A 57,671-nucleotide genomic window follows, 5' to 3' on the forward strand; every position below is an offset into this window, starting at 1 on the left:
CGTTTCCGCGATCTATGACGGGATGGTTTCCGGACCTAAAGCGGTTGAGTATATTCGCGGTTTATCCAAGCATGCGGATGATACGTCTTCCATCGTATTTGACCGTGAGAAGAAACGTCATACAGATCGTTATGAGAGCTTGCTCAAAATGAATAACGGTACGGAAAATGCGTACGTGCTTCATAAAGAGCTTGGCGACATGATGAATGCCAATATGACGGTTGTGCGTTACAACGATCGTTTGAATGAAACGATTGGCAAGATCAAAGATTTGAAAGAGCGTTACAACAACATCAACATCACGGATACGGCGCGTTGGAACAACCAAGGGGTTGCGTTCACACGCCAGCTTTGGAACATGTTCGAGCTTGCTGAAGCGATGACGGTTGGTGCCTTGATGCGTGATGAGAGTCGTGGTGCACATTACAAACCAGAATTCCCTGAACGTGACGATGACAACTTCATGAAAACGACAATCGCGGATTGGACGCCAGATGGTCCTAAAATTTCGTATGACGAAATTGATGTATCGTTGATTAAGCCTCGTAAACGTGACTACTCCACGGAGAAGAAAAAGGAGGGATCCTGATCATGGCGGAGACACTAAGCGCAACGAAAACCGTGAAGTTTATCGTGACTCGTCAAGAGAGTCCGGATTCTAAACCGTATACGGAGGAGTTCGAAATCCCTTACCGCGCGAACATGAACGTAATCAGCGGTTTGATGGAAGTTCAACGTAACCCGAAGAATGCGAATGGCGACAAAACAACACCAGTATGTTGGGAATCCAACTGTCTGGAAGAAGTATGCGGCGCTTGTTCAATGGTCATTAACGGGAAGCCGCGTCAAGCTTGTTCTGCACTTGTAGATAAGCTAGAGCAGCCGATTCGTGTAGCACCAATGAGCACATTCCCAGTTATGCGTGACCTTGTTATTGATCGTGGACGCATGTTCAACGCGTTGAAAAAGGTTAAAGCATGGGTTCCAATCGATGGAACCTACGATCTTGGTCCTGGACCGCGTATGGCTGAGTCGAAGCGTCAATGGGCTTATGAGTTGTCCAAATGTATGACATGCGGCGTGTGTTTGGAAGCTTGTCCGAACGTAAACGACAAGAACTCGTTTATCGGACCTTCCGCGTTGTCCCAAGTTCGTCTATTCAATGCTCACCCGACAGGTGAGATGAATAAAGACGAGCGTTTGGATACGCTGATGACAGACGGCGGTATCGAAGGCTGTGGGAACTCGCAGAACTGCGTACGCTCCTGTCCGAAGGGTATTCCGCTTACGACGTCCATCGCGGCATTGAATGCAGATACGACGAAGCACTTGTTCAAGAAATGGTTAGGCGTGTAAGCAACGCTGACAGATAGAAAGATAAGCCTGGCCCCCTTTGGGGTGCTAGGCTTTTTTTATTGGCGCTGGCTGGGGCCGCGCGGCGAGCGGGAAGCGGTGAAAAGCAGCAAATAGGAACTCGCGGAGTTCTTATTCCCTCCCAAAGCGGCAATCCTGCGCTTATCTCCCCTCCGAGCTGTAAGTCTCGGAACAACAAAATGACCTGAGCCAGAGTCTCAGGTCGTCTTCAATATGCGTAGAGGTTAGTGAGCTGCGGGGCAGTGAATGGGTTCAGATGCATCATGCTCATTTATAGGGGAAATCAAGTGAGGGTGCTGGGAAGATGGATTGGATGTAAGGAGATCCGCGTAAAGTGGTGAAGATAAATCGAGTGGCACGATTGCCGCGGCAGGTTGTTTGTGCTTATTATCTAACATGTGAATGTGGAAATGAATCGAATACATCGCGACACCTCCGTTTAACTGCCTTATATGTTATATAATATTACGTATTATCTCATTTTGACAACCTATTATTTATTTGTGTTATATATATTGACATGAGCGAACAATCTAAGTATGATATAGACAAAAGTAAGACAACGAAGTGACAACCGCATAGCAAACTTGTTTTCTAGGGTTCCGTAACAGAATGAAGGCTGTTAGTCAGGTCCAAGAGAAGACACACGATGAGCTTCATCGTGCACACGGAGGGATAAAAGCCCGGGAGGATATCAGGATATGATATCATTCCGGGCTTTTTCCTAATCATTTTAAACAGAGAGGGAGTTCGGGGTATGAGACAAAAATCAATTTTTCTGATGTTGGCGCTATTATTAACTTTTACAGTTATCAGTGGTTGTGGGAGTAAAGAGGCAAGTACGAAATCAGGAGGCAGCAATGAGCCGATCAAATTGGCACTAAGTCCATGGCCGGGCTGGTTCGTGTGGTACCTTGTGAAGGAAAAGGGCTTCTTTGAGAAAAATGGTGTGAACGTAGAGCTGGTCTGGTTCCCCGTGTACAGTGACTCCTTATCCGCACTCGCTTCAGGTAAAGTGGATGCAAACAGCCAAACCCTCAGTGATACGCTGGCTCCGGCAAGTAAAGGCATTAAGCTCAAAGCCGTGCTGGTCAATGATAACTCCAATGGCGGCGACGGCGTTGTCGTGAAGCCAAGTATTAATTCTTTGAAAGATTTGAAAGGCAAGAAAGTAGCAACAGAGCTTGGAACAGTCGATCATCTTCTCATGCTGACAGCTCTTGAAAAAGCAGGATTAGCCGAAAAAGACGTCTCCTATACAAATATGACGGTGAATGATGCTGGGCCGGCGTTCATCTCCGGTAACCTGGATGCTGCGGTATTATGGGAACCTTTCCTAAGCAAGGCGATTCAAGAGGGCAAAGGAAAGTTGTTATTCTCATCCAAGGATACACCGGGATTGATTCCAGATTTGCTCGTGTTTAAAGAAGAAATTACGAAAAATCGCCCAGATGACGTGAAAAAAATCATTAACGCTTGGTTCGATGCTTTGGACTACTGGAAAGCGAACCCAGAGGAGTCTCTGAAAATTATGGCTAAAGCGGCTGAGACGCCGGTCGATGAATATAAAGCTGGTGTGGACAGCGTGAAGATTTTCCAATTAGAAGATAATATCAAAGCTTTTGCCAAAGCGGATTCCTACGAGTCACTTGCCTTTACTTCTGGGAAAACAGCTGAATTCTTAAAAGGTTTGGATATGCTGACCACCATACCGAAAGCGGAAACCTTCCTGGATGGCCACTTCGTAGAGGAAGTCATGAAGGAACGCAAGAAATAAAGGCTGAACAGGAGGTCTGCAGATGGAAACGCTGATGAAAAAAAGACGCAAGTCAACATTATTTGCCATACGAGGTGATATTAGCCGCAAATCCTATATGTCTGGCGTCGTGCTGATCGTTGCGATCGTGTTGTTATTCTGGAGCATAATGAGTTACGGCGAGTTCGTAAATCGCACCTTCCTTCCAACACCGGATCAAGTGCTGCGGCAGTTTGGGATTCAACTCCAGAACCCTGTGTTCTGGGAAAATGTTTGGATCAGTATTTTCCGCGTCGGAGGCGGATTCTTACTCGCTTGCTTAATCGGGATCCCACTGGGGATCTTGGCGGGTACGTACCGTTTTGCAGAGGCGCTGCTTGTACCTCCTACAGAATTCATTCGATATATGCCTGCGACAGCGTTCATTCCTTTGATCATGGTTTGGGCGGGAATTGGCGAATGGGCAAAGGTTCTCGTTATCTTCTTAGGGTGTTTCTTCCAGCTGATGCTGATGGTTGCAGACAATACGCGGTCGGTATCCAATGACTTGCTGCAAACCTCATATACGCTCGGTGCGAAACGGTGGCAAGTGATTGAAAAGGTACTTATTCCCGCATTGCTGCCTGATTTGATGAACACACTGCGTTTAATCATTGGGTGGGCATGGACGTATTTGGTTGTAGCGGAGCTGGTAGCGGCAAGCAGTGGGCTTGGATTCTCCATTATGAAGGCGCAGCGTTTCCTCAATACAGATCAAATATTTGTAGGTATCATCGCGATTGGTTTACTCGGCTTACTGACGGATCGTACGTTTGCTTATTGTCATAAGCGGTTTTTCCCATGGCTGGAAGGAGGGCGTTAGATATGGAAGCATTGAACTTGGATTATAACAGCGTGCCCTCTAGCGAAAATAGTGTGACCGTGCGTAAAATCGATGCGGTCGATGTTACCAAGGTGTATAGTACGAAGAAATCGCAATTCGTAGCTTTGGATCGTGTATCCTTTCACGTTGATGCGCATGAGTTTGTTAGCTTTGTAGGTCCTTCGGGCTGCGGGAAGTCGTCCTTATTACGTATCATTGCTGGCTTAGAGCCATTGACGATGGGGGATTTGAGTATTAATGGTCATAAAATTGATGGTCCTGGTGCCGACAGAGGCATGGTCTTCCAGAGCTATACGTTGTTCCCATGGTTAACCGTGCGCGAGAATATCGAATTCGGCTTGACGCTGAAGGGAGTTCCACTGTTCGAAAAGAGAGCCATATCCGATCACTTCATGGAGCTTGTCGGTTTGCATAAATTCGCTAAGTCACTGCCGAAGGAGCTTTCCGGCGGGATGAAGCAGCGTGTTGCGATCGCGCGTGCCTTAGCGAATAATCCGGATGTGCTGCTGATGGATGAACCGTTCGGCGCACTTGATCCACAAACGAAAAATTCCATGCAGGAATTGCTGCTGCGCATTTGGGAAAAGGAAAAGACCACTGTTGTCTTCATTACCCATGACATTGAGGAAGCGATCTTCCTCTCACAGCGGGTGTATGTGATGCAGGCGCATCCAGGCACGATCCGCAGTGAGATTGTTATACCGCGCGGGCTGCGGCAGGTGGAAGATGTGAAGGATTCGGAAGCTTTCGTAAAGCTGAAGAAGCAGATCATTTCGTTGATTGGGCATCATGACGAGTAAGGGGATAAGGACACCATTAGCAGAGTGATCTGCTAGTGGTGTTTTTTTTGAGTTGTTGGGGTGTGGGTGCTAAGAAGGCTGGAATTTGACGAGTAACAGGCTTCTAGCTACAATGAGTTTAAGCATTTCAAGAATGAGGGCATGGGATGAAAAAAAACAAACAAGCTACCATCGTCGATGTTGCTTCTGAGGCAGGTGTGTCCATTGCGACGGTGTCGAATGTGATTAACCGTAGGAAGGTTCCGATGTCACCGGAGACCATTCGTAAAGTGGATGAAGCGGTTGTGCGGTTAGGTTATCGCCGCAACGTCATGGCGACGAATTTAAGTCGACGTCGGTCGAACGAATTGGGACTGATTCTCCCGCATTTTGGCGGGTATTATGGCAGATTTGCCGAGAAGCTGGAACAGAAGTTTCATAGCTATGGCTATCATTTATCGGTATTTTCAGCGGCGGGTATGGATCCTGAAGTTGAGATTCGGCATATTGAGCACTTGTTGCAACGTCGGGTGGACGGATTGGTGTCTCATGGCTTGGCTATGAGTATACACTCTACCCAGCAGTTGGTAGGTGAGGGGACACCGCTTGTTATCTTTAATGGCTGGGGATGGCCGAGTGAGATTGCGAAGCTGGCGGTGAATTTGGATTTTGCCAAGGCGTCGAGTGAAGCTGTGCAGTATTTCATGTCGCATGGCTGCCAAGCAGTCTTCTATGCGGGAAGACGTAAAGGGATGGGCGCGAATGAGCAGCGGATCGATGGTTTTCTAGCGGGGCTAGGCGATAAGACGGAGACAATGGTGCATGCGCTTTTGGACGCCGGAGAGCTGGGCGTGGCTGGCACTTTGGATGAGGCGCTGCGCGTGAGCGGTGACTTGCGGCCTTTAGGTATTTACACGTTCAATGACGCGTTAGCGTTGGAATTGATTGCCGAGTGTCATGAGCGCGGTATTAGCGTTCCCGAGGACGTACAGCTTATTGGTATGGATAATGAGCATTTTGCGAAAGCGAGCTTTCCTTCCATTACGAGCTTCGAGATGCCAGTCGAGCTGCAAACGAGTCTGGTCGCGGCTTTCTTAATGCGGCAGATGGGGGAGGCGCTGGATGAGGAGAGCGAGAAGCTGCTTGATTCGTATTTGGCAGAGATGAAGGGGCATGAGCTGCTCATTGATATGGAAATGGTAGTGCGGAAATCGACGCAAAATGAATAAAAACGGTTGATCACTTGGGGAGCAGTGATCAACCGTTTTTATTTGGTATTTGGGGAAAGGGGACAGAGAGAAGGAAGCAGGTAGTGGTGAGCCAAGTTTCAGGCGCCTGTGTGGCTTTGTTGTTTCATTTGCTTTTGCTGTCGCAGAAAGTCCTTCCCATATTCGCCATGTGGATTTATGCCGGCGTGCTCGATTTGAATCGTGGCATGTTCGATCCCGTACTTGCTTTTCAACGTCTCATTGATCGCGAGTATGACACAGAAAGGCTGAATGTTAGGGCTAATAAACACGTGTGCGGTCAGTGAGTAGTGGTCGGTTGAAACCGCCCAGAGATGCATCTCATGCACATCCTCCACACCTTCTACCTTCGCGATCACAGTGCGGATTTCGTCTAGATTAAACTTTTCGGGGACGGATTCCATCAGGATCATGAAGGATTCTCGAATGATTTTGCCTCCACCTGTAAAAATAATGCCCCCAATTACCATCGATATCAGCGGATCGAACCAGAGCAGGCCTGAATAGTAAATGACAATTGATGAAATGATGACACCTACCGAGCTGAGCAAGTCGCCAAAAAAATGCCAGAGCGCGCTTTGCACATTCAGATTGTCTTCCTCCTTGACGCTGTTATGGAGTACCAACGTGAGCACGAGGTTAACAACGAAACCGATCGAAGCAATGCCCAGCATAAGTCCCAATTGAATGGGCTGAGGGTGAATGACACGCTGGATGCCTTCGATAAAAATGCCCAACGCGATGATACAAAGCGCCAATCCGTTCAAAAAAGATGCGACAATCTCAAATCGCAGGAATCCAAAAGTGAAGCGGGCATTGGGCTGACGCGTCGCAAGCTGCAAGGCAACCATGCTCAGACCTAACGCAAATACATCTGAAATCATATGGGCAGAATCGGATAAAAGAGCCAGGGAATTCGAGAGCACCCCACCGACAATTTCAACAATGGTGAAAAATGCAGTTAAAATGAGGGTGACCCATAGGGTTTTTCTTGACTTACTTTGTTCTTTCACGTGGTGGAGATGATGATAGTCATACTCGACGCTCATAGGGTTCCTCCTTATTTAGAATAATTCTAATTAGTATATATTTAGTATATGCCACATGGGTGAAAGGTGCAACTGAATTTGTGGGAGGAATTTAGTTAATAAATAAAGCGTTTTCTAATTTGTAACAGAAATGAAATATTCCTGTTATGGTTCCATAATGTTCACTTGGTAATATAATAAACAAGACCCCCTTTTTAATATAAACATTTAGAACCTGGCCCCGTTGGCTGGGTTCCTTTTTTTGTGTGTTTGGGGAGGAATGCTTGATACATAAGGGTTTGCCAGATGTAGGATTTGGCGAATTGCCTATGCTGTGTGCCAGTGCCAAGTTTACTGAGTACTCCCACTTTTCGAATCTAAATAAAATAGTTCTAAAGACACTGTTTTGTGCTCTATCATAGTCGAAAAAGTCTAATTTCTAGGTTATTTTGAGAAGGATTTTGCCAAATCTTGTCGAATTTCAGTAATATAGACATTACGAAATACACATCTAAACTCAAGGAGGCATTTACCGCATTATGCAACAAAAGAAATTGATGATCTTTTTTTTAATGTTCGTTTTTTTGGTTACTACTTTCACACTTCCAGCAGCGCACGCAACAGTTCCTTCCGGATTACCAGATCAAGTGAATATTAGTGACCCGAGAGGATTGGCATATCATGATGGTTTTATTTATGTAGCTCAAAGGGGAGGCGGAAAGATATCAAGAATTTCTACCTCTACAGGTATTGTGAGTGACGTAGTGGAAGCTAATGCTATTTCGAGCGTTATGTCAGTGGCCATTAACAGTCAAGGAGATTTGTTCTATACAAGGGACAGTGACTTGAACATTTATAAAATTCAAGCATCGAACCTGACAACTTTACCCTTGACCGCAGCCAATGTAACAAGTTTCAAAACAACTTACTATACAGGAACTAATAATTATTTGTATGGACTTGCATTTGATGCTAGTGATGTATTGTACTTTTCGTCTGCTGGCGCAGATTCGATTTATAAGATTGTCACAGGCAGTGCTGTTCCAGTAGTAACTAATTTGAGTTCAGACCCCTATGGACTTAACTTCGATACAGCGGGCAATCTTCACTTCAACTATACAAGTTCAAATATATACAAAGTGAATCAAGCTGATCTGGCTTCAATGGCAGCTAATGACCCAAATAAAATTATAAACGAAGGTGCCTCAGGGGGATCTTCATATGGGATCGTATTTCTCCCGGATGGCACTCATTATATTTCCCGTTTATCTTCTCCTCAAATGATCAAAAAGCACAGTTTTCCAGCAGATTACATTGCATTAGCGAAGACATTGATACCTGACAGTGTAACGGTTACAGAAAGCACATATTCCAATTTAATAACTTACTTGAATGGATTACCAGGAATGACAGACACCGGTGTCACTTTCTCTTTGGTGTCATCCAATTCGCATGTATTGAATAATGGTACAATCAACTATTCAAGACCAGATGAATCAGGAAACGTTCTAATAAATATAAACAAGTCTGGAATTACAGATTCGACAACAATATTAGTTCATGTCGTTGCTACGATTACAGTAGTACCTAACGTTACCAATGCAACGTACTCGTCAACACCATCCAGCATTACTTTGTTATGGCAAAATCCCGCGGTGGCGATAAACGGGATAAAAATTGTTAATGGTAATGATGAAGTCATTACTACCATTACTTCAAACACATATACGATTGATGGATTAACTCCTAGCACCACTTACGACTATAAAATCGTCGTGCTGGATGAATTCAACACGGAGTCTTCTGGCGTCAATGTTTCTGCTTCCACATTAAGGGCGATTACTTCACTAACAGCGAATCCCAGCAATTTTAATTTGCTAGCAGGTTCTACTGCTTCGACGGTCGTAACAGCGACTTATTCAGATAGCAGTACATTAGATGTAACCAGACAGTTAACTTGGAGCTCAAGTTACCCACTAGTGGCTAGAATATCTAATCAAGGCGTTATTTCCGGATTAACGGCAGGTGTAGCGACGATTAATGGTACATTGGAAGGTCGGTCTATTAGCATTTCCGTTACAGTTACAAGAAACGGTGACGACACACCATCAATTCCTTCCACACCAACTGTGCCGGTGTCACCTCCTGCTTCATTACCAGATGTTTTCAACAGTGATATTGTTAAAACGGATTTAAGTGTTGTAAGTAATATTAAGTCTAGACTCGATGAGTCTAACAGCCATGACACTACAGTCTCATTTTCAGATACAAATTCACACTGGGCAAAGAAATCTATTGATCTTTTTGTTAAGTTAAAGATTGTTGATGGATATGCGGATGGGAGCTTTAAACCAGATGGTCAAGTAACTCGAGCGGAATTTGCAACCCTCATTAATCGTATATTTAATATCAGTAATGGAGACAAAGAACAGGTTGTGTTGAATGATATCAGTGCTCATTGGGCGAAAGCTACAATTGAGAAGCTGGCAAGCGCAGGTGTGTTGAACGGATACGGCGAGGAGTTTCGCCCCAATCAGTTCATTACGAGAGCTGAAATGGTAGCCATTATTAGTCGCATTGTGAATATGCAAAACGTTCAAAAAAATGCACAAGTGGGATCGTACTCGGATATTGGACAATCTTTTGCTTCTGAGCAAATTACGGATGCTTTAAAATCGGGTATCATTACTGGTAGAGATGCAGACAAATTTGATCCAGAAGCTCCTTCGACAAGAGCGGAAGCACTAACGGTGATCCTTAACACACTTAATCTCAATCAACAAATTAAAACAATGCTTAATGAAATAAAATACAAATAACTAAAAGAGGAGCCTATGGCTCCTCTTTTAGTTATTTTAGGGGCAGGAGGGGAAAGTTGGAAACTTCAGCGCGGATGGTACCGATTTTACAGAAAATATTAGCAATTTATTAGCGACCTCATGGAAAGATTAATCATTTTCTTGTATGGATCTAATATTTGACGTGTATGATTCCATAGTAGGAAAGACTACTATCCACATTTTTAAGGGGGTCCCACAAAGGGATGCGAAAACAAATGAAATTGACCAATAGGATGTTACAACTCTTTACTTTTCGAAAGCTAGCTACACGGTTCACCATGACAACACTGCTCATCGCAGTTGTTATCGTCGTGTCTATGTCGATCGCGTTATTTATACCAAATTCTTCGATGTTTCAAGAGCAAATCACGAAGGAAATTGCACTTAAAACAGATATTGTAGCGGCCAAAATGGATGAAGAGCTGCAGAAGAAGCTTGCTAAGCTTGAAGCTGCTGCGAGTTTCGGGAAGGGGCTCGATACAGATGCGCAGGAACAGCACCAGTTCGCCGTTTCATTTTCAAAGGAAAATCCTGAATTTACAGGCTTGGCTTATTCACTTGATGTAACTGGTAAAAATGCAGTAACCAATACCGGGATAAAGTTGGATGCATCCACACGCCCGTACATCAAGTCAATTGCGGAAGGGAAATCGGTCATTGGTGACCCAGTTCCGTCTACGAATGATCCGACGAAGCTGATTATCACTTTTGCGGTTCCGTTGATGAAAGATGGCAAGCCGTTCGGCTTTTACGCTGCGGGTGCTGAGATTAGTGCGGCGACGAAAAGTGTGAGTGAAGCGAAAATCGGCGACACCGGATACGCCATTCTGATGGACAGCAAGGGAACGGTCGTTAATCATCCTGACCCTGCATTAGTTATGAAAAAGACAGTTTATGATATTAATATCCCTGAGGTCATAAGCGCGTTCGAGTCTTCTAAAAATGGCAAAGATACGAGCTATTCCTATACATATAATGGTATTAAGAAAATCGGATACTCCAGCTCGACGAGAAATCACTTCGTTATCCAGCTGTCGGTGCCGGAGAAAGAGCTTTTGTCACCAATCACTAAAATGATGCAAACGACCGTGCTTACGGCCGTGATCGTCACCTTATTGGCGCTAGTCGCGACTTACTTTTTTGCTAATCGTATGACTCGTCCTATTGTGTATATCACTAGTATCGTGAAAGAGCTTGCTCAAGGTGATTTGAGACCTCGAATTGAATTGACATCCAAGGACGAACTTGGTTTGCTCGCTGAGCATATGAATGACATGTTGGATTCGCTTTCCGATACGATTAAGCAAGTACATTTGGCTTCGGAAAGTGTGGCTTCATCCGCCGAGGAAATTACAGCAAGCACAGATGAAGTCGCTAAAGGAAGCGTAGATCAGGCGGATCGCGCGCGTAAGATGACAGACTTGTTCGAGAGTCTGGAATATGCCATTCAGCAGGTTGCTTCCAGTGCAGAGGATGCCAAGGACCTCACGCAAGAAGCGGTGAGCATCGCGAAGGAAGGCACAGGGATTATTAACCAGTCGATTGATAAAATGGAACAAGTGAATCAGCAAATGACGTTGCTAGAAAACGATTCAAAGCAAATTGGAGCCATTATTGAGGTTATTAATGATATTGCGGAGCAAACCAATTTACTAGCATTGAATGCAGCGATTGAAGCGGCTCGAGCAGGCGAGCAAGGGCGTGGATTCGCGGTTGTAGCTGATGAAGTGCGCAAATTGGCTGAACGAAGCGGTGAAGCGACGAAACAGATTGAAGGTATTATTAATGGGATGCAGGCGAGTACCTCGAAATGCGTTCGAGCTGTCAGTGACGGAGTGTTACAATTTGCACAAACGCGGCATTCCTTCGATAGCATTGTGTTAAAAGTGGATGAAACATCGAATAAAGTTAGCGAAATTGCAGGATCGAGCATAGAGCAATCCACCAAAGCTTCGGAAGTGTTGTATACGATTGAGTCCGTTGCGTCGATTAGCGAGCAAGCCGCAGCTGCATCAGAAGAAACGGCAGCAGCTTCACAAGAGCTGTCATCTCTCGCTGAGAAATTACACGGTGCGGTAGAAATATTCAAATATAAGTGAAATGAATAAAACGATCATAATGTATTGTTAAAAGGAGTGGGACGATGAATAGATTAGTTGGACTTGGAGAATGGGTGTGTTCGAACGATGAAACGGATACGATCGTTACTTACAGTCTCTCATCCTGTGTAGCTGTAGCTGTCTATTGTCCGATAAAAAAAGTCGCAGGGCTGATTCATATCGTACTGCCTGCGCCATATTCGGAGAAGGATGTAAGCACGCGACCTGGTCATTTCGCTACGACAGGCGTTCCTCTATTAATCCGTAAAATGGTGGAGAAGTACGGATGTCTGAAAGAAAATCTCCGTATTCACCTGTACGGTGGAGCGAATTCACGGAAGGGAGATTCCTTTCAAATCGGCAGCAGGAACCTCGAACAAGTGCATAATATGCTTCGAAGTTTGAATATGAGGCCGAGAATCTCCGAAGTCGGAGGACATTTCAGCCGGTCAGTTGCCTTGAGTGTGAAAACCGGTGAAATCCAACTTTCGATGACGCCGTTGAACTTCTAAAAACAACCATATATAGGGATATAAGTTTAAGGGGTAAGCGTAGCTTACCCCTTCATTATGTTCACAGGTGGCAAAAATGCAAAAGAGCATCCTTTTCAGGGGAATTCTCTTTAACTATTTAAATACATGCAAAAAGGCATCTTTTCGGGTCGGAAAGGTCTAAACAGAGCTGAACATACAGAAATTGATGCCTTTTCGCATTAATTTTAACTGATATCTTGTATTTGATAGAGAAAAGTTGCACTTTTGCATTTCTCAGTAGAGGGAGAGTATGCTGGTTGGGAAGTTTAGACGCCGATCGAGTTACCACTCGTTGCGGACAGAATTTACTTCGAAGCTTATCTTCACTTTGTGGGGGAGAATAGCGGCAGCTTCATCCTCGAAGGACTTCGATAGAAGTTTTTCTCATCGTTAATGGACGAAGCGCCTGGCTCTCGTCCACGTGCACGAAAGCATCGTACCGCCGAGCCATCACCGAGGGAACATAGTTCCCTCGCTCCGCAGTGGGGCGGTACACAACACCGATGGCACGGTGCCCCAGCACCTCGTGCCCGAGCAGCGGATCCTCCTGGCGAAGCAGGAGGATCTGATCATGCGCGCCAGCGCGATGCATGAGCTCTTCCCAGCTGCCCTGCTTGGCAGCGGGCACTTGCATCGTCGCCATCGGCGCGCCCCAAGCTTTCGCGGCAATGACGGTGCCGCGGTAGGTGCCGAAGCCGATGGCGAACACATTGGCTTCGCCGTGCGCTTCGCGCACAAGCTGGCCGACGTTGACCATGCCGTCGGCCAGCATATCCGTTGCACGCGCATCGCCGATGTGCGTGTTGTGCTCCCAGACGATGACTTTGGCGTCTGGGCCGTGGTAGTCGGCGAGGCGGCGCAGCGCCTCGACCATGTGTCGGTCGCGGACGTTCCACGATTCCGCGTCGTGTCTGACCATGGTGCTGTAATAATCCTCAGCATTCACAGCAGCAAGCGCGTTCAATTCAGCACTAAGGGCAGCTTCGCTGTCCTCGTCGTATCGAACGCGTTGTGCGTGAAGCTCCTTCAGCAGCTTCACGACATCATCCTTACAGCTTTCGCCGTAGAAAGCTGCGGAAACGCCGTAGTTTTGCCCCTCCTTTTCATAGGAGTCAAAGCACTCAAAGGCTTTGCGGGCCAAAGCCAACTGCTCAGGCGTACCTTTTTCTTGCAAGTAGCGTTCGATTTCTTCCAAAGACTCCCATAAACTATAGACATCGAGCCCATAAAAACCAACTCGCTGCTCTACTTTCTTATCTGCATTGTGTTGATGGAGCCATTCCATCAATTCCCCAACTTCTTCATTCGCCCACATCCACGTTGGCCAGCGATTGAAGGTTTCCATAACCGCACGAGCGTTTGGCTTCGCATCTTTATACTGCTTCACATAGCGGTTAACCTCGTAGCAGGAAGGCCAATCTCCCTCAACCGCAATAAAGGAGAATCCCTTCGTTTCAATCAATTTTCGACTTAATTCCATGCGCAGCTTATAAAATTCAGAAGTACCATGCGTGGCCTCGCCAAGTAAAACGTACTTCTTATCGCCAATCGCTTCGATTAAAACATCCAAATCATCGGAGTTGTTCAAGGGCACAGCATGCTTCTTAATTTGTTCCACAATGAGTCCATCCATATTCACTTGATTTTACTCCTATTCCTTATGAGTTTTCTTACGTAGTATGCACAAAAAGCGTAGATAAAATTGGAAATTTTCAAATCAGTTCACGTATGACACGGGAGAGTGGAGATGCAGCGCAAAAGCTTGCCCTATTTTTTACTTGCTTGTAAGATAGCTGCATTGCTATAATCAAGTTAGTAAGTTCAATGAATAAACTAATTAGCTCGATCTAAAGGAGAAAATGGCTATGAATACACCTGTAACGCCTAAACAACCGCTAGTCACGCACATTTTTACCGCCGATCCTTCCGCTCATGTATTTAATGGAAAAATTTATATTTATCCTTCTCACGATCTAGATCATGATGAACCTTCCAATGATAATGGTGATCAGTATAAAATGGAGGACTATCATGTGCTTTCCATGGATGATTTTAATTCTCCTTGTGTCGACCACGGTGAAGCGCTGCACTTGAAAAATATTCCATGGGCCGAGCAGCAATTATGGGCTCCAGATGCCGCATTTAAGAACAATACGTACTACCTTTTTTTCCCGGCAAGAGATCATGATGGTATTTTTCGCATCGGGGTAGCCACAAGCTACTCTCCGACTGGACCTTTCACTCCGCAAGAAAATTATATTCCGGGCAGTTTCAGTATTGACCCCGCTGTGTTTGTGGATGAAGATGACAAGGCTTATATGTATTTCGGCGGCCTGTGGGGAGGCCAGTTAGAGAAATGGCAGACGGGTACGTTTATTGCGGACGCTGCCGGTCCTGCTGAATCCGAGCCTGCGTTGGGACCGCAAGTGGCGGAACTGTCTGAGGATATGTTGACGTTCAAGGAAGCGCCTCGAGAAATTTCGATTGTCGATGAAGAGGGCAATCCGTTAGTTGCCGGAGACGAGGATAGAAGATACTTTGAAGGGCCGTGGATGCACAAATACAATGGCTACTACTATCTTTCCTACTCCACTGGTTCGACGCACTACTTAGTGTATGCAATGAGTAAGAGCCCGACGGGCCCGTTTGTTTTCAAAGGCACGATTCTTAAGCCAGTTATCGGTTGGACTACCCATCATTCCATCGTCCAATTTGAGGATAAATGGTATTTATTTTACCATGACAGCTCCTTGTCTGACGGCGTTGATCACAAGCGCTGCGTGAAATATACCGAGCTCAATTATAATGAAGATGGTACGATTCAAACGATTGATCCTTATAAAGAGTAACTAAAAAGGCAGTTCCAGTCTCGAACCGCACTATAGCACTGCTGTCTGCATAGAAAAACCCCCAATTCTGATTCATCACATCGAATTGGGGGTTTCTTCCTAACTAATCAAATTGAACTTCCTGATCCAAAATAATCTCTTTCGGCGGAGCTTCCATTGGGCTGGCATAAGGTATTAAGGCGAAGTGTACGTCATCTATATAGTCAGGTAAGCTCGGTGTGATGAGGTAAGTGATTTGCGTTCGCCCGCCACCGCCATGAGAGCCATATCTACGAACACTGTAGGGATGATTACCAATCACATCTAATAACAATTGGGGCCGAACGTGACCGATATGGATGTCGTTATCGTTGGGATTGATTTCTACATAAACAATGCTGCAGTTTTGATGCTGCATGGCATGTGTCAAAGCATATTCAAAGCCTTCAACGACAGATTTCTTCATAATTGGCAAAACATGCACCAAATCGCCAAGCTCAGTCGGCATGACAGGGTAGTTCGTTTCATTTAAACTGTTCAGCAGCCAGTTGATTTGTGGAATCTCAATACCGAATCGGGTTGACCAATCTTGTAGGACTTCTTGTTGAGGGTAAAATCGTCTGCCCTTTGCAAGCGATTTGCGTTCGGTTAATAATTGAAGAAGGGACTCGTCAATTATTTTCATTTCATCATTATATTCATTGGGAATCCTCTGCAGTTCTGACCAAGCCATCGTCATGCACCTCCATCTTTCCAATTGTATCCATTTATTATAACGGTTAAGATGAGGCTGGGAAAGTTCTGTGAAATCTTCATCTACTTTTCTGGACGATTCCCCATGTTTTTGAGACGGAAGCCCAAGCCAAACACGTGCGAATGATGCTACTCTTTAGGTAATCTTTTTACAAAAAGGAGCTGCGAAACAATGAATTCGACGTATGCAAATAACGCCAATAAGGTATGGCAAGAAATGATAAAAGATCATTCCGGCGAATGGGGAATGGACATTCATCACTGGGACTGGGTGCCAGGTGTGGGTGTCATTGCAATGCTGGAGTACTACGAGGCCACTCGGAATCCTGAAGTACTGGCCTACTTACAGGAATGGGTGAAGCAAAATAGTGAAAAAGCCAAAGGCACCAAGGTGATCAATTCGATCGCGCCATATGCGATCTTCCCAGCTTTATACCGTGTCACAGATGACGCTTGGTTCCGAGATGAAGCGGTTCGCGTAGCAGAGTGGCTGATTAACGAAACGCCACGAACCAGAGAAGATGCCTTCGAGCATACGGTGACGGAAAATGTGGCATTCGCGGAACAGGTATGGGCGGATACGATTTTTATGGCGGTGCTGTTCCTTGCGCGGACAGCTTCGTTAGTCGGCAGTAAGCACTATGCGGAAGAGGCGCTTAAGCAGGTGTTGATTCACCTTCGATTGCTGCAGGATGATGCGACGAATGTTCTTTTCCACGGTTGGAATTGCGGCTCTGGCGATCATATGTCAGCAGCGCGCTGGACGAGAGCCAATGCATGGATCGCCGCAGGCATTCCGATGATTGTAGAGGAGATTGCGGGATTGGTCGACATTCCTGCAGAGCTGAAAGAACGATACGGACGCCTGATGTCAGGACTGCTTGCGTACCAGCAGGAGGACGGACTTTGGAGTACTGTCATGGATCAACCTCATTTTTATCGGGAAGTGTCCGGAAGTGCGGGAATTGCCTATGGTCTACTGAAGGGGATGGAGTTAAGGTTAATTCCTCAAAAAGAAGAGACTGCCGCATCGGCGGAGCGTGTATTTACTTCGGTATTACCTTATATTACGGAGGAAGGCATCGTGAACGGGGTATCCGGTGGTACGCCAGTGATGCCAACGATTCAGGCTTATCAAGACGATATCCCCACGTATCCAACGCTTTACGGACAAGGGCTCGTACTCATGCTGTTAGCGAAAGTACTGCAAATGGAGAAGATTGAACATGCATAAAGATGAATTATTGAAAGCGATCCAAGTTAATGAGAAGCGGTATGATGCTGGTCTCAAATTAATTCGAACACCGCTCACGGCTACATATCATACGGCACTTAAGCCGCAGACGCACCCATTTGTATACGCGTTGTATCCTTCCACGTGTTATGCGTATGATTTACTCCGCTATGGCGGTCAGGCCTTTACGCAAAGAGCGGCAGAGGTTCTAGAGGCCGTCATTGCCCAGCAGGATAGAGACGCAACACGTGCATCTTATGGCATTTGGCCATACTTTTATGAAGAATCGTTGGATGAAATGGATCGTCCTGACTGGAATATGGCAGATTTTCATGGAAAGAAATTAGTTCTTATCTTGAAAAATTACGCGGAATCTCTTCCTGAGGCATTAGTCGAACAAATTCGTGAAGCGATTTACCATGCATGCCAAGCCATTATCATTCGAAATGTAGGACCTCATTATACGAACATTGCAATTATGGGGGCTTTTGTTACGCTGGTTGGCGGCGAGTTGCTGGGCAATAGTGAGATTCAAAGCTATGGGGAACAGCGCCTGAAGCGATTCCATGCTTTTACCTCAGGTATTGGCACGTTCTCCGAGTATAACAGTCCTTGTTATTCACCACTTGCGATTGAAGAACTGGACAGCATTTATCAGGAGTCGGCTACTGTTGAGGCGGTAACTCTTGCTGAGCAGTTGTTAGATATTGCTTGGCAGATGATTGCGAAGCATTACCACCCAGCTACAGGGGAGTGGGGCGGCCCGTACAGTCGGACCTATTCTACCTTGATGACAGAGCGAGAGAAGCATTTCCTGGGAAATGCGCTCAACAAGGAATCGAGTGGGATTCAGTGCCCAGAGCAATATCATGCCTATTTTAGCTCAAATGAGGAGCGGTATTTCATTGAGCCAACGATGATGGCAACAGAGACGGGTTATCAGAATTATGCGACGACGTATCAAAATGAGAAACTTTCACTCGGGAGCTACACGATCGGCAGTATGTGGAATCAGCGCCGCAACTTGCTAGGCTTCGTGGATGCAGGCGGGAAGAAAGTGTTCGTACAGCTGCAATTTCTAAAGGATGGGAAGGACTTTTGCTCCGCCATTTTTACTGGCGTACAGTCTCGCAATCAGGTGCTTTTCAGCTTCAACTTGGCGACGGACAATGGGGCGTGGCATCAGGAGTTGGATCTGATCAATGGCCGATTCCTTGCAAGTGACTTGCGGATTCGACTTTTGATTGGCGGTGATCTGAAGGAGCTTGAGTTACCGACGGTTCAGGAGGGGAAAAGCCTGACGACGATGCTTGGAGATACACCGCTTCGTGTAGAGGCTGTTCTTGAGGAGTCGGATTATGGGACGCTTGAAGTCGCAGCGGTGCGCGAGGGAGATGAGCTTCATTTGGATTATGTCATCTATGCTGGCGAGGAGAGTGCTTTTGACTTCCATGCGATTCAGAAAGCCGTATGGCTATTCGCATTCTCCCTTGGTGAATCGGGGCAGCTGCCGGCGGTTGATGTTAGGCATGAGGCCAATTCTGTGACAGCTGCAATAGGCATGCAGGAGGAGCAGATGTCCATCACAGTGCCGACGGCACCAGGTAAGACATCTGATTTCTACCGGAATAACCGGGTGCAGCTGCCAGGGAATCTGATAGAGCGAGTGAAGTAAGCGTAAATATGGAGTTACGAAAGAGGTGCAGGGAACTTACCTGCACCTTTTTTGTCGTTTTCCATTATAGCAACCGTCGATACTCACTTGGCGTCACGCCGGAGAATTTCTTGAATGTGCGGTTAAACGAGCTTAGCGATTGAAATCCGGTCGCTGTTGCGATGTCTTGGATTTTCATCTCCGATTTCTGCAGCAAATTCATCGCTTGTTTAATGCGGAACTCGTTGATATAGTCGACGAAATTCATGCCTGTCTTATCTTTAAAGTACGTAGACAAGTACCCGCCAGTGATGTTCAGCTTGCCAGCGACCAGTTCGAGTGAAATATCCTCGGCATAATGCTCCTCCGTATAGGTGACGACGAAGCTAACGATCTGATCACGCTCCTCTTTCTTCAATCGGACGAGCCGCGCCGCCTCTTTGACCAATGTTTCGAAATAATGCTCCAGTTGCTCTACCGTATGAATTGAGGGAATTAAGTCCGCTAGCCCGTACAAGGCTTCATTATCGTTCATATGAAGCATTCGTATCACTTTGTCGGTAGTTTCCTCCGCATAACGATGGAAGCGTGTCGTCGCAACACCCTTTTTCTTCATTTGCGCCAATATGCGGTGAAGCGACTGCATGGCTAGTACATCGTTCCCTTCCTGTAAATGAACATTAAACTCATGCTCCAACGCAGCTGTCGGCAAGAAGTACTTCTCTTGAACTTGACCTGATTCTAAGATACAGGTTTCATCGTCAAACGGCCGCAGTTTGATCAACTGAACCACTTCCTCGTAAGCGGTGGTCATTTGCGATGTGTGATCATGCCGTGAGCTAACGGCTATCGTAAAGAAACAATACTGGCTATCCGCTGCCAGCTCATCTTTGACTTTGTCCAACACAGCCGTTAAGCGTGTGTCGTCTTCATCCAAATAAATGAGAGATAGTATTTGGTCCGACTCAATCTGGATTGTCTGCGATCTCTTCATCTCTTCGCTAATCGCCCGACTGACATACTCGTGAATAAACGAGGTTGCGCGCTCTTCTTCACCGAGAAGCTCCTCCCTAAACCGAGCTTTAAATGCCAATTGAAAAAGTACGAATCGAAACGGTCTTTCGTCGGGTTCGATCCCCTCGAACGTTTCATGATGCCCGACACGGATACGTTTGAGTCGACTAACAAGTGTATAAGAATGAAGGAGACTCTTTTTTTCTTCGAGATCGCTTAATGCCTTCTGATTCACTCGAAGCATTCTTCCGATGTTTTCATTAATAAATTCGAACTCATTAGTCCCTCTCTGATCCGAATCCTTCTTTTCATTTAAGTGGCGAATGGACTCGACGATTTTCATTACGGGATTATTGAATCGCCTGCTCAAAAATATGGATACCAAGACACTGATCGCAATAGACACGACGAGCAACACTAGTAATGTAACGTTGAGACGAACGATTCGTGCTGAAATACTGGCGTCAGGTACGATGTTTATATACGTAAGACCACTTAACTCCCCTTTTTCATAAAAATAATAACTGCCTCCGCTTTTGGCCCATCCCTTTCCAGTCTTTAAAGCAGGAAGTTCGCGTTTATCCGTTTGATCGGACGAGAATAGGGGTACGCCTTGCGGGCTTAAAATATAAAAGTTGTCGTTGATGGACTGATGGTAGGCTTTGTACAACTTTTGGACATCAATAAAAGCGAGCATGATGAATTCGGGATACAGCTTACTTTTGACCACATACGGAATGACTAAGCCAGTTTGTGAAATAGGAATGGTCTGGGCACTAGTGAAGGCAGAAGTTGGGTACAGTTTGGTACTGAACGGCTCTGTAAACTCCTTTTCCCAAAATTCGTAGGTATACTTTGGGTTCGTATAGTGCTCGGTGAACATAACATCCAAGCGGCTTCCCCGTACTTGCTCCAGAATTAGTGAATGCTTGACATCATAAACAAATAAATTATTCAGAAATAATTGTTGATTGTTCACCGTTCTTCGCACATCATCCATGATTTGTCCGGCTGCTACATAATCAATATCTGAGCCTTTGAGACTCTGTAAATGATCATCCAGATACATGCTGACAATGACATTGTTCAACAATTGAAAATATTGTTCGAAACTTTGCGCCGTATGCGATAGATTAGCATCGTTGTAGGTAATAATTTCATCATGAATGCTTTTTCGGAACAAAATAAGCGAGACGACATTAAACGAAACAAACAGCACAATGATTGACAAAAAGCTGAGCAATAACTTCGTCAAAATGGAACGGGTATTGAGTTTTAACTGCAGTATGCTTCTCATCAATTGTCTTGTCCACCTCCAAGTTTCTGCAAGAAAACTCATTAGGAAAGTATCTACGATATCGGGGTAGTATCATTTTCGAAAACTGTGCATTTTTACGAAAACCTGCAATTTTGCGTCAATTCTTAATAATTACAGATATTCAGGAAGGAGTCCCCATTATAACATGGCAATATCAACACAAATCAAGACTATCTTATCCATTGCCTAGTAAAGGGGGGATTTCCAACTTGGACATCAATACGGCGGAAAAGGGTTTTCGCACTATGGCGGACACGGCCCGCAATACGAACAAAAAGCGCTCAATTTCGGCTAGGTTATGGAAGGAACGCTATTTATATCTGCTGGTCTTACCAGGCCTCCTATATTTCATCATCTATAGGTACGTCCCAATGGCAGGCAACATTATAGCGTTTCAAGACTTCAGCCCGTTTCAAGGATTTCTGCACAGTGATTGGGTTGGATTGAAACACTTTAAGAAAATTTTCGAAGACCAAGAAGTCATTCGTGTTATTTGGAATACCTTGTACTTATCCTTTTTGCAAATAGCCTTCGCTTTCCCGGTTTCGATCATATTGGCCATGATGTTAAATGAAGTGCGTAACGAAATGTTCAAACGAATCGTCCAGTCTATCGTTTATTTGCCGCATTTCTTATCGTGGGTTGTCGTCGTTGGGATCGTGACTGTGTTTCTTAAGTCCGAGGGAATTGTTAATAAGCTGTTGCATGCACTGTTCGGCATGGAAGCGACAGCATTCTTGACCTCATCAGGCTGGTTTATGCCGCTCATTGTGCTCGAAGTCATTTGGAAAGAATCCGGCTGGGGAACGATCATTTTTCTCGCCTCTCTAGCAGGCGTCAATCCAAGTCTGTATGAAGCAGCCGTTGTAGACGGTGCGAGCAAATGGCGCCAAATTTGGCACATTACTTTGCCCTCGATTCGAGGCACAATCGTCATCCTGCTTATACTCCGTCTAGGAAGCGTGCTTGATGTGGGGTTTGAGCAAATTTTCCTCATGTTGAATTCCTTAACGATGGAAAGAGGCAACGTTATCGATACTTTCGTCTATTTCAAAGGCATTGAGAAATCCGATTTCAGCTTTGCAACTGCCGTAGGATTGTTCAAATCTTTGATCGGCTTGGTTTTGATAGTCGGAGCCAACAAGCTGGCGAAACGTTTTGGTGAAGATGGTGTGTATTGATATATCGCTTCGTATGTATAGCTTGAAGGAGGTGTAGAATTGGCCAAGCTCAGATCGTTATCTGAAAAAACGGGAAATGCTTTAAATATCACGATACTCACCATGGTTGGCATTGTTATGCTGTTTCCGTTTTACTATATGCTCATGATTTCATTAACTTCATACGAGGAATATGTAACGAAGGAATTCGTGCTTTTTCCAGCGCATTTTGTATCGGATGCCTATCAATATATTTTTAACTCGAAAGTGTTTATGCGCTCGCTGGGCGTTACCGCTTATATTACTATAGTAGGTACATTGTTCAGTTTGCTGCTCACCTCTATGATGGCTTATGCACTGACACGTGGTATTCTGGGGCAACGATTTTATATGTTCCTTGTGCTGTTTACGTTCGTCTTCGGAGCAGGGATAATCCCCACTTATATGGTGGTCAAAGCGACACACCTGCTCGATAGTTACTGGGCGCTAATCATTCCTGGAGCGATAAATTCGTTCAATCTGATCGTATTACGTCAGTTTTTTGCAGGCATCCCGCAAGAGCTGACGGAGGCTGCCGTCATAGATGGAGCCAATGATCTGCACATTTTTTCGCGAATTGTGCTACCGCTTTCTAAGCCTGCCTTGGCGGCTTTCGGTTTGTTCTATGCTGTAACCAATTGGAACATGTATTTCACTGCACTTATCTATATCAGTGATCCAAGTAAATGGACCGTACAAGTCATTCTGAGGCAAATTGTGATCCTTAGCCAAAAGCTCGATTCCCTTTCTGATGGCCAACAAGCAGCTTTGGCGCAAAATGCGCCGCCACCTGAGACAATCGGCATGGCTGCAATTTTAATCGCGACGATCCCGATCCTACTGATCTATCCGTTTTTGCAAAAGCATTTTGCGAAAGGGGTGATGTTGGGTTCGGTCAAGGGGTGAGAAATGGCTTACCTTTACATGCTAAGTTAGATTTATAGGTTAACAAATAGGGAGGGTTCGACATTGAAAAAAAATCTCGTTTGCCTACTGCTTTCGGTTACGTTAGTCGGCGGTATAACAGGCTGTTCAACCAAATCGGAGGAAAGCCCGAAAGTAAGCCCGAGTGCAGGGGCTGCGACGGCAGCTGACAAGGCTAAAAAGTTCACCATCAATTGGTTTGACGGTACATGGGAAGAGCCGGTTCCTGGGCCAGACAGCGAAGCCGTTAAACAAATAAATGAGAAATTCAACATAGACTTTAAGTCACAATACGTACCTTTCGACACCTATGATGAAAAGCTTGCGGTTAAGATGGCCTCCGGCGATCTTCCTGACGTTATTGGTATGGAAGTAGTTGACGCCAACTACTTGAAGTGGGCGCAACAAGGTGCGTTCCTGCCACTGGACGAGTTCTTACAGCAATATGAATCTACGAAAACCGTTCCAAGCTTTATCTGGGATGCATTCAAAGTAAATGGTAAAGTGTATGGCATTCCGACTTATTTCTCACCAAAAGGCGGCAAGAAGCCGATCATCCGTAAAGACTGGCTTGACAAGCTCGGTCTGAAGATGCCAACGAATTATGAGGAACTCAAACAGGTGGCTATCGCTTTCACGAAGAACGATCCTGACGGTAACAGCAAAGCGGATACCATTGGACTTGGACTTGCAAAAGACATCTATTATGACCCATCATTCGGCTCTTATTACGCCAATTCTACTTGGTACCATAAAGATGAGAGCGGTCAGTATATTCCCGGGATTATAACAAAAGGGAATAAAGAAAAAATCGAGTTTTTGGCGGATCTGCAAAAACAGAATGCTCTCAACAAAGACTGGGCTGTCACGGCGTATAAGGATGTTTTCAAAGCGTTTAACGCTGGTAAAGTCGGCATATGGTACGAGCAGCCAGGAACCAGCAGCCCTAACGGTGTTATGTTGGAAACGATTTTACAAAATGATCCCAAAGCAGAAGTCGTCCCGATTCCTCCTTTCAAGGCACCGGACGGATCACAAGGACTCACACTGGGCTCAGGCTATTATCGGATGTACATGATTTCCGCAAAACTGAAAAACGAGCCTGAGAAAGTGAAACGTATACTCGAAATGATTGACTACTTCCATAAAAGCATACCCGATGATCAGAAAAATCCTCAAAATAAAGATTTCGATTGGTTGAACGGCGGCGAAGGTAAAGGCTACAAAATGGTCAATAACATTGCGCAACCGATCACAGAGAACCGCTCAAATGCTGCTCCAAGCGCTTATATTAAGGACGGTGGCTGGGTGAAGGACGACTCAGACTTGTTCACATTTGCCAAAATCGCCATGGTACCGCAATATGGCAAGTTCCAACAATCGATGGCTGACATGCTGCATACGATGAAGTTTTATATTAATCCAACGAGCCGTATCATCTCTCCGATTCTCATGGAGAAAAACGCAGCACTGGCTAAGTACATTACAGACGAAACGACCAAGATGATTTTCGGCCAAAGACCTCTCACTGACTGGGATAAGATGGTCACAGAGTACATGGCCAAGGGCGGTAAAGAAATGATCACGGAAGTAAATAAGGCTATTCAAGCAGGCAAGATCCAAGGCGAATGGAAATAATGTAAGCTAAGAGGCTGTCCTAGCATCATCGCAGGATGATTATGCGGACGGCCTCTTGGGACTTAAATGGGGGAATTTGACATGCAGACACTAACAGCTGTTTTAATCGGAGCAGGAGCTCGCGGTGCACGAAGTTATGCGCCATATGCGTTGGATTATCCGCATGAACTGAAATTTGTTGCTGTCGTCGAACCGGACGATTATAGAAGAGAACAATTTGCTGCAGAGCATCAAATTCCAGATGATCATCGCTTCTTGTCATGGAACGAATTGTACGCTAAGTCGAGGCTCGCAGATATTATGGTTATCTGTACGCAGGATAAAATGCACTTTGAACCTACCATTAACGCGCTAAATCAGGGGTATCACGTTCTGCTGGAAAAGCCTATGTCTCCTGACCCCAAAGAATGTTTAGCGATGGAAGCGGCAGCCAAGGCGAACGAGCGCCTGCTAACGATTTGCCACGTGCTGCGCTATACGACCTTTTGGTCGACAATCAAACGATTAATTGATGAAGGTCGCATTGGCGAAGTCGTTTCTATCCAGTTGAATGAGAACGTCGCTTATTGGCATATCGCTCACAGCTTCGTACGTGGCAATTGGAACAACTCCGATACGTCCAGTCCGATGATTCTGTCCAAATCGTGTCATGATATGGACGTCCTTTCCTGGCTCATGGACCAGCCTTGTGTCCGTGTAAGCTCCTTTGGGTCCTTGATGCATTTTCATTCAGGAAATGCGCCTGTTGGATCAACTGATCGTTGTATCGAGGGATGTGCGGTAGAATCAAGCTGTCCGTATTCGGCCACAAGATTTTATTTGGGAGATGGAAAAAATTGGGCGAGACATTTTACGCCGGATTTATCGAAGGAAGCCATCGTCGAAGGACTTAAAACGTCACCTTACGGACGTTGTGTATATAGGTGTGATAACAATGTCGTTGATCATCAAGTTGTAAATATGGAATTTGAGAATGGTGCGACAGCGACTTTTAGCATGAGTGGATTTACGATGAAGCAGGAGCGGATCATTCAAATCATGGGGACGAAGGGTCAAATAAACGGACATGATGACAAAATTACGATGTACGATTTTGTAACCCAAGAAGTGAATGAGATTAAGGTTCATGTACCAAACAGTGGTCATGGCGGCGGCGATACGGGGATTGTACAGAGCTTCCTGCGGGATGTTCGCAATTACGATGGCGGAGAAGGCCTCGCATCGGCATCCGCTTCTGTACGCAGCCATTTAATGGCTTTTGCCGCCGAAGAATCGAGACTGAACAAAGGGAAGTCGATCCATATTAATGATTTTGCCCAAACGTTTGCTGAGCAAGGATGAATGGTGAATAGACCAAAATATAATAGATGAGGCGTATACGATGACAAAGCTGGAAATTGGGGACAAGCAATTTAAGATGGATGGCCGTCCATTTCGCATTGTTGCTGGTGCAATCCATTATTTTCGGGTTGTGCCTGAATATTGGCGGGATCGCTTGCAGAAGCTGAAGGCCTGCGGTTTCAACACCGTGGAAACTTACGTAGCATGGAATATACATGAGCCGAAGGAAGGCGAATTCCACTTTGAGGGGATGGCCGACCTAGAACGTTTTATAGATACAGCACAGGAGCTCGGATTATATGTTATCGTTCGGCCGAGTCCCTATATATGTGCGGAGTGGGAGTTTGGAGGTCTGCCTTCTTGGCTTCTTCGATACCCCGACATCCGGCTTCGCTGCGCTGATCCAGATTTCCTCCAAAAGGTGGACGCTTACTACGATGTGCTCATTCCGAAGTTAATTCCGCATCTTAGTACAAATGGCGGATCGATTATTGCCATGCAAATTGAAAATGAATATGGCAGCTACGGCAATGACAAGGCGTATTTGGCGTATTTACGGCAAGCGCTTCTTCGCTACGGTGTCAACGTACCATTGTTCACTTCCGATGGTCCCACCGACTATATGCTGCAAGGCGGCACGTTGCCGGATGTGCTAGCGACAGTAAATTTTGGCTCAAAGCCAGAAGAAATGTTCGCCAAGTTTAGAGAATACCGGTCGACAGAACCGCTCATGTGTATGGAGTATTGGAATGGCTGGTTCGATCATTGGATGAAGCCGCATCATACTCGGGATACGGAGGATGTAGCGGATGTGTTCGATCGCATGCTTAGCCTAGACGCTTCGGTGAACTTCTACATGTTTCATGGCGGCACGAACTTTGGGTTCTATAATGGGGCCAATTACGGGGAAGTCTACGAGCCGACGACGACAAGTTATGACTATGACGCTCCTATTTCTGAATGCGGCGATCTAACTCCGAAATTCCATGCTATTAGGCAGAGATTAGCACAACACATGGATTTAGGAGAATGCGTCTTACCGGAACCTATTGTGAAAAAGCAGTATGGTGTTGTCAACTTGACACAGAAAGCTAACTTGTTCCATCATTTACCACAACTTTCAGTTCCTATTATAAGCGTATATCCGGTAACTATGGAGCAAATTGGTCAAGACTATGGGTTCATTCTGTACTCGACAACCGTATCAGGTCCCCGCCTAAACATGAAACTACATCTGCAAGATGTGCACGACCGTGCACTTGTTTTCGTAGACGGCACGTATCTCGGTACCGTGGAGCGATGGGATCCCAAACCTCTGGAGTTGGATATTCCGACCGACAGCGTCAAGCTGGATATTCTCGTCGAGAATATGGGACGCATTAACTACGGTTCCAAGCTGAGGGATTCAAAAGGAATAACGGAAGGGATCCGTTTGAACGGTCAATTTTTGTTCAATTGGACGATTTCTCCTTTGCCACTGGATCAGTTGTCGGGCCTACAATTCTCGCCTGTTAGAGATGTTTCTAACGAAGGACCTGCCTTTTACAAAGGTTCTATCGAGATCGATGACATTGCGGACACGTTCATACGGCTCGACGGCTGGAAGAAAGGCGTTGTCTGGATAAACGGGTTCAATTTGGGGCGATATTGGGAGCGTGGACCGCAAAAAACGCTGTACATCCCAGGCCCTTTATTGCAACAAGGCACGAATGAGATTATCATATTTGAATTGCATGGTACGGACAGTCCAGAGATTATGCTGGTAGATGCTCCGGATCTAGGGTAACGAATGAAAAGGACCAAGTGAGGTAGTGACTGCTACCTTTCTCGGTCCTTTTTGTTTTTTCTTTTAAAAGCCTCAACCCGATACTGCTTCGGCGTCAAGCCGGTTTCCTTCTTGAACACGTGGAAGAAATGCGACATGTCGCCAAACCCAACGGCGGAAGAAACCTCCGAGATGGCCAAATCGGTTTCCATAAGCATTCGTTTCGCCTTATTCAGCCGATACTCAATCAAGAACTGTTTAATGGTCGTACCGGTGGTATCTTTAAACAAGGTAAAGAGCTGTGAGCGAGAAACAGGGAACTGCGCCACGATGTCATCAATTAACAGAGGTTCATGATGATGCCCAATCAAATAGGAAAGCACATCGCGGGCGAGGTGCTGATCACCTGTATTTTTCCCAACCTGTTCACCCTGCAACCCGAATATGACTAGGAAAAAGTCAGCAATGTTTTTCAAAACAGCCAGTTCATAGCCCAACTTTTGCCCAACCAAATCTTGTGTCAATGCAGCTATTATCGTCTGAACACGATCCAACTGCTGAGCGCTTAGGAAATAATGGCTGGAGTCCGAATGGCGATCGGAAAGCAGCCGAGGAATGGATAAATCGGACAGCTGGCAAATAGCGTGCAACTGCTCTAAATAAGACTCATCTATGGATAAGACATAGCGATGGAATTCTTTGCTCTGTCCATGGAACGGTCGGTGAATGACATTCGGATGGATGATCGTTAAGCTCCCAGCATGCAGTGGATATAAACGATCGCCAACGAGATAGGTGCCGCTGCCTTGCAGGACAAGGTAGATCTCATATCCGTTATGCGAGTGCAGCAGTTGGTGATCGAGCGGAATCGTCCGAAATTCACAGTGAACAGGATAGGCAGCCAGAAAATGATTCGTATAATCATCGACGGCATAGCTCGCCGGCACTTGCTCGTCAGTGTGCATCCATAATCCCCTCTTCCTTCTTCAATTACTCACCATGTGTCTATTAACTATATGGGAAATCGCACATCGATCACAATACTAAACAAATCCGGAGCTCATTTTGTTTCGCTGCACCGCCTATTTGAACCAACCCTTCTTCCGGAACCAGGCAAACATGCCTAAGCCAATGCCGATCATGATAACAAGCACAGCAAAGTATCCCCATTGCCATTCAAGCTCGGGCATGTAGGTGAAGTTCATCCCGTAGAGTCCAGCGATAAACGTCAATGGCATGAAAATCGTCGTAATTACCGTTAATGTTTTCATAATCGTATTCATCCGATTGGAGTTTAGCGAGATATAACTATCACGAATGTCAGCGGTAATCTCGCGATTCGAGTCAATCATTTCAGAAAGCTTGAGTAGATGATCATGAATATCCGTGAAAAAGACGAGATGCTCGCGCACTTGTTCAATACGATCCGTACTGATAATCCTATACAGCAGGTCACGCATGGGCACAATAGTTCGTCGTAGTTTCAGCAGTTGTGAACGGATTTCAAAAACCTGATTCATCAACGCATCAATGGCCTCCGCATTCATATTGTTTTCGATATCATCGAGTGCGTCTTCAATTTGATAGACACTTGGGAAATATTGATCGACGAGATTATCGAGAACTAAATACGCAGCATAGATCTGTCCCTGATTTCTCAGACTTTCCTGCTGGGACACCCGGGTCCAAGCATCTTCGATCTCTCTGGATTCATGCAAATGGAACGTGACAATATAGTTGCTCCCGAGGAACATATCGACTTCTTCCGCATCCAGCGTCTTCGCATTAATGGCATGCATAACAAAGAAATGAACATTTTGATAATGATCGATTTTCGGTCGTTGCATGAAATGAAAGCAATCCTCGATAGCGAGGGGGTGAAAGTGGAAATGATCCTTTAGCTTGGAGGCTTCTTTTTCATCCGGATTATAGAAATCAACCCAGTACCAACGGATCGTTGGTGCGGATAGTTCTTCAAGAGGGAGATCATGGATCACATCAAATTCGGTAGTGACGGCAAGTGTTCGTATCATAAAGGACTCCTAGCATGTCATTTTTTCATAGGCATTTGCTTCATTTTACCATACAATGAGGAAAGATCAGAATGGAAAGAGGGATATGGATGAAGCTCTCCGTTTGTGTAGATGCGGTGTATAACGGACGTGATTTTAAGGGAAGTGTTAGTGAGCTTAGGGAGCTCGGATACGATACGATTGAATTCTGGTCTTGGTGGCAAAAGGATGTGGACGCCGTTGCAGCTGCAGTGGCTGAAGCGGGTGTTTCGATTGCGGCATTTTGCACGAAGTTTGTGAGCTTAGTAGATCCAGCTCTGCGTAGTGCTTATATCGAAGGACTTACAGAATCCATCGCAGTTGCGAAGCGCCTGAATTGCACCCAACTGATTTCACAAGTAGGACAAGAGCTTGAAGGCGTGTCGAGAGAGGCCCAGACGCAATCGTTGATTGAGGGGTTGCGGGCATGTGTACCTCTTTTGGAAAAAGAGGGAGTTACACTGCTGATTGAGCCGCTGAATACGCGCGTTAATCATCGAGGATATTTCTTGGCTTCATCCGAAGAAGCTTTTCATATCGTAAAGCAAGTAAATAGTCCCTTCGTGAAGGTGCTATTCGATATCTACCATCAACAAATCACCGAAGGGAATGTGATCGCCAACATTCGTGAGAATCTAGCGTGGATCGGCCATTTCCATGCGGCAGGCAATCCCGGCAGACATGAGCTCGACAAGGGTGAGCTGAACTATGATCAGATCTTTCAAGCCATCGATGAGGCTGGTTATACAGGGCATATGGGACTTGAATATTTTCCGATGGAGGAGCCACAGGTTGGGCTTCAAAAATTGCTCAAGTGACTAGGAACGTGGCGAATGTTACACGGATTAAACATTTGTAACACAATTGGAACATTCCCGTTACAGTTCTCTAACATAGAAAGGGTATTATAATAAACAAGACCCCCTTTTTTAATATAAACTTTGGATCTGGCCCCGTTGGCCAGGTCCCTTTTTTTTGTCCGCTCCCAAAATAAAACCTAGGTTCAGTTCCGACAAGGGAGATATCCTTGATGGAACCGAACCTAGGTTAGGCTAGATCATGAAACAATGTGGCTGATCTTACTGATTCCAGATTCGGTACAAGATGACTGCTGCTTCAGCACGAGTGAGCTGATCGTTCGGAGCAAGCTTGTCGTTCTTGCCATTCACAATCCCAGATTTCACTAGAGCTGCAGCACTGTCTTTCGCGTAGTTGGACATGCTCGCTGCGTCAGGATATGCATCTAAAGTTCCGCCAGCTTGGACTTGCATGCCGGCTGCCACCATCGCGCGTGTCGTCAGCACCATCATATCTTGACGGGAGATATTGCTGTTTGGCTTAAACGCATTGTCCTCAAAGCCAGTAGTGATGCCCAATGCCTTCGCAATGACTAGCTCATTATAATAATAAGCGGTTTGTGGGACATCGCTGAACATGGCTTCATTCGTTCCAGTGCTGTGCAATTCAAGTGCTCTGACAAGAAGCGAAATGAAGTCCGCTCTCTTAATGGAAGCTTCAGGTGTAAAGTTGTTATCAGTTGTACCTTTAATGACATCACGAGATGCCATGGTTTCAATAGCTTGTTTGGCCCAAGGCACGTTCTGCACATCCCCGAAGGTCTTGAATACCGAAGCTACGGCGTAGGTGCTGAAATGGGTTGTTTGGAAGACCACCGTTCCACTTGCCGCATCATAGCGACCATTCGGAACCGCTGTCGCCTTGCCTTGACCATCGATGTACCAAATGATGATATGATCTGTATCGCTAAGCTCTTCCGTTGTCGGTGTGTAAGGAATGGCTACCGTTACAGGCGCATTTGGGTTGTTCCATGCAATGACTTTATCGCCTGCTGATATGGTCAATTCGATAACTGGACGTTTGCCGATTTGTTCACGGGTAGCTGCATCCATGTTGTCCGTAGAGACCTTAGCTACGCGAAGGGACACTTGCTCCGCACTTTCTGTTACATTGGACAGCATGTTGCTTGGAATTTGGACTGTCGCGTCTGCTGTTTTCAATGAAATCTCAAAGGTTTCTTGTCCTTGCAGGCTTTGTGTTGGCATTTGCACTTCATATGAAGTCGCATTTGCTTGCTTCGGTACTTCGATTACGATTTGTTTCTTATCGTTTGTTGCAGATGAGGTTTTCTCAAGCGCCTTTTTCAAGTCGTCGCCCGAAATCGTACCTATCGTTCGTCTATTATCGGTTTTCAATTCAGGTTTGATCGTAACACCATCGCCACCAGAACCAGAACCAGAACCAGAACCAGAACCAGAACCAGAACCAGAACCACTGCCAGGGCCAGTGCCTGGGCCGGTGTCAGGATCAGTATCGGGATCTCCGCCGCCCGAACCGGTGTCCTTGCCGGCTAGGTTAAGCACGCCGTAAACAGACGTGTCCTGAAAGCCAGTACCGGTCGTATCGTTCCATGCGGCAACGCTTTGACGGGCACCGCTTTTAGCATCATTGATCTGTACGTCAAAACCAAGCTTCATATCGTTAGTTGGTGTTATTGTTTTCAACGGAATCTTCACTTCAACCGTGTAGTTTGTTCCGGAAATATGGGTCTCGGATTCAAATCCGGTTGCTTTACTTGCTGGATTGAATGTTTGTTCGTTGTCAAAGTTGATTCTGTATTGTCCATCATCAGCTTCATAGGACGATGTCTTTGCATTATTTTCGTCTAAGAAGATTTCGACGGAGTCTTGTTCATAGGCATTTGGGCTGCTCTTGTCGAGTTCAGCGTTGCTAACTTGAATGAGAACATACAAGTTGTGATCATCCCACAGTGCTTTAGCTACTCCGCTTGCCCCTTGCCATGCCAGCTGATACCGGTTGATCGGTATTTCAGGTGCCTGGTTCCAAGCTGTATCATCAGCTAGCCCGTCGATTGTAGGCGAAGCAAATTTGGCGGTTGACTTATTAGCTTCTGCCACGGGCTCAGGCGGATGTGCGGCCAAGAATGCAGCTGGATTAATTACGCCATAATACGCTGGTTTGGCTTGCAGATCGCTATTAAACAATTGCGGATTCTGACTGGCTCTCCAGCTCGTAGCATCATTCAGTCCCCAGAAGGTAACGCGCTCGATACTAGTAGCGTGAGCCTTAAAGATCTGGAATATTTGCGCGTATAAAGAGCCCTGAGCATTTGCTTCTTTCTCGGAAAGGCGAGAGTTGCTTCCTGCCGTAATGTCAAGTTCGGAGATGCTCACTTGTACGCCTAATGAAATAAATTTCTCCAAGGACAGCTTAACATTGTCTGGATTCGTGTTTAGATTATAGTGCGCTTGCATGCCGACGCCGTCGATGAGGAGTTTGCCAGGGTGAGTCAGCGCATAATGATCATTGATTTCTTTGACCATGCTGTAAATGGCCTGCGCTTTATTTTGATTATCTTCGTTATAATCATTGTAATAGAGCTTGATATCCCAAGTAGGATGCGCGTCCAGCACCTCTTTTGCCGCCAAGAACGCCTGCTCCACGTAGTCATCACCAATGGCAGCTTTCCAAGGTGATTGACGCAGCGCTCCATGCCAATTTGTTGGATTAGAGGGGTTATCGTTCATTGCTTCATTGACAACGTCCCATGAGATCACTTTGTTACTGTAGTGCTCCATGACCGTTTTGATATGGTTCTTCAAGTTGGCGAGAGCTTCAGCTCGTCCTAATGGGAGTGATTCGGTTGTCGTAGTCAACCAAGTAGGCGTTTGTTGATGCCATACGAGCACGTGCCCATGCAGCTTGAGTCCTGCAGCCTGAATTTTAGTAACAAGGGCATCCTCCGTATTAAAGTCAAATTCTTTATTCGCATTATAGGTCTGATCCGGTTTCATGGCATTTTCTGCTGTGACGACATTGTTATGCAGCTTGAGAAGCTGAAGTCTAACGCCATCCATATCTGCTGCCGATACCGCATTGCCAATCAGGAAATCATTGTGATAAGCCTCTTTAATCGGAGTTAAATTGGTTTGTACGGCGATTGGTGCTGAACTTTCTACAAAGCTGATATCGTCGATATAGAAAGAAGCATCTTTGCTGCTAGCGCTTTCCACGTATATGCTCAAAAACTCATCGGGTACTGTGTTATAACGGTAAGTTCCTTCGAATTTAACCCAGCCGTCTTCAGTGCTAATTGTTTTTTTGTCAATGGTATTATAACTTGCGCTTGCACTACCAACTTGTGTGGACAGCTGGAGTTGCGAGCTTCCAGGCGAGATGAGCTTGACCCAGGCCGTAATTTTATATTCGTAGCCCTTATCAACATATTTCTCCACGCGTAATGACGGTCCATGCCAAGTTTCTGCTCGTCCTTCTATTTTCAACGCGCGTGTACCGCCTTCGGAATGGTTGACTTCATTGGTGACAGTCAGCGTTTCCGTGCCTTTTCTACCTGCAAAGCCACCTGCTGTTTGATCTTCAAAAGTGATAGGGGTGAAATCCACAGCAGGGGGTCTAGGTGTCTCAACGACAGGGCCAGTGGCCACTTTTTCAGTGATTAGGATATCACCGATATAGTAAGGAACACCTGCTCCGTTCGTGTTTGAATTGATGCGCAGGGCGCTATCTTTGCTCGTATCTACAGTAAATTCCTTGGTTAGGGTGAGTGCCTTTCCGGCTTCATAATTGACGTAAATCGTATTCTGATAGCCGTTTACTGTTTGAAAACCAGCTTGTGCGCTGCCAGGTACAGTGACATCAGCGTCAACATAGACAGCTGCGGTTACAGTGTAAGTTTTACCATTTTCCAGGCCGACGTCGCTGAATTTGAAATCAACTCCGTCCCAGTTGTTAACTCTGTTGCTAACATATAAAGCTTTTCCATCAGCATTACCTGTAAATGTTTTTCCAGTGACTAGTGTCAGAGTGGCGTTGCCTGCTTTCGTGGCAAATCCTTGGCTGCTCGCAAAGGTTTCGTGATACACCTCTCTAACCGTTGTCGCCGTTGTTTGTTGGGCAGTTACGATAATATCTCCGATGTAGAAGGGCACAACTGCTCCGTTATTGTTTGAATTAATGCGCAGGGCACTATCTTTGCTCGTATCTACGGTAAACTCCTTGGTTAAGGTAAGCGCTTTGCCCGCTTCGTAATTGACGTAAATCGTATTTTGATAGCCGTTTACAGTTTGAAAGCCAGCTTGTGCGCCGCTCGGGACAGTGACATCCGCGTCAACATAGACGGTTGCGGTTACCGTATAGGTTTTACCATTTTCTAGGCCGATCTCGTTGAATTTGAAATCAGCCCCGTCCCAGTTGTTAGCTCTGTTGCTAACATATAAAGCTTTTCCATCCGCATTGCCAGTAAACGTTTTGCCGGAGACCTGTGATAGGTTAGCGCCACCTGCTTTCGTTGCTTTACCTTGGTCATTCGCAAAGGTTTCATGGTAAATGGTAATGGTCTCCGTAGTCGAAGCTGTCGTAACTGTAGTTAGCAAGCTTGTCGGTATAATTAATGCCGCAGCAAGTAAAATTAAAGCGACTCTAATGAGTTTTTGTCTCATATATGACATTCCCCTCTCAATAATCAGTCAGTATTGAATTAGTTAAGCGTTTACATTTTATTGAAAACATCTCCTTTCCAACGTAATTATAGCGTGATCAAAAACACGTTTAACTAAAGAAACTTTATATGATACTGTAATTATTAAATACAAAGTCTTCAGAGAGATAAAGAAGATCTACACCCCAGGTGCCGATTTTGAAGATCAGATGTCTACGAAGTTGCCAGTAGGTACGAAGCTATATATGCGATACAAGGTGAAAGACAGTCGGAATTGTTGCTAGTAAAAATGGGCCCCGATTACGTTGTTTATACACATAAGCCTATGTAATCTATATAAAAATGAGCAGCTTCAGCTGCCCCTCATCATCTTCTATTGAACTCGAAAACGTTGTAACAACAAGTAACCGCTACTGGTTGTCGTTCTTTTTTGGTACACGATTTTGAAATCGTCCAATAAACAACTCAATGCTCTACTAAGCAATCCATTGGTTACCAAAGTAGCTGTACAGGGTTGAGAACTGCCAATTACACGTACAGCTTTAATTCTGCGCGGGGAGCCTGCAACGGAAGGGTTTCTAGACCAACTAATCAAAACTAAGTCAGGTTGACGAACAGCTTTTACGTTTACACAAGCCATTCCAATCACCTCGTTTCTATTGAGCTTCTATATATTGAATGCATGATAGATTGGCAGTGTGCTGGACAATGGCGGAGTCGTATAGCATCGTGTAATTTCCTTTCATTTTGGATAATATAACCAGATAAAGAGATTCAGTCCTGAAGGAGGATACACATGGAGAAAGAAACGACGTCGTTGTACGAAAAGCTCGGTGGGGAAGGGGCGATCACAGCAGTAGTGGACTACTTCTATGAGCTGGTTTTGGCGGATGATACGGTCAATCACTTTTTTCGTAACACGGATATGGAGAAGCAGCGTAAGCATCAGGCTAAATTTTTTAGTTTTGCGTTAGGCGGGCCGAATCAGTACACAGGGGCGTCTATGGCCAAGGCGCATGCAGGGATGAATCTGCAGGAGGAGCATTTTCGAGCGATTGCCACACATCTACATGATGCGCTTGCTCATTTTCAAGTGGGAGCCGATGAGATCAGTCAGGTGTTGGCGAAGGTATCTACGTTGAAGGACGATATCTTACATAAATGAGTGTTAGTTAAAAAAGAGGGCTTCCCGAAAGCCAAGTATGTGGCAGGGGACCCTTTTTTTTTGCACATTAATGGGCTTGGAGGAGGTTCATCTCGTGAATACACCTGTGAAAGATGCAAAAGTGCAACCTTTTTTACCGAAGAAAGCTCTCTATCTAGAATGCGTGCGAAAGTGCAACTATTTCTGCCGAATTTATCGTTTTAGCACCTATTGGGTCCTAAAGGTTGCACTTTTGCACATATTCCTCGCTGTTGAGCTGTTTTCCTCGAAAATAAGTGATCTTTAGCAACTTTGACCATGATCGCTTGCACAGGTCATTTGCTCTAAAGCCATTTGCAAAAAAAGGGGACCCAGCCACATAGGCTGAATCCCTTTCCCATTATCGTTCAGAGCGATAAATCTCCTTCACTAAGCGATAAGCCAATTTCGGCTTGCGATACTCGCTCAGTAAGCCTTTGTTATTGAAGCTCCGCGCGCGATCGCGGAAGTAAGGACGGTCGCTCCGCACATCGACGCGAATGTCGGCGAAGTGCCAGATGAGCGTCCCGACGATGCGAGGGTCGTCGCGGAAGATTTTCAGAGCACGTGTAACGACATCCGCTTGATAGTCTTCACTGAACAGGCGAGGCTCCCAGCCTGCATCGCCAAAAATCCCCGCCGCGCCGAACTCGCTCATGATTACAGGCTTACCGGCTGCGCCTTGTTTCTCAGCGTTCTGGTAGTAGTTCTGCAGCATAGTACTAAATCCGTCGACGCTGCCTTCATACCAGCCATAATATTTGTTAATCCCGATGACATCAAAATAGGAGAGTACGATATCTTGCTCTGGATGCATAGTCGCGTAAGTGACAGGTCGGCTCGCATCCATGCTGCGGATTTTGCCCACGAAAGCTTTCGTAAGCTCCAGCGCTTCCTCAGTCCGTGTATCGATTTCATTATGTGCTCCCCAGAAAATAATGGAAGGATGGTGGTAGTCGCGGGAGATCATTTCATCCAGCATGTTGACGCCGCGTTCTCTGAAAATTGGGCTTGCCAGCGTTTCCACACTCATATAACAGCCCCACATCGGAATCTCGCTCCAGAGAAGCATACCGTGCTCGTCGAGCAGATCGATCCAGAACTGACTTTGCGGATAGTGGGAGCCGCGCACCATATTACAGCCCATGTCGAACAAAATGTCTAAATCCTTCAGCATCAGCTTAGCTGGAAATGCAAATCCCCACTCGGGGTGCTCTTCATGACGATTCACACCTTGCAGGTAAAGCTTTTTGCCGTTCAGCAAGATATCGCTTCCCTGAACTTCAACCGTACGGAAGCCAGTCCGATCGATGAGATCATCTTCACCGGCCTTGACTGTAAAGGTATAGAGTGAAGGTTGGCCAACATCCCATCTTTGAATGTCCGCCAGACTTCCACTTAGCGTGATATTCGTAGATTGGCCAGCAGCGACCGTGACATGACCAGCGGAGAGAGTGAGTCCTTCTGTACTAGCACTAACCTCAATCTGGCAATTTTCTTGGCATAAGGAGCTTACTTGAATCTGCACTTGAACATCAGCCGTGTTCCCACGTAATTGATAATCAATTTTCATCGTGTCAATATAGACATCAGGAAGCTCCTGAAGCTCAACCGAACGAATGATACCCCCATAGGAGTGCCAATCCGCAATATCTGTCGGCAGTGTTTGCCAATCGACCGTATTATCAACGCGAATCACGAGTTCATGCTTGCCTGCTGTTAGGTGTGGGAGAATCATTGAGAACTGCGTAAATCCGCCAAAATGGTAGCCAATATGTTGTCCATCAACGTACACATCTGCATGGTGAAGGATGCCTTCGAAGACTAAGCGAATATTGGCTTCTTGTTGAGTATCAAAACTCGTACGATACCAAGCCGCGCCAATATAATCGTAAGTACCTAACTCGTTATTCCAGCAGGAGGGAACGACGGATTTTCTAGTGCTCGCAGGGAATTGAGAGAACCAGCCCTCGTTAACACCTTTATTGTCAGGATCCGTGATGAAATCCCATAATCCATCTAATAGTCGGGTAGGACGCAGGTTATGCTGTTGAAAAGAACGTATCACAATATTCAAACCCCTTTCATGTATGTTTCGTAAAGCGTATCATAGAAGAAGAGTCAATTTGAATGGATAAACCTTATCGCTCTTTGTCAAAATCGCTACAAGGCAGGTGATCAATTCCATTGCATAATCATCGTATTTATCATCATCGGCTTTCCTATGAGAAGCCACCTCTACCTGGGTGGAAAGATATTCGTAATACAACGGATGTGCACTCCCTCTATTGGATTATGCGTGGCGAAGGGGAATTTCGTCATGAGCTTGATGAAGTGCCGCTGCACGTACAGGCTGGGAATTTGTTGTATCTCAAGCCTGGATTTACACTGAACATGTCATCGTCTACTGACAAGCCGTTGTGTATTAGGATGCTCTTATTCGATGTGTTTGATATTCCATATGAGCATCTCAATTGGCTGAAGCCGGTTCCCGTGGACGCGCTGCCGATCCCCTTTTATAAACGATACACGCTGGAGCAATCCGATTGGATGGAAGCTCAGTTCACACGCTTATGGTCGATGCATGGCACGGATCCGTATGAACGACAGGCCGAATTTCAGTATGTCTTATCACGATTGATCCAGTTTATGAAGGATACGGATACGTCTAGTGACCCCTACATGAAAGCCTTTCAGCAAGCGAAGTTGTGGCTGGAGACCTGTTATCATCAGCCCATTCGGCTGGAAGAGTTGGCGAAAACCTACCATATCTCCGTGTCGCAATTACGTAAAATGTTTATGAAACATGTGGGTATCTCCCCCAAGGCGTATCTAAATAAGGTTCGGAACGAGCAGGCGAAGACGATGCTCTTGCTGACGGATGAGCCTATGAAGGCGATCGCGGATGCTTGTGGATTTGCAGATGAGTTTCATTTTGGTAAAATGTTTCGAGTATGGAACGACATTTCACCGGTTCGTTTTCGAACCATGAACAAGTAGAGAGGGGCTAACCGAATTATGGGTGCCGAAATTGAGAGAAAGTATTTATTGGCCGCATTTCCTGCGGCTGAACTAGCGAATAACGAACTGAAACAAGTGTCCAAGCAATACATTTATCAAACGTACTTGGCTTTCTCTGATGATCAAGAAATTCGCGTACGCCAGCTTGTAGACAGCTCAGGGGAGTCGCATTATACGCATACCTTCAAGTCGGGACATGGCATGGTGCGAGAAGAAGTTGAATATAGCATCACCGAGCCAATCTATAAGCAACTGCTGGAGCGTACTGGATTAATCCCATTAGAGAAGATTCGCACGACGCTTGAAGCGGATGGGTTTACATTTGAAATCGATGAATATAAACAAATTGACTTGCTTGTCGTTGAAGTCGAGTTCCCTGATTTGCAGGCTGCACAGCAGTTTGAACCGCTGGCCTGGTTCGGAAGAGAGCTTGGTTCGGAGGAGGAGTTCCGCAATAAGTCGATGTGGGTCGCGTTGCAGAAGAACTAATACCTCCAGATTCATTAGGGAAGTATGAGTAAAAAACATGTTTCCCTAAAATTCTCGATAGAAGTTTTACAACAATTACTAGGTATGATCTAAGTAATGTAAGAACTTCTAAAGGAATTGCGAGGGTCATCTATGAATTTAATCCACTATTATCGTGAGCAGTTTGTCGAGTTAACAGCCCAGTTTGAGAAGGTGTGGGAGGAAGATTCGAATTATAAATTTGGTTATCTTTGGCGCTCACATATGAGTAATTCGTATAAAGAAATATTCCAAATGACACAAACAAGGCAGAAACCGCTTTATTTGATGTATGCCATTGAGCTCCCAGAGTCATATAAAAGAACGAATATTAGCGATGTGATCAAAAACGTGGCATCCGCCTATGAGCTTTCCATGTACGTGTTCTCAAGTAAAATTGTGTTAACCTCATGCGTATCCATCGAAAATTTACAACAAACATCTCTTGGCTTTATTAATCACGCGCGTGCAGAGATGATTGATTTGGTATTCTCTGCTATTAAACGAGCAGATTATGAAACCGTATAGACCTTACATATTTCGACATCTATAATAGAGGTTGATGGGCGAGGTAGCAATCCGATGAGGTGAGTACGATGTTGAAAGACCTACTAAACAATTTTTCGATTGTCGCTGTATTTGTTTTTATATCGATTCAAATTTTTTACTCTCCTAAATTGAAGGCAACAGCCAAATGGAAACTTCAGATATGGGCAGGCGTGACACACGGGCTTTTTGGGATCATGCTTGCCTTTGTCGGGGTTCGTGTGACTGAACGACATATCCTAGATTTGAAAGCGATTGCAATATTGATGGCTACCTTCATTGGTGGAGGCGTTTCGGGACTCATTACGACAGTTGTCATTATTATCGGCAGATCGATCATGGATCCTCATGTTTTGGTTCGCGTATCGATTCTTGGATTGATTATTTATGCAGGTTGTGCAGTTGTTCATTATTATATGCGAGATTTTTGGAAGAAATGGATACTGCTAATTTTATGTCCAGTCAGCGTATTATTCGTCGATATGGTTCTTATTTATAAACTTCCTGCTACTCCGCTTGTGATTCCAAATTTACTCCTGCATCTTGGGGCAGGCCTGTTCGTTGCTGGTCTATTCCGTTATTTCTTACGCTCCGACGAGCTCAAAGGGCAAGTGCGGCATATGCAGCAAGAGCTCTCGAATATTCTCCGCTTCCAACCTGGATTTACTTATAAACTCAAAAAAATACAGAATAAATTGGTTTACACGATTATTGATGGTCAATTAATACAGCTGCTTGGACTGAAGCCAGATGATTTTATTGGCAAGAATGTACAAGAGATTCCACATTTTTCGGCGGATGTTATGCATTTTTTGCAATCGAAATATGAAGAGGCTTTTGAAGGCAAGCAAGTCGCCTATGAGGTGGATTTCAAAGGTAAGGTCGTTTTCACAACGCTGCAGCCCGTATTTGAAGGTAAACAAGTGATTGAAGTCATAGGTTCGACGACAGATGTTACCGAGAGGACGCTTGCAGAGCGAAGAATTCAGGAAAGCGAAGAACGGAATCGGATACTTGTCGAGAATTCACAAGAGGGTATTCTTGGTTTCACAACAGAAGGTGAAATTACTTCGGTGAATCAAGCAGCGTGCGCTCTTGCACAAACCAGATCAGAGGACATGCTGGGTCTGCCGATGACCGCTTTTTTGCCAGCTTCTGAGCAGGCACTTTGGGAGCAGCATTTCCGGGAAGCGCTGACTTGTGGCGATAGTGTGCGGTTTGAAATCGCGATTCCGACAGGGGATGGGGTAAGGAGAGATTATCATGTCACGCTTTCAGCCTATCATCATGCGAATAGGGCAGTGAAAGGAATTGTAGGTACCATACACGACTTTACGGAAGCTTCCATGAGACATGCGGCGGATCAAGCGAATCAAGCTAAGAGTCATTTTATTGCCAAAATGAGTCATGAAATCCGTACGCCTTTGAATGGGATTATCGGGCTATCGCAGTTGTTAGGGAAAACGGCTCTCTCCGAGCATCAGAAGGATTACCTAACGAATATCACGTCATCTTCTCACACACTGTTAGGCATTATCAATGATGTTCTAGATTTCTCTAAAGTAGAAGCAGGCAAATTAGAAGTGGAAAGAACAAGCTTTAATCTGGATGAACTGCTTAAGGAGCTTTCCAGCATCTGTAGCGTGTTGACGAGGAGCCACCAGATTGAAATTATTTTCAGCACGCCAGCAGAGCTGCCTAAGCGACTTCTGGGGGACCCTCTTCGACTCAAGCAAGTCCTGCTTAACCTCTGCAGCAATGCCATTAAATTCACTAGCGCAGGCTATGTGATGCTCCATATCGAGCTGTGTACGCAGACAGTGAGCAAAGATATGATACTGAAATTTAGTGTCGAAGATTCGGGAATTGGCATTTCGGCCGACCGGCTTTCATACATTTTCGAACCCTTCTCTCAGGCAGATGGCTCAACGAGTCGTGAGTATGGAGGAACCGGATTGGGTCTGCCGATTAGCCAACATTTGATTAGTCTGATGGGTGGAGTGCTCAAAGCAGAAAGCATTATAGGAAATGGGAGCCGCTTCACGTTTGACTTGCCTTTCCAAGTTATTGAGCAAGACGATCCTGATGAGTGGGATATTGGTGAGGGACACAAGCCTTATCGCGTTATGGTTGTTGAGGATCATCCCCTCATGCGCAACAGCTTGCAGGATACCTTAGAGTCTTTCGCCCTCATCGTAACGACCGTTCCTTCCTGGGATGTGTTATTTAAACAGGTTGCCTCGCGAGAGGAAGGTGACGATGACTTCGATTGTCTCATCCTGGATATGGAGAGCGAAGATATGTATGGGATTGAGACATGGCATGCGCTCCTAACTACCATCGACAGAGATCGAACACGCATTATTTGCCTTACATCGCCTATGGGGAAAGAGGAGCTAATGTCTCTCCCCGATGAGGTAAGACCTAATGCTGTTCTAGTTAAACCGACTAGTCGACTAGAGCTGTATCAGACATTGGAATATTTATTCCATCCTAATCACCAATCCCAAACAGTTGATCTGGAAGCCCTGTCGATTCATTCAATTTCAGAGCACACATGGGGACACATTCTGTTGGTTGAGGACAATGAAATTAATCAACAAGTCGCAATGGAGCTGATCGAGGAGCGGGGCTACAAGGTCACGTTAGCAACCAATGGTCAAGAAGCGTTAGATATGCTAGAAAGAGCTGACTTTGTGCTGGTTCTGATGGATATCCATATGCCTGTCATGGATGGTGTTGAAGCAACGAGGCAAATTCGCCAGAATCCGAAATTTAGCCAATTGCCCATCATAGGGCTTACCGCTAACGTGGTCAAACAGGATCAAGAAGAGTATGTCCGTATGGGGATGAACGATGTAGTGAGCAAACCGCTGGATGTGAAGCGACTATTTCGTGTCATTCATAAGTGGATTGAGCCGGAGAAGGGATTCAAGTTGTCGGAGCCAATGGATGGGATCCCTTATTATAAAAATGTCGCTGGGATCGACTGGCAGGCGGCTTTGGCCAGAGTAGAGGGTAAAGAAAGTATTCTGCTCGTCATGCTGCAGCTATTCAAGAAGAATTATAGCGATTTTGCAGATCAGCTACGGAGTTATCAACATGAGGAGGACTGGGTAGCAGCCAAAAGAGCAGCGCATACGCTCATCGGTGTAGCTGGCAGTTTGTCGGCCGATGCTTTGCATGTGGGTGCCGTGGAGCTCCAATCGATCATTCTCCTGAGAGAGAACTACGAGAAGCAGATTGAAGAGATCGCAGCGGAAATAGAGCGCATTATCGTCTGTATTCCGGATGAAGCATAAGTCATTGCTACTATAGAACTTGTAAATTGCCCCTTAAGTTAAAACTCGTTATTCCCACATGGTGTTCATGAGGGAAGGTGAAACGACTTGAGGGGATTTTTGTGTTCATTTTTGTGTTCGAAGGTTATGATCGTGCTAATGGACACCAGAGTCGTTATGTTATCCGACACAGCCACATTCAGGTGCTAACGGTCCGTACAGCCGTTATTTTGACCACAAAGCAGGATAGTTCCCTGAAATTCATTCAATAGCGTATATTGTGTCCGTTAGCCAATCAGGTTCATTGCATTTAGCCCTATAGCGTCAACTATGTCCGTTAGGCATAAGTCATTACTGCTTCAATTGAAATGAACGATAACGTAGACGTCCTCCTACAACAGTTAGGAATTGTTTCTCAACCAATTGATGTAAAACTCGCCTTGCATGGCGATTCGAAAGCCGAATTACGTTTCCAGCAGACTTTATCATAATATTCATCCATTCCGAATACTTTTACTCAAATAACAATGCTCTCGGCCTCCTTTATTTGTCCATAAACAAACAAAAACCGTTCCAATACATAGCCCACAATGAGCTTTATGCAATGAAACGGCTTGTTCTTCACTCCGTCTAAACGCCCGAATAAGCCATAAATCCGCCATCTACAGGGATTGTTGTTCCTGTAACGAAGCGGGACATGTCGGCATCAGCCAGCCACAGCAATGTACCTAGCAAATCCTCCGGCTTGCCGAAGCGGCGCATCGGGGTATGTGCAATGATTTTATGAGAGCGATCTGTCAGCGATCCATCCTCTTTCATTAACAATTTGGCATTTTGCTCAGTCAAAAAGAACCCCGGCGCGATCGCATTCACGCGAATGCCGCTTTCTGCCAAATGAACGGCCAGCCATTTGGTAAAGTTATCGATAGCTGCTTTGGCTGCGCTATAGGCAGGAACTTTCGTCATTGGCGAAGGTGCGCTCATGGATGAGATATTGATGACCGTTGCACCGGTTTTGCCATGCATATGTTTAGTAAACACTTGAGTTGGAATTAACGTACCCACGAAATTAAGATCCAGCACATTACGGAATCCAGGAATGCTTAAATCATAGAAGGACTGCACATCAGGATTGGCCATATCCTCCATTTTGAAAATCTCATTCGTCGTATTCGCACTTGCATGATTACCTCCAGCGCCATTGATTAGAATATCACAGGTGCCCAACTGTTCCGTAACAGAAGCTGCAGCCTGCTCTACACTTTCGGCTACGGTTACATCGCATGCAACGGCAATCGCTTCGCCGCCAGCAGCTTGAATTTCGTGCACGACAGCCAACCCTTTCTCATGGGTACGATTCAGAATGGCAATGCGTGCGCCTTGTCTAGCTAATTCTAATGCCATGACGCGACATAGAACGCCAGCTCCCCCTGTAATGACAACGACCTTCCCTTGTAAGGATGGAAAATTAGTTAAACCGCTCATTAGCTGTGACAGCTCCTTTTTGTAAAGTAACTTTCTGGCGACACATCATGTCCCAAAGTCCCCATAAATACATGATACCTAAAGCACGGTCATACAGCCCGTATCCAGGTCTGCAGCGCTCATCCCAAATATGGCGGCCATGGTCCGGACGACAGAAGCCTTCGTAATTGTTTTCATGCAGCGCTTGTACAATACCGGACATATCAACTGTGCCATCCTGTGTACGATGAGAGGTCTCGATGAAATCACCATTCTCATACACGCGAACATTTCGCAGATGGGCAAAAGGAATCCGATCCGCAAATTCATGCACGATCGAGACAATATCGTTGCTCGGGTTCGCACCGAGTGAGCCACTGCACATGGTAAGCCCATTATAGGGGCTGTCATGCAAGGCTAAGAATCGACGAATATTTGCTTGGCTCGTCATCAATCTAGGCAATCCAAAGACAGACCAAGGTGGATCGTCAGGGTGAATGGCCATTCGAATACCGTGCTCAGCAGCTACAGGGATAATTTCATCCAAGAAATACTTGAGATTTGCCCAGAGATGTTCTTCTGTGACATTTTGATAAGCCTCGAAAAGCTCCGTTAAATGCGCGAGTCGCTCCGGCTCCCAGCCTGGCATGCTGAAATCAGGGTTGGCATTGATCCGCCCAACATGTTCAGCAAGGTCGAGGTTGGCAATTTTACTTTTTTCATAAAATAAAGCCGTCGAGCCATCTTCCAGCTCCTTATGTAAATCTGTCCGAACCCAATCGAACACAGGCATGAAATTGTAGCAAATAACTTTGACCCCAACCTGTGCTAAAGTGGCGATCGTTTTCTTATAATTAGCGATGTACGTATCGCGACTTGGCAGTCCTAATTTGATGTCCTCATGAATGTTGACGCTCTCAACAACCTGCATATGCAGCCCAGCACGATCAGCCTCAGCTTTGATCTTCTGAATCTTGTCCATCGGCCATTCTTCACCAACAGGAACATCATGCAGTGCCCAGACGATGCCTTCAACGCCGGGAATTTGTTTAATTTGTTTAAGAGTGACCGTATCATTGCCCTCTCCAAACCAACGGAATACCATTTTCATAGCTGCATACTCGCCTCCATTGTCATCAACCTATTTGAAATATGTGGGGAACTTCTCTTTCAATAATGCCTGATCGGAAATGCCAACTTGCAGATGGGCGCGAATCAATTGTTCTGCTTGATCTGGCTGTTGCTCTTTGATGGCGTCAACAATCTGTCCATGCTGCGCATACAGCTCATCCCAATGATGATCCGTGGCCAATCGAAGCATACGGGTGCGGTTCAAATGCACGTTAATTTGTTGAATGACCGCCCAAGTGTTCATTTTCTTGCAGCCTTCAAAAATCGTTCGATGAAATTCCTCATCAAGCTCAAACATTTTTTTGAAATCTTGTTCATCCGAACAGACTTTCTGAGAGGCTAAGTTCATCTGCAGTGAGAGGAGGGACTCTTCTGGAAAAGAGCTGCAGGCTAACCGAATCACAGCGCTTTCCAAATGCTCTCGTATGAAGCGTGCCTCATCCACCAGCTCCAAATCAATGAGGGAGACCACCGTGCCGCGTTGCGGATAAATGTCCAACAAGCCCTCCTGTGCCAATTGCACGAAGCTTTCCCGAACGGGTGTCCGACTCACATTGAAGCTGACTGACATTTCTTTCTCCGAAATGGTGGCACCTGGCAGCAGGCTAAGACTCAGGATTTGAGCCTTAAGCGTGTGATAGACGGCATCACGGGTCGAACTAATCAGTGGTTTTTTGAAAAAATCCATACCTGTCTCCTTTGGGAAATGAAGCTATTATATATACTACCATACTTGTATGGTAGTGTGGTAGTGTGGATTTTTCTATTATCGTGCATGCTCCTCTGATTGTTGCTTATAGGTAAACTCGCCGGCATCTTTTTACAGGAAACCTATATAAGTTAGAGAATTGTTGTACATATAACAGGAAAAGATGAGGAGATTAACGATGTGTTCGAATTGCCTATGGATTTGAACAAGCAACAAAAACACCGCATGCAGCCCGAGCTATCCTAACTAGGAATAGCACGAGTCACATGCGGTGTTAGTAATCATTAGTGCGTAACAGCTAAAACGTGAACCTTCTTCCAAGCCTCTAATTGTTGTTCCAACTGCGCCACTAACGTCGAGACGTCTTGTGAGAATTGCGCTCTTTCTTGCTCATTCATCCCATCCTGCTCCATGTTCAGCTCGTTTGGAGCGGGAGGAGCGGGAATCGACCGAAGCATTTGCTGCAATTTAGCTTGAAGCGGGTTTACAGCAGCAGCAGCAACGGGAACTTCAGCTTGTGGGGAAGTAACCCTAATTTCCGTTGCCGTAACGTCTTTGACTGCAACTTTTACTTCCTCAGCAGTCTCAGTAGCGTCCAGTTTCACCTTCTCGGACTTGGCAGGCGCTTTGGCCGCGACGGGCTTCGCTCTTTCTGCCCGATTGTTCTGGAAGGTGGACCAGGTTTCGATTAATTCTGGCCCAGATTTATAAAGCAACTGGCCTTTAATCCGATCAGAAATGTCCTTATCCTTAAACATCTTTGCAACTTTCTTGACATCACTGACAGGCATCTCATCGCGTGCCATGATTAATGCAAGCGGATCCCGATGCTCCATTGGCAGATCTTTCAGCGGCAGCAATTGATCTTCAGTAAGCTTGTCCTTGCGAATCTCGGTTCCAGAGACGATGAGCTTCTTAACCGCGTTCCCAAATTTGAGCAGCTCACACTTGTTTTTGATATAGGACTCGGGCTTGCCAAGTTTACCTGAAAGGTATTTAATGGAGGAACTAAACTTCGCATCATGCATGAGCTTATGAAATGCCTCGGCTTCCTCAATCGGAGAGAAGCCTTCACGCGTTAGATTTTCAGCAATCTGCTCCAGATAGATTTCCATCTCATCCGTTACCGTGGATACGATACATGGCATGGTTGGAAGACCTAGCATTTTACTTGCTTTATATCTGCGATTGCCATAAATGATTTTATATCGATTGTCAGCGGTTGTACGCACTTTAATCGGTGAGAGTAAGCCAATTTCGCCAATGCTTTTCATTAATTCTTGAAGTGCCTCTTCATCGAATTGATAACGGGGCTGATCCGTGTCCTCATCAATGAGATGTATGGCAATGTTATGTATGTCCATCTTCATGTCTCCATTCGTTCAAGGTCATCTGACTTAATTATATATCAAGGTTGGAATCGTGGGAACGTCAATTCGATAGAAAGAAGTGTTCGTTATGGGAATATGGGGTAGAAGCGGTAAATGGTATTACGGTTGGGTGATTGTAGGAGTTACTTTTATGACATTGATTGTGTCAGCAGGAATTCGTTCTATCCCGAGTATTTTCATGCTTCCCTTCGAAAAAGAATTCGGGTGGGGCCGGGCAGATGTATCGTCCGTAGTCTCTATCAATATTTTACTTTACGGACTGATGGGGCCGTTCTCTGCGGCTCTTATGGAGAAATTCGGTACTCGCAGGGTGATGCTGACCGCACTCATAAGTATAGGAGCTAGTCTAGCCTTAACACCCATGATGACAGCCCTCTGGCAATTCGACATTCTCTGGGGCGTTATGGTGGGGCTTAGTACGGGCTGCCTTGCTAATGTGTTAGGGGTTACCGTTGCGAATCGCTGGTTCGTCCAGCATCGAGGTGTCGTGGTCGGAATCCTTACGGCGAGCGCAGCGACGGGGCAGCTATTGTTTCTTCCTTTACTGGCCAAAATAACCGTCGAGATCGGCTGGCGGTATGCCATATTCACGGCGATTGCCGTCATCGCTGCCTTAATTCCCATTGTCGCAATCTGGATGAGAAATAATCCCTATGAGGTTGGAGCTGCCGCATATGGCACGGACCAAGTGGTGGCGCCACCCCCATTTAAGGGGAATTTATTTATGACCCCGCTTCGTACGCTGCGAGATGCCAGCAAGCACGGAGCCTTCTGGCTGCTTTCTGGCACTTTCTTTTTCTGTGGCTTCTCTACAAATGGATTAATTGGTACACATCTCATTCCAGCTTGCGGAGATTTTGGGATTCCAGAGGTGACAGCGGCAGGGCTATTGGCACTCATGGGCATTTTCGACCTCGTCGGTACGACCCTCTCAGGATGGCTGACCGATCGATTTGATGGGCGCTGGTTACTCTTTTGGTACTATGGCTTACGAGGTATCTCGCTTATTTTTCTACCGCAAGCGCTTGGTTTAGGGTATACGGAGCTGCTAATTTTCGCAGTCTTTTATGGCTTAGATTGGATTGCTACGGTACCACCTACTGTGAAAATCACATCGGATGTTTTCGGTAAGGAGAAAGCAGGTATGATTTTTGGCTGGATCGTGGTCGCACATCAATTAGGTGCATCCTTTGCGGCGTTTCAAGCCGGATTACTAAGGGATTGGCTTGGGAGCTATACACTGCCATTTACAATGGCAGGCTTTGTTTGTATGATCGCAGCGATTATGGCGATTCGCATCCGCAGGCAGCAAGTTCAGCAATAAATAAATGTATTGCCAGTAAGGGAGAGGAGATGAAATAATAGAGAAGGATGTCGAATAATGACACAACTTCAAGTTAAAGCAGGAGGAAAGACCTATGAAAATCATGCAGTATTCCTTCTTGTCCCTCATCTTTGTCCTTCTCTTTACTTCATCCGAAACGGTCCTCACTACCTACAAAACATCGCTGCTTAATGAACTGCGAAGCACGGAGACAGCTCAATTATCCGCAAAAGCCGTTGCCTTGCAGTCCGTCATTAATCGCAATTTCAATTTAATGGTAAGCCTTGAAGCTTACGTTCGTACCAGTTATTTGCATGATAAGAATGATCAAGAGGTGCAGGCATATATCGAAGCGTTGTACGCGGGTGCTCAAGCGTCAGCCTTTAACGTCGTTATTGCACCACATGGCGTGATGAAGTTCGTGTATCCCTTAAAAGGGAATGAGAATATTATCAATTGGGATCTATTTTTGGACCCCCGGGAGAATGTTCAGGAGCAAGTCCGGCTTGCCCTTCAAACGAAAAAAATGACAACCGATGGCCCCTTTATGCTGCTTCAAGGCGTGCAAGGGTTGGTTGCTCGTAAAGCAATTTTCCAAGATGGTGATTTCTGGGGTTTCGTTTCAGTGGCCATTAATGTGGATGAATTATTAATCGAAGCAGGGATTAAAGACGGTGCCTCGGAAGGGGCGAGAATGGCTATTCGAAGCCCAGGTATGCCTGTATTTTATGGGGATAACGCGACGTTCTATCAGTCACCATCGATTACGGTGATCGATCTTCAGGATACGAAATGGGAGCTTGCAGCGACTCCACCTGTCAATGCCATAGAAACGATTAACAACCAAATTCTCATCATCCGATGCGCCATACTCCTTGTTTTGTTACTTGGCTTGTTCTTCATCATCTATATCATTCGACAACGTGATCGTTTGAGTCAATCAGTGAACGAGCGAACTCAGGAGCTGCAGATCGCGAATGAAGATTTGACGGCAGCAAATGAAGAGCTGATTGCGGGTCAGCAGGAGCTTCAGGAGTCAACGAAGCGAATGCAGGAATCCGAGCAAATGTTGTCTTACATGGCCTACCATGATGTGTTGACAGGTATACATAATCGAGCCCATTTTCAAATGATTTTAAAAGAGCAAATTACTTACAATCAAATCAAGGGTACCTCGCTGGTCGTCCTTTTCTTTGATCTCGATAACTTCAAAATGGTGAACGATTCGCATGGTCATCATATGGGAGATCATATGCTGCAAGAAGTTGTTCATCGTATTCAGAAGTCCAGTTTGGCCTACCATACGTTTGCCAGATTTGGCGGAGATGAATTTGCTATTTTGTTGGAGGATTGCTCCAGCGAGCAGGAAATTCAAGCATTCTGTGAGCAAATCATTGCTGTGTTGAAACCGCCTTGTGTATTGGCGAATCGCGCCTTCTTTATTAATGCGAGCATAGGCATAGTGCAGTATCCGCATGGTGGTGCGACTTGGGATGCTCTGCTGAAGAATGCCGATATTGCCATGTATATGGCTAAGAAAGAAAGCGGCAGCTCCTTTATCTTCTTCAATCAAGAGATGGAGAAGCTGTCCATCTCGAAGCTGGAAATGGAGAATCATCTCCGTCAGTCGCTTGACCGGAATGAACTTGAAATCGTATACCAACCACAAATTGATTGTATGAAGGGAAGCATCATTGGCGCTGAAGCGCTCTTGCGTTGGAATCATACAACGAAGGGCTACATTTCGCCATCCGATTTTATTCCCTTAGCCGAGGAGCTAGGCCTGATTGATGTGATTGGTGAATGGGTGCTCCGCGGCGCATGCAGGCAGATGAAAGCTTGGCATAGCCTTACAGGTGAATACTTGATGATCTCTGTTAATATTTCGGTGAAGCAATTAAATGACGAGCGCTTTGTGGATAAAGTTATTGCGATCCTAGAAGAGACGGGACTGGAAACGAAATACTTAGAGATGGAAATTACGGAGAATGTAGCCATGCAGGACGAGCAGATGGACGTTCTGTACAAGCTTCGCCAACTAGGAATATCCATTTCTGTGGACGATTTCGGTACGCATTATTCGTCCCTAAGTTATTTGAAAAGGTTCCCGGTTACGAAGATTAAACTTGACCAGTCATTCGTACGCGGCGTTCAAACCGATGGCAAGGACCGGGCCATGATTAAAGCCATTATTTCGGTGGCGAATGCATTTCAGCTACAGATGATCGCAGAGGGAGTCGAAACGGAAGAACAAGTGGATTTCTTGGTAGCGAATGGCTGCCATCAAATTCAAGGCTATTACTTCTATAAACCGATGAGGCCAGAGCAGCTGCAAGCTGTATTAAAGGAAGGGGTACATGAGAAGTTAGCTTTCTTACGAGCAATGACGATACATAACTTTGATATATAAGTTGGAATACAAAAGAGGTGCCCCAATGCTGAGGGCACCTCTTTTGTTAGGAAAAGAAAAAGTCCGCTATAACGCAACAATTTGCTTCTGCTTATTTTGGAAATAGACCCAATGCTTGAATCCAATTTCTTTCAAGGTTTTCCGAACCTCTTCCCAATCATCCGCAACACGACTAGGGACATGGGCATCAGAACCAAATGTAACCTCAACGCCATAATGCAAGGCACGCTCCAAAATTTCGTGTGACGGGTACCAGCCGCCAACGTCTTTCGTTTTCCCTGATGTATTAATCTCGATCGCCACGCCGGTTTCCCCGATGATTTGCAGCGTTTCATCAACCTTTGGCGTCGAGATATCGGAGAAGGCTGGATAGAAGCCTTTCATGGCATCGATATGTCCAAGAATTTGGAACATCCCGGAACGTGCGGATTCAGCAATTAGACGATAATATTCTTCTTTTTGAGCAACTTGCTCAGAAGCATTTAATTTTTTCCATCTATTGCGATTGAAGATACTCACACCGCCAGAGAGATGAACAGAGCCTATGATGTAATCGAACGGATATTTCGCGTATTCTTGCCGATAGACGTCCACATGCTCGGGGAAATAATCGGATTCTACACCTAAGAGTACATTGATTTTGCCAGCATACTCTTGTTTAAGGCGAAGTACTTCATCGATATATCGCGGAAATTCGCTTTTCGCCATGGCAATTGCAGGTTGTGCACGGTCTTCTGTACTTCCAAAGTAAGGTGAGTGATCCGAGATTCCGATAACCTGAAGGCCGGCTGCGATGGCTGCCTCAATATAATCACGTATGGTATCTTGCGCATGTCCGCAACGATCATGATGCGTATGTAGGTCGAATTTCATTACTAGTCCTCCTATTCAGAACCGATAAATTGCGTTTCAGGCATTCCTTTAAGATCGCGAAGAAACTGTTGCATGGCAGAATTCAAGTAGCGTCCTGACTTATATACTACGCCTACTGGATGAGTAATATCCAATTCGTTTACTTTTACCATTTTCAATGAGCCATGCCGTAATTCGTCTGCTACCGACATCTTTGAAATAATCGCTACACCAAGATTCAGCTCTACCATGCGTTTGACTTCCTCACTGCTGGACAACTCCATGACGATATGAGGAGCTACCTCATAGGACTTGAAGATTTGATCGACAAAACGTCGGCCCGCTGTTTCCGGGGAAAGCATGATGAACGGAATGTTCTTGAGCTTCTCGATCGATAAATGTGTGAAACGACTAAGCGGATGATGTGTGGAGACGATGAGCTCGAACGTATCATAGTAAAGCACAGATGTCTCCAGTGCGGGATTCTTCTCAAACAAGTACGTGATGCCAATATCGATGTGACCGCTTTCCACGGATGTCATGATCTGAGAGGAGGTCATGGAATGTATCGTTGTTTTGATCAGCGGGAATTGATCTTGGAAATAGGAAAGCACCCTAGGCAATATCTGCATGGCAATAGAAGTCGTTGTGCCAATATGGATGTGACCTTGAGGGGTTTGACTCAGATCAGATAGACGCTGTTTCAGGTCATTGGTGATCCGTAATATTTTTTCCGCATGCTCCAAGAAAAGCTTTCCACTATCCGTTAGCGTAACAGGCTGATTACGATCAATGAGAATCGTACCGAATTCATCCTCAAGACTTTTTATTTGCGCGGAAACGGCAGGTTGGGTCAAGTTTAGAATCTCACCAGCTTTACGAAAGCTCATCGTTTTGGAAATCGTGAGCAGGGTTTCTAACTGGTTCATATTCATGAGATTACCTCCTGCAAGTTAGATTAAGGGTACCAAGGTACAAATAAAATTTATCGAAATTGTAAAGGACATAAAAACCTTTTCTAACTTTATTATATGATAGGATGTGCTAACTAGGCAACATTGCAGGATAATTGCAAGTTTTTGGGCGCAAGCTACGGATGCATGACAAGGTCATTAACCTGAAATATATCTTTGCAAATTACTCAAATTTGAATATAATAATTTATGTATTTAAATAAAAAATTGAGGAGACACTTCACGTATGTCTTTAACACGTAAATCAAATCCGACTTGGACAGTTGTGGGCTTAATGCTGGGGCTCTTACTTGCTTCACTCGATCAAACGATCGTGTCCACCGCGATGCCAACGATTGTATCTAAGCTGGGCGGCTTCAGCCAATTCGTCTGGGTATTCTCGGCCTATCTGATCGCGAATGTGGCGGCAATGCCGATCTTCGGAAAGCTATCCGATATGTATGGGCGTAAATTATTTTTCATTATCGGGATTATCGTCTTTATGATTGGTTCTGCCTTATGCGGAACAGCAACATCGATGACAGAGCTGATCATTTACCGCGCGATTCAAGGTATTGGTGGCGGTGCCTTGATGCCAATTACATTTGCCATTATTTTTGACATTTTCCCTCCAGAGAAACGGGGTAAAATGCAGGGCTTGTTCGGCGCTGTATTCGGTTTATCCAGTGTGCTAGGGCCTATTATTGGTGCTTATTTTACGGATCATGTCACCTGGGAGTGGATTTTCTTTATCAATTTACCTCTTGGTGTTGTTTCCCTTTTGATGATTATTTTCTTCTATCACGAGTCTGTGGAACACTCTAAGGCGAAGATCGATTGGGGTGGCACAATTGTGCTGACCGCAGCTATAGTTTCACTCATGTTCGCATTGGAGTTTGGCGGTAAAGAGTATGCGTGGGATTCCATGCAGATTATAGGACTGTTCGCTGGTTTCGTTGTATTGCTGGCAGGCTTTCTCCTCATTGAGAAAAAAGCCGCAGAGCCAATTGTACCGCTCGATTTGTTCAAAAATCGTTTGTTTACATCAAGCATGGGGGTAAGTTTTGCCTACGGAGCGGTTCTGATTTCGGCGGGTACGTACATTCCTTTGTTCATTCAAGGTGTATTCGAAGGATCTGCAACATCAGCTGGCTCGACATTAACGCCAATGATGCTAGGTGTCGTAGTAAGTAGTGCGTTAGGAGGACGCTTTATCAGTAAATTCTCCTATCGGAATGTGCTGCTTGTATCGGTGGCTCTTCTATTAATAGCGACTTCGCTTCTTGGTGGCATTTCCATTGATTCTGAGAGATGGGTCATTACAACGTACATGATTATTCTTGGTCTTGGTATTGGCGCTTGTTTCCCAATTACGTCGATGTCAGCACTTCATAAAGTTGATTTCCGCCGTCGGGGTACGGTGACATCCTTAGTTGCTTTCTTCCGCTCGGTTGGTTCCGCTATTGGGGTTGCTATATTTGGGAGCATTCAAGTGAACGCTTTGAAAGATAACATCACAACTTCACTGAATGACCCTGCAATGGCTGAAAAGTTTCACGATGCACGCATGCTGCTGCAGCCTGAAGTGAGAGCGAATATTCCACCTGAGGTTTTGCATAAGCTGCTTACTGCGCTTGCAGATTCCATTGCTGTCGTTTTCCAAACTACGATCGTCTTAGCCGTACTAGGTCTTGCGTTCATTTTAATGATGGGAAATGCTAAACTAGAAGTTGGTAAAGCGCCTGTTAAAGGAGATGTACCAGTAGGACACTAGGAGGATATGACACATGTCGATGAAGCTGGTCATTCTCGGACTACTGATGGAAGCCAATCGGCATACCTATGAGATTCGCCAAACGATGAAAGACCGTGGCATGACGAATTATATGAAGCTGCAGGATGGTTCGCTTTACTATGCGATGGATCAGCTACATAAAGAGGGTCTTGTAGAAGCGTTGGAAGTCGTGCGGGATACGAATCGACCCGAGAAGACGATATATCAAATCACGGAAGCTGGTAAGCGAAAATTTCAAGAGCTGCTTTCTCATCAATTGCATGAAGAGATTAAGCATTATCATCCGCTCTATGTAGCCCTGCCATTTACCGTTCATGGTGACCAAGCCAAGATTGCCGATATTCTTGTGCATAAAATTTTGGAACAGAAAATGATTATGAATAAGATGAAAAGCTTATACAATGAGCATTTGGCCATTGTTCCACGCGTTGTTTTGCAAATGATGGTCGGCAGCTATAAACGTGCTTTCACCGAGCTGAAATGGCTAGAAGAACTGCAGCGGGATGCCCGAGAGGGGCGGTTGCAGGAGAAAGATTCGGAGCTCGATGTCGATTGGGATCGGATTGAGTGAGGAAGATCGAAAAACGCACTACCTTGGCCAACAAGGTAGTGCGTTTTTTTACGATAAAATCAACATGTATAGCAGCCGCCAAACCTCACTTGCTCGTTGAGGATAACGAATTCAGCTGCGCAATGAAATGCGGCAAATCCGCGCAGACCAGGTCCGGCGTCAAGCCCGCCGACGCCAGCTGCTCGTGCACATTGTCTGGCGTGGCTACGCCCGTCAGTACAAGTGCCGTGCGGCACCCCGCCATCGCGCCTCCGCGGATGTCGGTGTGCACGTTATCGCCGATGACCCAGACATCGGCGGCAGGCAGACCGAGCCGCTCAATGGCATACGCCATGATGATCGGCGAAGGCTTACCGATCACCACCGGCTCCACGCCGGAGGCGGCGGTGATCGCAGCGGCCAGGGAGCCCGCCCCTGGCATAAGCCCGCCATCCGACGGCAGCAGCCGGTCGGGATTGGTTAAGACATAGGTCGCGCCCTGCTTCAGCAGGCGGACCGCCTCCGTCAGCTTCCCGTAGGTGAAGCTGCGATCAATGCCCTGGACGACGTAGTCCGGCGTCGTCTCATCTACCGCGAAGCCGGCTGCGTCCAGCGCAATCCGCAGGCCGTCTTCGCCGATCATATGCACGCGCTGGCCAGCGCGCTGCTCGGTCAAGTACTGCGCAGCCGCTTGCGAAGACGTATAGACGGCTGCCGCGGGTACAGCTATGCCGAGCGCTTGCAGATGCTCGGCCACCTGTTCGGGGGTGCGGGACGAATTGTTCGTCACCAATAGGTA

The 57,671-nt window shown here is 45.7% G+C and carries 42 protein-coding genes and 1 riboswitch (2 of these 43 running past the window's edge); of the genes, 27 read left to right on the top strand and 15 right to left on the bottom strand.

The genetic code is table 11. The annotated features are described in order from the left end of the window. The 6 genes from sdhA to AC58QO_RS23985 all read left to right on the top strand — a co-directional run. A protein-coding gene (gene sdhA / locus AC58QO_RS23960) for a succinate dehydrogenase flavoprotein subunit (RefSeq protein WP_497269921.1) crosses the window boundary here: on the top strand, positions 1-589 show its 3' portion. It extends 1,175 nt beyond the left edge of the window; the window shows 589 of its 1,764 coding nt (coding positions 1,176-1,764); its start codon lies off the left edge, out of view; its stop codon occupies positions 587-589. Positions 590-591: 2 nt separating this feature from the next. Further along, positions 592-1,356, top strand: a complete 765-nt coding sequence (gene sdhB, locus AC58QO_RS23965) for a succinate dehydrogenase iron-sulfur subunit (RefSeq protein ID WP_057313085.1) — start codon at positions 592-594, stop codon at positions 1,354-1,356. A gap of 601 nt (positions 1,357-1,957) precedes the next feature. Next, positions 1,958-2,066, top strand: a riboswitch (guanidine-I (ykkC/yxkD leader). A gap of 65 nt (positions 2,067-2,131) precedes the next feature. Next, positions 2,132-3,151: an ABC transporter substrate-binding protein gene (locus tag AC58QO_RS23970; RefSeq protein WP_497269923.1), complete on the top strand. Its 1,020-nt coding sequence runs from the start codon at positions 2,132-2,134 to the stop codon at positions 3,149-3,151. Positions 3,152-3,173: 22 nt separating this feature from the next. Further along, positions 3,174-3,992, top strand: coding sequence for an ABC transporter permease (locus AC58QO_RS23975; RefSeq protein WP_497269925.1), 819 nt, complete (start codon positions 3,174-3,176; stop codon positions 3,990-3,992). A 2-nt stretch (positions 3,993-3,994) separates the two neighbouring features. Continuing rightward, the gene (locus tag AC58QO_RS23980; RefSeq protein WP_497269927.1) at positions 3,995-4,813 is read left to right on the top strand and encodes an ABC transporter ATP-binding protein; all 819 of its coding nucleotides are present in this window, start codon (positions 3,995-3,997) and stop codon (positions 4,811-4,813) included. A 146-nt stretch (positions 4,814-4,959) separates the two neighbouring features. After that, positions 4,960-6,021 carry a LacI family DNA-binding transcriptional regulator gene (locus AC58QO_RS23985; protein ID WP_497269928.1) on the top strand — a complete coding sequence of 354 codons (1,062 nt, stop codon included), beginning with the start codon at positions 4,960-4,962 and terminating at the stop codon, positions 6,019-6,021. Between the two features lie 98 nt (positions 6,022-6,119). Here AC58QO_RS23985 and AC58QO_RS23990 read toward each other — a convergent pair whose 3' ends face one another. Beyond that, positions 6,120-7,088, bottom strand: coding sequence for a cation diffusion facilitator family transporter (locus AC58QO_RS23990; RefSeq protein ID WP_497269930.1), 969 nt, complete (start codon positions 7,086-7,088; stop codon positions 6,120-6,122). A gap of 518 nt (positions 7,089-7,606) precedes the next feature. Between AC58QO_RS23990 and AC58QO_RS23995 the strand changes: the two genes are divergently transcribed. From AC58QO_RS23995 to AC58QO_RS24005, 3 genes are all read left to right on the top strand, one after another. Continuing rightward, on the top strand, positions 7,607-9,886 hold the full coding sequence (locus tag AC58QO_RS23995; protein WP_497269932.1) for an S-layer homology domain-containing protein: 2,280 nt from the start codon (positions 7,607-7,609) through the stop codon (positions 9,884-9,886). Positions 9,887-10,110: 224 nt separating this feature from the next. Continuing rightward, positions 10,111-12,006 carry a methyl-accepting chemotaxis protein gene (locus AC58QO_RS24000; protein WP_497269934.1) on the top strand — a complete coding sequence of 632 codons (1,896 nt, stop codon included), beginning with the start codon at positions 10,111-10,113 and terminating at the stop codon, positions 12,004-12,006. A gap of 44 nt (positions 12,007-12,050) precedes the next feature. After that, positions 12,051-12,518 (top strand): hypothetical protein, encoded by a 468-nt coding sequence (locus AC58QO_RS24005; RefSeq protein WP_497269936.1) that lies wholly within the window; start codon positions 12,051-12,053, stop codon positions 12,516-12,518. 373 nt (positions 12,519-12,891) lie between these two features. On the opposite strand, the gene AC58QO_RS24010 is transcribed toward AC58QO_RS24005, so the two are convergent. After that, positions 12,892-14,172 (bottom strand): erythromycin esterase family protein, encoded by a 1,281-nt coding sequence (locus tag AC58QO_RS24010; RefSeq protein WP_497270034.1) that lies wholly within the window; start codon positions 14,170-14,172, stop codon positions 12,892-12,894. Between the two features lie 232 nt (positions 14,173-14,404). Between AC58QO_RS24010 and AC58QO_RS24015 the strand changes: the two genes are divergently transcribed. Beyond that, on the top strand, positions 14,405-15,388 hold the full coding sequence (locus AC58QO_RS24015; RefSeq protein ID WP_497269938.1) for a glycoside hydrolase family 43 protein: 984 nt from the start codon (positions 14,405-14,407) through the stop codon (positions 15,386-15,388). Between the two features lie 103 nt (positions 15,389-15,491). Here the strand turns inward: AC58QO_RS24015 and AC58QO_RS24020 are convergent, their stop codons facing one another. Next, positions 15,492-16,100 (bottom strand): hypothetical protein, encoded by a 609-nt coding sequence (locus AC58QO_RS24020; protein WP_497269940.1) that lies wholly within the window; start codon positions 16,098-16,100, stop codon positions 15,492-15,494. A gap of 192 nt (positions 16,101-16,292) precedes the next feature. Between AC58QO_RS24020 and AC58QO_RS24025 the strand changes: the two genes are divergently transcribed. After that, complete coding sequence (locus AC58QO_RS24025) at positions 16,293-17,354, top strand: glycoside hydrolase family 88/105 protein (protein WP_497269942.1); 1,062 nt, start codon at positions 16,293-16,295, stop codon at positions 17,352-17,354. Continuing rightward, positions 17,347-19,029: a DUF8769 domain-containing protein gene (locus AC58QO_RS24030; protein WP_497269944.1), complete on the top strand. Its 1,683-nt coding sequence runs from the start codon at positions 17,347-17,349 to the stop codon at positions 19,027-19,029. Before AC58QO_RS24025 ends, AC58QO_RS24030 begins: the two co-directional genes overlap by 8 nt. A gap of 64 nt (positions 19,030-19,093) precedes the next feature. On the opposite strand, the gene AC58QO_RS24035 is transcribed toward AC58QO_RS24030, so the two are convergent. Further along, positions 19,094-21,319, bottom strand: a complete 2,226-nt coding sequence (locus AC58QO_RS24035) for a helix-turn-helix transcriptional regulator (RefSeq protein ID WP_497270036.1) — start codon at positions 21,317-21,319, stop codon at positions 19,094-19,096. Between the two features lie 266 nt (positions 21,320-21,585). Between AC58QO_RS24035 and AC58QO_RS24040 the strand changes: the two genes are divergently transcribed. From AC58QO_RS24040 to AC58QO_RS24060, 5 genes are all read left to right on the top strand, one after another. Continuing rightward, positions 21,586-22,521, top strand: a complete 936-nt coding sequence (locus tag AC58QO_RS24040; RefSeq protein WP_497270038.1) for an ABC transporter permease — start codon at positions 21,586-21,588, stop codon at positions 22,519-22,521. Positions 22,522-22,560: 39 nt separating this feature from the next. Beyond that, entirely contained in the window at positions 22,561-23,445 is an 885-nt protein-coding gene (locus AC58QO_RS24045) for a carbohydrate ABC transporter permease (protein ID WP_497269946.1), read from the top strand. Between the two features lie 63 nt (positions 23,446-23,508). Further along, entirely contained in the window at positions 23,509-25,101 is a 1,593-nt protein-coding gene (locus AC58QO_RS24050; RefSeq protein ID WP_497269947.1) for an extracellular solute-binding protein, read from the top strand. Positions 25,102-25,182: 81 nt separating this feature from the next. Further along, positions 25,183-26,442 carry a Gfo/Idh/MocA family protein gene (locus tag AC58QO_RS24055; RefSeq protein ID WP_497269949.1) on the top strand — a complete coding sequence of 420 codons (1,260 nt, stop codon included), beginning with the start codon at positions 25,183-25,185 and terminating at the stop codon, positions 26,440-26,442. Positions 26,443-26,482: 40 nt separating this feature from the next. Further along, positions 26,483-28,228, top strand: coding sequence for a glycoside hydrolase family 35 protein (locus tag AC58QO_RS24060; RefSeq protein WP_497269951.1), 1,746 nt, complete (start codon positions 26,483-26,485; stop codon positions 28,226-28,228). Between the two features lie 32 nt (positions 28,229-28,260). Here the strand turns inward: AC58QO_RS24060 and AC58QO_RS24065 are convergent, their stop codons facing one another. Beyond that, positions 28,261-29,172, bottom strand: coding sequence for a helix-turn-helix domain-containing protein (locus AC58QO_RS24065; RefSeq protein ID WP_497269953.1), 912 nt, complete (start codon positions 29,170-29,172; stop codon positions 28,261-28,263). 117 nt (positions 29,173-29,289) lie between these two features. Continuing rightward, positions 29,290-30,240: a magnesium/cobalt transporter CorA gene (gene corA, locus AC58QO_RS24070; RefSeq protein WP_497269955.1), complete on the bottom strand. Its 951-nt coding sequence runs from the start codon at positions 30,238-30,240 to the stop codon at positions 29,290-29,292. A 71-nt stretch (positions 30,241-30,311) separates the two neighbouring features. Here corA and AC58QO_RS24075 point away from each other — a divergent pair, with 71 nt between their 5' ends. Continuing rightward, on the top strand, positions 30,312-31,076 hold the full coding sequence (locus AC58QO_RS24075) for a hydroxypyruvate isomerase family protein (protein WP_497269957.1): 765 nt from the start codon (positions 30,312-30,314) through the stop codon (positions 31,074-31,076). 261 nt (positions 31,077-31,337) lie between these two features. Here the strand turns inward: AC58QO_RS24075 and AC58QO_RS24080 are convergent, their stop codons facing one another. Next, positions 31,338-35,756 (bottom strand): endo-1,4-beta-xylanase, encoded by a 4,419-nt coding sequence (locus tag AC58QO_RS24080; RefSeq protein ID WP_497269959.1) that lies wholly within the window; start codon positions 35,754-35,756, stop codon positions 31,338-31,340. Between the two features lie 795 nt (positions 35,757-36,551). Between AC58QO_RS24080 and AC58QO_RS24085 the strand changes: the two genes are divergently transcribed. Next, positions 36,552-36,920 carry a group I truncated hemoglobin gene (locus tag AC58QO_RS24085; RefSeq protein ID WP_497269961.1) on the top strand — a complete coding sequence of 123 codons (369 nt, stop codon included), beginning with the start codon at positions 36,552-36,554 and terminating at the stop codon, positions 36,918-36,920. A 379-nt stretch (positions 36,921-37,299) separates the two neighbouring features. Here AC58QO_RS24085 and AC58QO_RS24090 read toward each other — a convergent pair whose 3' ends face one another. Continuing rightward, positions 37,300-39,006, bottom strand: coding sequence for a glycoside hydrolase family 2 protein (locus tag AC58QO_RS24090; protein WP_497269963.1), 1,707 nt, complete (start codon positions 39,004-39,006; stop codon positions 37,300-37,302). Between the two features lie 119 nt (positions 39,007-39,125). Between AC58QO_RS24090 and AC58QO_RS24095 the strand changes: the two genes are divergently transcribed. From AC58QO_RS24095 to AC58QO_RS24110, 4 genes are all read left to right on the top strand, one after another. Beyond that, positions 39,126-39,938: a helix-turn-helix transcriptional regulator gene (locus AC58QO_RS24095; protein ID WP_497269965.1), complete on the top strand. Its 813-nt coding sequence runs from the start codon at positions 39,126-39,128 to the stop codon at positions 39,936-39,938. Positions 39,939-39,956: 18 nt separating this feature from the next. Beyond that, a complete protein-coding gene (locus AC58QO_RS24100; RefSeq protein ID WP_497269967.1) occupies positions 39,957-40,448 on the top strand; it encodes a CYTH domain-containing protein in 492 nt (163 codons plus the stop codon). Between the two features lie 132 nt (positions 40,449-40,580). Next, positions 40,581-40,994: a hypothetical protein gene (locus AC58QO_RS24105; protein WP_497269969.1), complete on the top strand. Its 414-nt coding sequence runs from the start codon at positions 40,581-40,583 to the stop codon at positions 40,992-40,994. 68 nt (positions 40,995-41,062) lie between these two features. Then, positions 41,063-44,314: a response regulator gene (locus AC58QO_RS24110; RefSeq protein WP_497269971.1), complete on the top strand. Its 3,252-nt coding sequence runs from the start codon at positions 41,063-41,065 to the stop codon at positions 44,312-44,314. Between the two features lie 609 nt (positions 44,315-44,923). Here the strand turns inward: AC58QO_RS24110 and AC58QO_RS24115 are convergent. From AC58QO_RS24115 to AC58QO_RS24130, 4 genes are all read right to left on the bottom strand, one after another. Beyond that, positions 44,924-45,778, bottom strand: a complete 855-nt coding sequence (locus AC58QO_RS24115) for an SDR family oxidoreductase (protein ID WP_497269972.1) — start codon at positions 45,776-45,778, stop codon at positions 44,924-44,926. Continuing rightward, positions 45,762-46,868: a mannonate dehydratase gene (uxuA, locus tag AC58QO_RS24120; RefSeq protein WP_497269974.1), complete on the bottom strand. Its 1,107-nt coding sequence runs from the start codon at positions 46,866-46,868 to the stop codon at positions 45,762-45,764. The genes AC58QO_RS24115 and uxuA overlap by 17 nt, the downstream gene beginning before the upstream one ends. 30 nt (positions 46,869-46,898) lie before the next feature. Continuing rightward, a complete protein-coding gene (locus AC58QO_RS24125; protein WP_497269976.1) occupies positions 46,899-47,576 on the bottom strand; it encodes a GntR family transcriptional regulator in 678 nt (225 codons plus the stop codon). 305 nt (positions 47,577-47,881) lie between these two features. Next, on the bottom strand, positions 47,882-48,961 hold the full coding sequence (locus AC58QO_RS24130) for a ParB/RepB/Spo0J family partition protein (protein ID WP_497269978.1): 1,080 nt from the start codon (positions 48,959-48,961) through the stop codon (positions 47,882-47,884). Positions 48,962-49,118: 157 nt separating this feature from the next. On the opposite strand from AC58QO_RS24130, the gene AC58QO_RS24135 reads away from it, so the two are divergent. Together AC58QO_RS24135 and AC58QO_RS24140 are read left to right on the top strand one after the other, a co-directional pair. Next, on the top strand, positions 49,119-50,312 hold the full coding sequence (locus AC58QO_RS24135) for an MFS transporter (RefSeq protein ID WP_497269980.1): 1,194 nt from the start codon (positions 49,119-49,121) through the stop codon (positions 50,310-50,312). A 94-nt stretch (positions 50,313-50,406) separates the two neighbouring features. Then, positions 50,407-52,722 carry a bifunctional diguanylate cyclase/phosphodiesterase gene (locus AC58QO_RS24140; RefSeq protein ID WP_497269982.1) on the top strand — a complete coding sequence of 772 codons (2,316 nt, stop codon included), beginning with the start codon at positions 50,407-50,409 and terminating at the stop codon, positions 52,720-52,722. Positions 52,723-52,788: 66 nt separating this feature from the next. On the opposite strand, the gene AC58QO_RS24145 is transcribed toward AC58QO_RS24140, so the two are convergent. Together AC58QO_RS24145 and AC58QO_RS24150 are read right to left on the bottom strand one after the other, a co-directional pair. Continuing rightward, positions 52,789-53,595: a histidinol-phosphatase gene (locus AC58QO_RS24145; RefSeq protein ID WP_497269984.1), complete on the bottom strand. Its 807-nt coding sequence runs from the start codon at positions 53,593-53,595 to the stop codon at positions 52,789-52,791. 11 nt (positions 53,596-53,606) lie between these two features. Further along, the gene (locus AC58QO_RS24150; RefSeq protein ID WP_497269985.1) at positions 53,607-54,509 is read right to left on the bottom strand and encodes a LysR family transcriptional regulator; all 903 of its coding nucleotides are present in this window, start codon (positions 54,507-54,509) and stop codon (positions 53,607-53,609) included. A 265-nt stretch (positions 54,510-54,774) separates the two neighbouring features. Here AC58QO_RS24150 and AC58QO_RS24155 point away from each other — a divergent pair, with 265 nt between their 5' ends. Both AC58QO_RS24155 and AC58QO_RS24160 read left to right on the top strand, forming a co-directional pair. Then, complete coding sequence (locus AC58QO_RS24155; RefSeq protein WP_497269987.1) at positions 54,775-56,301, top strand: MDR family MFS transporter; 1,527 nt, start codon at positions 54,775-54,777, stop codon at positions 56,299-56,301. Positions 56,302-56,314: 13 nt separating this feature from the next. Then, a complete protein-coding gene (locus tag AC58QO_RS24160; RefSeq protein WP_497269988.1) occupies positions 56,315-56,893 on the top strand; it encodes a PadR family transcriptional regulator in 579 nt (192 codons plus the stop codon). Positions 56,894-56,978: 85 nt separating this feature from the next. Here the strand turns inward: AC58QO_RS24160 and AC58QO_RS24165 are convergent, their stop codons facing one another. After that, positions 56,979-57,671 carry the 3' portion of a TIGR01457 family HAD-type hydrolase gene (locus AC58QO_RS24165; RefSeq protein WP_497269990.1) on the bottom strand. Its footprint extends 105 nt past the window's final position, so only the last 693 of its 798 coding nucleotides appear in the window; its start codon lies beyond the right edge, outside the window; the stop codon is at positions 56,979-56,981.

It is taken from the genome of Paenibacillus sp. J31R30 (genome assembly GCF_059692115.1).

Excerpts from the sequence above, each read along its gene's own strand:
- sdhB (WP_057313085.1), top strand. The coding sequence starts at position 592 with ATGGCGGAGACACTAAGCGCAACGAAAACCGTGAAGTTTATCGTGACT.
- AC58QO_RS23970 (WP_497269923.1), top strand. The coding sequence starts at position 2,132 with ATGAGACAAAAATCAATTTTTCTGATGTTGGCGCTATTATTAACTTTT.
- AC58QO_RS23975 (WP_497269925.1), top strand. The coding sequence starts at position 3,174 with ATGGAAACGCTGATGAAAAAAAGACGCAAGTCAACATTATTTGCCATA.
- AC58QO_RS23980 (WP_497269927.1), top strand. The coding sequence starts at position 3,995 with ATGGAAGCATTGAACTTGGATTATAACAGCGTGCCCTCTAGCGAAAAT.
- AC58QO_RS23985 (WP_497269928.1), top strand. The coding sequence starts at position 4,960 with ATGAAAAAAAACAAACAAGCTACCATCGTCGATGTTGCTTCTGAGGCA.
- AC58QO_RS23990 (WP_497269930.1), bottom strand. The coding sequence starts at position 7,088 with ATGAGCGTCGAGTATGACTATCATCATCTCCACCACGTGAAAGAACAA.
- AC58QO_RS23995 (WP_497269932.1), top strand. The coding sequence starts at position 7,607 with ATGCAACAAAAGAAATTGATGATCTTTTTTTTAATGTTCGTTTTTTTG.
- AC58QO_RS24000 (WP_497269934.1), top strand. The coding sequence starts at position 10,111 with ATGCGAAAACAAATGAAATTGACCAATAGGATGTTACAACTCTTTACT.
- AC58QO_RS24005 (WP_497269936.1), top strand. The coding sequence starts at position 12,051 with ATGAATAGATTAGTTGGACTTGGAGAATGGGTGTGTTCGAACGATGAA.
- AC58QO_RS24010 (WP_497270034.1), bottom strand. The coding sequence starts at position 14,172 with ATGGATGGACTCATTGTGGAACAAATTAAGAAGCATGCTGTGCCCTTG.
- AC58QO_RS24015 (WP_497269938.1), top strand. The coding sequence starts at position 14,405 with ATGAATACACCTGTAACGCCTAAACAACCGCTAGTCACGCACATTTTT.
- AC58QO_RS24020 (WP_497269940.1), bottom strand. The coding sequence starts at position 16,100 with ATGGCTTGGTCAGAACTGCAGAGGATTCCCAATGAATATAATGATGAA.
- AC58QO_RS24025 (WP_497269942.1), top strand. The coding sequence starts at position 16,293 with ATGAATTCGACGTATGCAAATAACGCCAATAAGGTATGGCAAGAAATG.
- AC58QO_RS24030 (WP_497269944.1), top strand. The coding sequence starts at position 17,347 with ATGCATAAAGATGAATTATTGAAAGCGATCCAAGTTAATGAGAAGCGG.
- AC58QO_RS24035 (WP_497270036.1), bottom strand. The coding sequence starts at position 21,319 with ATGAGAAGCATACTGCAGTTAAAACTCAATACCCGTTCCATTTTGACG.
- AC58QO_RS24040 (WP_497270038.1), top strand. The coding sequence starts at position 21,586 with ATGGCGGACACGGCCCGCAATACGAACAAAAAGCGCTCAATTTCGGCT.
- AC58QO_RS24055 (WP_497269949.1), top strand. The coding sequence starts at position 25,183 with ATGCAGACACTAACAGCTGTTTTAATCGGAGCAGGAGCTCGCGGTGCA.
- AC58QO_RS24060 (WP_497269951.1), top strand. The coding sequence starts at position 26,483 with ATGACAAAGCTGGAAATTGGGGACAAGCAATTTAAGATGGATGGCCGT.
- AC58QO_RS24065 (WP_497269953.1), bottom strand. The coding sequence starts at position 29,172 with ATGCACACTGACGAGCAAGTGCCGGCGAGCTATGCCGTCGATGATTAT.
- corA (WP_497269955.1), bottom strand. The coding sequence starts at position 30,240 with ATGATACGAACACTTGCCGTCACTACCGAATTTGATGTGATCCATGAT.
- AC58QO_RS24075 (WP_497269957.1), top strand. The coding sequence starts at position 30,312 with ATGGAAAGAGGGATATGGATGAAGCTCTCCGTTTGTGTAGATGCGGTG.
- AC58QO_RS24080 (WP_497269959.1), bottom strand. The coding sequence starts at position 35,756 with ATGAGACAAAAACTCATTAGAGTCGCTTTAATTTTACTTGCTGCGGCA.
- AC58QO_RS24085 (WP_497269961.1), top strand. The coding sequence starts at position 36,552 with ATGGAGAAAGAAACGACGTCGTTGTACGAAAAGCTCGGTGGGGAAGGG.
- AC58QO_RS24100 (WP_497269967.1), top strand. The coding sequence starts at position 39,957 with ATGGGTGCCGAAATTGAGAGAAAGTATTTATTGGCCGCATTTCCTGCG.
- AC58QO_RS24105 (WP_497269969.1), top strand. The coding sequence starts at position 40,581 with ATGAATTTAATCCACTATTATCGTGAGCAGTTTGTCGAGTTAACAGCC.
- AC58QO_RS24110 (WP_497269971.1), top strand. The coding sequence starts at position 41,063 with ATGTTGAAAGACCTACTAAACAATTTTTCGATTGTCGCTGTATTTGTT.
- AC58QO_RS24115 (WP_497269972.1), bottom strand. The coding sequence starts at position 45,778 with ATGAGCGGTTTAACTAATTTTCCATCCTTACAAGGGAAGGTCGTTGTC.
- uxuA (WP_497269974.1), bottom strand. The coding sequence starts at position 46,868 with ATGAAAATGGTATTCCGTTGGTTTGGAGAGGGCAATGATACGGTCACT.
- AC58QO_RS24125 (WP_497269976.1), bottom strand. The coding sequence starts at position 47,576 with ATGGATTTTTTCAAAAAACCACTGATTAGTTCGACCCGTGATGCCGTC.
- AC58QO_RS24130 (WP_497269978.1), bottom strand. The coding sequence starts at position 48,961 with ATGGACATACATAACATTGCCATACATCTCATTGATGAGGACACGGAT.
- AC58QO_RS24135 (WP_497269980.1), top strand. The coding sequence starts at position 49,119 with ATGACATTGATTGTGTCAGCAGGAATTCGTTCTATCCCGAGTATTTTC.
- AC58QO_RS24140 (WP_497269982.1), top strand. The coding sequence starts at position 50,407 with ATGAAAATCATGCAGTATTCCTTCTTGTCCCTCATCTTTGTCCTTCTC.
- AC58QO_RS24145 (WP_497269984.1), bottom strand. The coding sequence starts at position 53,595 with ATGAAATTCGACCTACATACGCATCATGATCGTTGCGGACATGCGCAA.
- AC58QO_RS24150 (WP_497269985.1), bottom strand. The coding sequence starts at position 54,509 with ATGAATATGAACCAGTTAGAAACCCTGCTCACGATTTCCAAAACGATG.
- AC58QO_RS24155 (WP_497269987.1), top strand. The coding sequence starts at position 54,775 with ATGTCTTTAACACGTAAATCAAATCCGACTTGGACAGTTGTGGGCTTA.
- AC58QO_RS24160 (WP_497269988.1), top strand. The coding sequence starts at position 56,315 with ATGTCGATGAAGCTGGTCATTCTCGGACTACTGATGGAAGCCAATCGG.